At 60.2% G+C, this 56,809-nt stretch carries 52 protein-coding genes and 1 riboswitch (1 of these 53 cut by a window edge); of the genes, 21 read left to right on the forward strand and 31 right to left on the reverse strand.

Annotated elements, in window-relative coordinates; genetic code table 11:
• The coding region (locus ACTQ1S_RS05915) for an arginine deiminase family protein (RefSeq protein ID WP_441547285.1) at positions 1–365 on the reverse strand (365 nt) is incomplete at its 3' end.
• Between the two features lie 554 nt (positions 366–919).
• Here ACTQ1S_RS05915 and ppk1 point away from each other — a divergent pair.
• On the forward strand, positions 920–3,322 hold the full coding sequence (ppk1, locus tag ACTQ1S_RS05920) for a polyphosphate kinase 1 (protein WP_441536250.1): 2,403 nt from the start codon (positions 920–922) through the stop codon (positions 3,320–3,322).
• A gap of 86 nt (positions 3,323–3,408) precedes the next feature.
• Positions 3,409–4,737: a 23S rRNA (uracil(1939)-C(5))-methyltransferase RlmD gene (gene rlmD, locus ACTQ1S_RS05925; RefSeq protein WP_441536248.1), complete on the forward strand. Its 1,329-nt coding sequence runs from the start codon at positions 3,409–3,411 to the stop codon at positions 4,735–4,737.
• 252 nt (positions 4,738–4,989) lie between these two features.
• On the opposite strand, the gene ACTQ1S_RS05930 is transcribed toward rlmD, so the two are convergent.
• The 3 genes from ACTQ1S_RS05930 to ACTQ1S_RS05940 form a co-directional block, all read right to left on the reverse strand.
• On the reverse strand, positions 4,990–6,438 hold the full coding sequence (locus tag ACTQ1S_RS05930; protein ID WP_441536246.1) for a PTS transporter subunit EIIC: 1,449 nt from the start codon (positions 6,436–6,438) through the stop codon (positions 4,990–4,992).
• A gap of 31 nt (positions 6,439–6,469) precedes the next feature.
• Complete coding sequence (locus ACTQ1S_RS05935) at positions 6,470–7,900, reverse strand: 6-phospho-beta-glucosidase (protein ID WP_441044763.1); 1,431 nt, start codon at positions 7,898–7,900, stop codon at positions 6,470–6,472.
• Between the two features lie 123 nt (positions 7,901–8,023).
• On the reverse strand, positions 8,024–8,755 hold the full coding sequence (locus ACTQ1S_RS05940) for an EamA family transporter (RefSeq protein ID WP_441057040.1): 732 nt from the start codon (positions 8,753–8,755) through the stop codon (positions 8,024–8,026).
• A 24-nt stretch (positions 8,756–8,779) separates the two neighbouring features.
• On the opposite strand from ACTQ1S_RS05940, the gene ACTQ1S_RS05945 reads away from it, so the two are divergent.
• The 4 genes from ACTQ1S_RS05945 to ACTQ1S_RS05960 all read left to right on the forward strand — a co-directional run bounded on the left by ACTQ1S_RS05945 (position 8,780) and on the right by ACTQ1S_RS05960 (position 11,807).
• Positions 8,780–9,007 carry a hypothetical protein gene (locus tag ACTQ1S_RS05945; RefSeq protein ID WP_441547286.1) on the forward strand — a complete coding sequence of 76 codons (228 nt, stop codon included), beginning with the start codon at positions 8,780–8,782 and terminating at the stop codon, positions 9,005–9,007.
• Positions 9,008–9,584: 577 nt separating this feature from the next.
• Positions 9,585–10,127 carry a DJ-1 family glyoxalase III gene (locus tag ACTQ1S_RS05950; protein WP_427718432.1) on the forward strand — a complete coding sequence of 181 codons (543 nt, stop codon included), beginning with the start codon at positions 9,585–9,587 and terminating at the stop codon, positions 10,125–10,127.
• Entirely contained in the window at positions 10,124–10,705 is a 582-nt protein-coding gene (locus ACTQ1S_RS05955; protein ID WP_441083163.1) for a Maf family protein, read from the forward strand. The genes ACTQ1S_RS05950 and ACTQ1S_RS05955 overlap by 4 nt, the downstream gene beginning before the upstream one ends.
• Positions 10,706–10,805: 100 nt before the next feature.
• Complete coding sequence (locus ACTQ1S_RS05960; RefSeq protein WP_441536242.1) at positions 10,806–11,807, forward strand: P1 family peptidase; 1,002 nt, start codon at positions 10,806–10,808, stop codon at positions 11,805–11,807.
• A 248-nt stretch (positions 11,808–12,055) separates the two neighbouring features.
• Here ACTQ1S_RS05960 and ACTQ1S_RS05965 read toward each other — a convergent pair whose 3' ends face one another.
• Both ACTQ1S_RS05965 and glf read right to left on the reverse strand, forming a co-directional pair.
• Positions 12,056–13,087 carry a glycosyltransferase family 2 protein gene (locus tag ACTQ1S_RS05965; RefSeq protein ID WP_427729077.1) on the reverse strand — a complete coding sequence of 344 codons (1,032 nt, stop codon included), beginning with the start codon at positions 13,085–13,087 and terminating at the stop codon, positions 12,056–12,058.
• Positions 13,080–14,282, reverse strand: coding sequence for a UDP-galactopyranose mutase (gene glf / locus ACTQ1S_RS05970; protein ID WP_427729079.1), 1,203 nt, complete (start codon positions 14,280–14,282; stop codon positions 13,080–13,082). Before glf ends, ACTQ1S_RS05965 begins: the two co-directional genes overlap by 8 nt.
• Before the next feature lie 231 nt (positions 14,283–14,513).
• Between glf and pta the strand changes: the two genes are divergently transcribed.
• A complete protein-coding gene (gene pta / locus ACTQ1S_RS05975) occupies positions 14,514–15,494 on the forward strand; it encodes a phosphate acetyltransferase (RefSeq protein WP_441547287.1) in 981 nt (326 codons plus the stop codon).
• 554 nt (positions 15,495–16,048) lie between these two features.
• Here the strand turns inward: pta and ACTQ1S_RS05980 are convergent.
• The 7 genes from ACTQ1S_RS05980 to rnd all read right to left on the reverse strand — a co-directional run bounded on the left by ACTQ1S_RS05980 (position 16,049) and on the right by rnd (position 23,160).
• Positions 16,049–17,227 (reverse strand): acetate/propionate family kinase, encoded by a 1,179-nt coding sequence (locus ACTQ1S_RS05980; protein WP_117820680.1) that lies wholly within the window; start codon positions 17,225–17,227, stop codon positions 16,049–16,051.
• Between the two features lie 163 nt (positions 17,228–17,390).
• Positions 17,391–18,569 (reverse strand): acetate/propionate family kinase, encoded by a 1,179-nt coding sequence (locus ACTQ1S_RS05985; RefSeq protein WP_006234305.1) that lies wholly within the window; start codon positions 18,567–18,569, stop codon positions 17,391–17,393.
• A gap of 147 nt (positions 18,570–18,716) precedes the next feature.
• On the reverse strand, positions 18,717–19,052 hold the full coding sequence (locus ACTQ1S_RS05990) for a histidine triad nucleotide-binding protein (protein WP_035137921.1): 336 nt from the start codon (positions 19,050–19,052) through the stop codon (positions 18,717–18,719).
• Between the two features lie 155 nt (positions 19,053–19,207).
• The gene (xseB, locus tag ACTQ1S_RS05995) at positions 19,208–19,474 is read right to left on the reverse strand and encodes an exodeoxyribonuclease VII small subunit (protein WP_006234311.1); all 267 of its coding nucleotides are present in this window, start codon (positions 19,472–19,474) and stop codon (positions 19,208–19,210) included.
• 42 nt (positions 19,475–19,516) lie between these two features.
• Positions 19,517–20,968 (reverse strand): exodeoxyribonuclease VII large subunit, encoded by a 1,452-nt coding sequence (gene xseA, locus ACTQ1S_RS06000; protein ID WP_441547288.1) that lies wholly within the window; start codon positions 20,966–20,968, stop codon positions 19,517–19,519.
• Positions 20,969–21,083: 115 nt separating this feature from the next.
• Entirely contained in the window at positions 21,084–21,788 is a 705-nt protein-coding gene (locus ACTQ1S_RS06005; protein WP_427795820.1) for a zinc metallopeptidase, read from the reverse strand.
• Between the two features lie 238 nt (positions 21,789–22,026).
• Entirely contained in the window at positions 22,027–23,160 is a 1,134-nt protein-coding gene (gene rnd / locus ACTQ1S_RS06010; protein ID WP_154517283.1) for a ribonuclease D, read from the reverse strand.
• 98 nt (positions 23,161–23,258) lie between these two features.
• Between rnd and ACTQ1S_RS06015 the strand changes: the two genes are divergently transcribed.
• From ACTQ1S_RS06015 to ACTQ1S_RS06035, 5 genes are all read left to right on the forward strand, one after another.
• Positions 23,259–24,176 (forward strand): diacylglycerol/lipid kinase family protein, encoded by a 918-nt coding sequence (locus ACTQ1S_RS06015; protein ID WP_441547289.1) that lies wholly within the window; start codon positions 23,259–23,261, stop codon positions 24,174–24,176.
• A 261-nt stretch (positions 24,177–24,437) separates the two neighbouring features.
• Positions 24,438–24,668, forward strand: coding sequence for a hypothetical protein (locus ACTQ1S_RS06020; RefSeq protein WP_441015732.1), 231 nt, complete (start codon positions 24,438–24,440; stop codon positions 24,666–24,668).
• Positions 24,669–24,812: 144 nt separating this feature from the next.
• Positions 24,813–25,382: a tryptophan transporter gene (locus ACTQ1S_RS06025; protein ID WP_441547290.1), complete on the forward strand. Its 570-nt coding sequence runs from the start codon at positions 24,813–24,815 to the stop codon at positions 25,380–25,382.
• 183 nt (positions 25,383–25,565) lie between these two features.
• A complete protein-coding gene (locus ACTQ1S_RS06030; protein WP_441063795.1) occupies positions 25,566–27,332 on the forward strand; it encodes an ABC transporter ATP-binding protein in 1,767 nt (588 codons plus the stop codon).
• Positions 27,325–28,071: an energy-coupling factor transporter transmembrane component T family protein gene (locus ACTQ1S_RS06035; RefSeq protein WP_427727867.1), complete on the forward strand. Its 747-nt coding sequence runs from the start codon at positions 27,325–27,327 to the stop codon at positions 28,069–28,071. The genes ACTQ1S_RS06030 and ACTQ1S_RS06035 overlap by 8 nt, the downstream gene beginning before the upstream one ends.
• Positions 28,072–28,264: 193 nt before the next feature.
• Here ACTQ1S_RS06035 and ACTQ1S_RS06040 read toward each other — a convergent pair whose 3' ends face one another.
• Entirely contained in the window at positions 28,265–29,011 is a 747-nt protein-coding gene (locus ACTQ1S_RS06040; RefSeq protein WP_229770678.1) for an aspartate/glutamate racemase family protein, read from the reverse strand.
• 85 nt (positions 29,012–29,096) lie between these two features.
• On the reverse strand, positions 29,097–30,353 hold the full coding sequence (locus tag ACTQ1S_RS06045; protein ID WP_441547291.1) for a carboxylate--amine ligase: 1,257 nt from the start codon (positions 30,351–30,353) through the stop codon (positions 29,097–29,099).
• A gap of 257 nt (positions 30,354–30,610) precedes the next feature.
• Here ACTQ1S_RS06045 and ACTQ1S_RS06050 point away from each other — a divergent pair, with 257 nt between their 5' ends.
• Positions 30,611–30,907 carry a hypothetical protein gene (locus tag ACTQ1S_RS06050; protein ID WP_441547292.1) on the forward strand — a complete coding sequence of 99 codons (297 nt, stop codon included), beginning with the start codon at positions 30,611–30,613 and terminating at the stop codon, positions 30,905–30,907.
• 233 nt (positions 30,908–31,140) lie between these two features.
• A complete protein-coding gene (locus ACTQ1S_RS06055) occupies positions 31,141–32,274 on the forward strand; it encodes a coiled-coil domain-containing protein (RefSeq protein WP_441547293.1) in 1,134 nt (377 codons plus the stop codon).
• 38 nt (positions 32,275–32,312) lie between these two features.
• Here ACTQ1S_RS06055 and ACTQ1S_RS06060 read toward each other — a convergent pair whose 3' ends face one another.
• The 4 genes from ACTQ1S_RS06060 to ACTQ1S_RS06075 all read right to left on the reverse strand — a co-directional run bounded on the left by ACTQ1S_RS06060 (position 32,313) and on the right by ACTQ1S_RS06075 (position 36,176).
• Entirely contained in the window at positions 32,313–33,692 is a 1,380-nt protein-coding gene (locus tag ACTQ1S_RS06060) for a serine/threonine protein kinase (protein WP_441547294.1), read from the reverse strand.
• A gap of 98 nt (positions 33,693–33,790) precedes the next feature.
• The gene (locus tag ACTQ1S_RS06065) at positions 33,791–34,213 is read right to left on the reverse strand and encodes an XRE family transcriptional regulator (RefSeq protein WP_441063786.1); all 423 of its coding nucleotides are present in this window, start codon (positions 34,211–34,213) and stop codon (positions 33,791–33,793) included.
• Between the two features lie 39 nt (positions 34,214–34,252).
• The gene (locus tag ACTQ1S_RS06070; RefSeq protein ID WP_441547295.1) at positions 34,253–34,801 is read right to left on the reverse strand and encodes a DUF4352 domain-containing protein; all 549 of its coding nucleotides are present in this window, start codon (positions 34,799–34,801) and stop codon (positions 34,253–34,255) included.
• 187 nt (positions 34,802–34,988) lie between these two features.
• A complete protein-coding gene (locus ACTQ1S_RS06075) occupies positions 34,989–36,176 on the reverse strand; it encodes an N-acetyldiaminopimelate deacetylase (RefSeq protein ID WP_441547296.1) in 1,188 nt (395 codons plus the stop codon).
• Positions 36,177–36,320: 144 nt separating this feature from the next.
• Positions 36,321–36,489: riboswitch (Lysine riboswitch) on the forward strand.
• A gap of 65 nt (positions 36,490–36,554) precedes the next feature.
• Between ACTQ1S_RS06075 and dapA the strand changes: the two genes are divergently transcribed.
• Genes dapA through dapD form a run of 3 tightly spaced genes read left to right on the forward strand, consistent with a single transcriptional unit; the run spans position 36,555 to position 40,356 of the window.
• Positions 36,555–38,864, forward strand: a complete 2,310-nt coding sequence (gene dapA, locus ACTQ1S_RS06080; RefSeq protein WP_441547297.1) for a 4-hydroxy-tetrahydrodipicolinate synthase — start codon at positions 36,555–36,557, stop codon at positions 38,862–38,864.
• Positions 38,857–39,597: a 4-hydroxy-tetrahydrodipicolinate reductase gene (dapB, locus tag ACTQ1S_RS06085; RefSeq protein WP_441015777.1), complete on the forward strand. Its 741-nt coding sequence runs from the start codon at positions 38,857–38,859 to the stop codon at positions 39,595–39,597. The genes dapA and dapB overlap by 8 nt, the downstream gene beginning before the upstream one ends.
• 39 nt (positions 39,598–39,636) lie before the next feature.
• Positions 39,637–40,356 (forward strand): 2,3,4,5-tetrahydropyridine-2,6-dicarboxylate N-acetyltransferase, encoded by a 720-nt coding sequence (gene dapD / locus ACTQ1S_RS06090; RefSeq protein WP_441540614.1) that lies wholly within the window; start codon positions 39,637–39,639, stop codon positions 40,354–40,356.
• 276 nt (positions 40,357–40,632) lie between these two features.
• Here dapD and ACTQ1S_RS06095 read toward each other — a convergent pair whose 3' ends face one another.
• The 6 genes from ACTQ1S_RS06095 to ACTQ1S_RS06120 all read right to left on the reverse strand — a co-directional run bounded on the left by ACTQ1S_RS06095 (position 40,633) and on the right by ACTQ1S_RS06120 (position 46,999).
• Positions 40,633–40,977 carry a type II toxin-antitoxin system RelE family toxin gene (locus ACTQ1S_RS06095; RefSeq protein WP_154517327.1) on the reverse strand — a complete coding sequence of 115 codons (345 nt, stop codon included), beginning with the start codon at positions 40,975–40,977 and terminating at the stop codon, positions 40,633–40,635.
• The gene (locus tag ACTQ1S_RS06100) at positions 40,974–41,324 is read right to left on the reverse strand and encodes a hypothetical protein (RefSeq protein WP_441547298.1); all 351 of its coding nucleotides are present in this window, start codon (positions 41,322–41,324) and stop codon (positions 40,974–40,976) included. The genes ACTQ1S_RS06095 and ACTQ1S_RS06100 overlap by 4 nt, the downstream gene beginning before the upstream one ends.
• Positions 41,325–41,408: 84 nt before the next feature.
• Positions 41,409–42,413, reverse strand: a complete 1,005-nt coding sequence (locus tag ACTQ1S_RS06105) for a nucleoid-associated protein (protein ID WP_118377194.1) — start codon at positions 42,411–42,413, stop codon at positions 41,409–41,411.
• Positions 42,414–42,585: 172 nt separating this feature from the next.
• A complete protein-coding gene (locus tag ACTQ1S_RS06110; protein WP_441547299.1) occupies positions 42,586–43,536 on the reverse strand; it encodes an L-lactate dehydrogenase in 951 nt (316 codons plus the stop codon).
• A 201-nt stretch (positions 43,537–43,737) separates the two neighbouring features.
• A complete protein-coding gene (locus ACTQ1S_RS06115; protein WP_427718501.1) occupies positions 43,738–44,901 on the reverse strand; it encodes a pyridoxal phosphate-dependent aminotransferase in 1,164 nt (387 codons plus the stop codon).
• A 118-nt stretch (positions 44,902–45,019) separates the two neighbouring features.
• Entirely contained in the window at positions 45,020–46,999 is a 1,980-nt protein-coding gene (locus ACTQ1S_RS06120; RefSeq protein ID WP_441547300.1) for an NAD(+) synthase, read from the reverse strand.
• A gap of 203 nt (positions 47,000–47,202) precedes the next feature.
• Here ACTQ1S_RS06120 and ACTQ1S_RS06125 point away from each other — a divergent pair, with 203 nt between their 5' ends.
• Both ACTQ1S_RS06125 and ACTQ1S_RS06130 read left to right on the forward strand, forming a co-directional pair.
• Positions 47,203–48,147, forward strand: a complete 945-nt coding sequence (locus ACTQ1S_RS06125) for a hypothetical protein (RefSeq protein ID WP_441547301.1) — start codon at positions 47,203–47,205, stop codon at positions 48,145–48,147.
• A 138-nt stretch (positions 48,148–48,285) separates the two neighbouring features.
• Positions 48,286–49,593: a hypothetical protein gene (locus ACTQ1S_RS06130; protein ID WP_441547302.1), complete on the forward strand. Its 1,308-nt coding sequence runs from the start codon at positions 48,286–48,288 to the stop codon at positions 49,591–49,593.
• Positions 49,594–49,652: 59 nt separating this feature from the next.
• Here the strand turns inward: ACTQ1S_RS06130 and ettA are convergent, their stop codons facing one another.
• The 3 genes from ettA to ACTQ1S_RS06145 form a co-directional block, all read right to left on the reverse strand.
• Positions 49,653–51,332, reverse strand: a complete 1,680-nt coding sequence (gene ettA / locus ACTQ1S_RS06135) for an energy-dependent translational throttle protein EttA (protein ID WP_055251458.1) — start codon at positions 51,330–51,332, stop codon at positions 49,653–49,655.
• Positions 51,333–51,516: 184 nt separating this feature from the next.
• Positions 51,517–52,218, reverse strand: a complete 702-nt coding sequence (locus tag ACTQ1S_RS06140; protein ID WP_441547303.1) for an SdpI family protein — start codon at positions 52,216–52,218, stop codon at positions 51,517–51,519.
• Positions 52,211–52,489, reverse strand: coding sequence for an autorepressor SdpR family transcription factor (locus ACTQ1S_RS06145; protein ID WP_154517353.1), 279 nt, complete (start codon positions 52,487–52,489; stop codon positions 52,211–52,213). The genes ACTQ1S_RS06140 and ACTQ1S_RS06145 overlap by 8 nt, the downstream gene beginning before the upstream one ends.
• Positions 52,490–52,787: 298 nt before the next feature.
• Here ACTQ1S_RS06145 and ACTQ1S_RS06150 point away from each other — a divergent pair, with 298 nt between their 5' ends.
• Positions 52,788–53,585, forward strand: coding sequence for a tRNA threonylcarbamoyladenosine dehydratase (locus ACTQ1S_RS06150; protein ID WP_441547304.1), 798 nt, complete (start codon positions 52,788–52,790; stop codon positions 53,583–53,585).
• 14 nt (positions 53,586–53,599) lie between these two features.
• Positions 53,600–54,382, forward strand: a complete 783-nt coding sequence (locus ACTQ1S_RS06155) for a TatD family hydrolase (RefSeq protein ID WP_441056991.1) — start codon at positions 53,600–53,602, stop codon at positions 54,380–54,382.
• 60 nt (positions 54,383–54,442) lie between these two features.
• Here the strand turns inward: ACTQ1S_RS06155 and ACTQ1S_RS06160 are convergent, their stop codons facing one another.
• The 3 genes from ACTQ1S_RS06160 to deoC form a co-directional block, all read right to left on the reverse strand.
• Positions 54,443–55,102, reverse strand: coding sequence for an HAD family hydrolase (locus ACTQ1S_RS06160; protein WP_370450635.1), 660 nt, complete (start codon positions 55,100–55,102; stop codon positions 54,443–54,445).
• A 64-nt stretch (positions 55,103–55,166) separates the two neighbouring features.
• Positions 55,167–56,009, reverse strand: coding sequence for a Cof-type HAD-IIB family hydrolase (locus ACTQ1S_RS06165; RefSeq protein ID WP_154517365.1), 843 nt, complete (start codon positions 56,007–56,009; stop codon positions 55,167–55,169).
• A gap of 150 nt (positions 56,010–56,159) precedes the next feature.
• On the reverse strand, positions 56,160–56,809 hold the 3' portion of the coding sequence (gene deoC / locus ACTQ1S_RS06170) for a deoxyribose-phosphate aldolase (RefSeq protein WP_154517368.1). The gene runs 25 nt beyond the window's last position; only the last 650 of its 675 coding nucleotides appear in the window; its start codon lies beyond the right edge, outside the window; it ends in the stop codon at positions 56,160–56,162.

The raw sequence follows: 56,809 nt of genomic DNA on the forward strand, positions 1-56,809 counted from the left end.
TTCTTGACGAACTCGAGGTTGTCCTCGATGGAGTCCAGCTTCTCGCGGACGATCTGCGGCATGTGCTTCCCGCGGATGCCGGCCTCGGCGATGTACTGGTCGGTGAACTCGGCGCGGGCGCCGGGGACCTGGTCGAACACCTCGGCGACGAGGTTCTCGAGGTAGAGCACCTCGACGCCCTGGTCCCTCAGGATCTGGGCGAAGGTGTCGTGCTCCTGCTGCGCGACCTCCAGGAACGGGACGTCGTCGAACAGGAGCCGCTCGAGCTCGTCGGGCGGCAGGTTGAGGAGCTCGTCGCCGGGACGGTGCAGGCAGACCTTCCTGAGCTTGCCGATCTCGGAAGGCACGTGCAGACCTTTCGTCATGGCCTCCTACCTTTCTTTCGGGCCTTACTGGCCAAATGTATCAGCGCCCCTCCGTATGGAGCGCTGCTTGCTGACAGCTCTAGTTATATCCAATTTCCACCCTCAATTCCACCTCGCCCCCGAACGGTCAACAAAGTACGATGAACGGTATATCGCATATGATTTCCCATGATGCACTTCAGTTTCGTAAAGCAGATTTTCCTAGGTAAACGTTATTTTTCTAGGAAATCAAGATTGAGCACTCAAAGTTATCCATGATTCAAAATTGCATAGCGAAAACGGTTTTCTGCATATAAATGACGCTTGTCCTCGATTCGACCTAAATTCGATTATATTCAGCTTGCTATCATTCTTATTCATACATTCTCACCAGTTGAGTGAGGATATAGATCGCTTGCTCAAAGCACCGGACGTTAGTGCTCCGGATCGTCAGCGTAATAAGTAGGTAAAGATACCGTTCGCGCGATACGTCCGCGCCATAGGTCGACTAAATTGAGACAATAGCAAACAGTGTTAGGCTACCGTCCCTTTGGGGACTGAACGGACAGATGCATATGCCGAGCAAAATCGAAAAGAAGCAGAACGCCGCCAAGCTGCGCAAGAAACCGCGCGATTTCTCGTATACGCAAAATCGAGAGCTTAGCTGGCTGCGCTTTGATAACCGCGTACTCGACGAAGCCTTCGATGAGTCTGTGCCACTGTTCGAGCGCCTTAAGTTCGTCTCGATCTTCGAGTCAAACCTCGACGAGTTTCTCATGGTGCGCGTGGGCGGCTTGTCCGATCTGGCAGAGCTCAAAAAACAGCCCGTCGACAACAAGAGCAATATGACCGCCTCCGAACAGGTCGATGCTGTCATGGCAGAGCTGCCCGGGCTCCTTACCCGCTGGGAGTCGATCTTTAAGAGCATCGAGGACAAGCTCGACGCTTTGGGCGTTCACCGCGCCCGCATCGATTCGCTTACGCCCGAGGAACATACTTTTGTAACCCGCTACTTCCAGGCCTACGTATCACCGGTCATCTCGCCGCTGGTCATCGATCCGCGCCATCCCTTCCCCAACCTTCGCAACGGCGCGCTCTATCTGGCTTGTGGCCTGGACGGCATCACCGACGAGGAGAGCCTGCTGGGCCTTATCGAGATTCCCGCCTCGATGAACCGCGTGGTCGAAATCCCCTCGCCCACCGGCACCTACTCCTACATTCTGCTCGAGGACGTCATCCTCGCCTGCCTGGACAGCTGCTTCGGCTCCTATAAGCCGCTCGACCGCGCGCTCATCCGCGTCACCCGCAACGCCGACATCGATCCGGACGGCGAGGGCGTCGAGGAGGAAGAGGATTACCGCCAGCACATGAAGCGCATCCTCAAGAAGCGCCTGCGCCTGCAGCCGGTGGTGCTCGCCGTATCGGGCTCGCTCGAAAAGCCAACGCTCAAGACCATCCGCAAAGCGCTCGAGCTTTCGCGCCGCTCGGTTTTTACCTGCGATATCCCGCTCAACCTGGGCTATGTCTTTGGCATCGAGGGCAAAATACCCGAGCATCTACGAAACGAGTTGCTCTTTACGCCGTTTAGGCCGCAGCCCAACCCCACCATCGATATGACCCGCTCCATCCGCGATCAGGTGCTGCAGCACGACAAGCTGCTCTTTTACCCTTACGAGACCATGAATCCGTTCTTGGACCTGGTGCACGAAGCAGCCTACGACCCCGAGTGCATCTCGCTTCGCATCACGCTCTACCGCGTGGCCAAACAAAGCCGCCTGTGCGAGTCGCTCATCGATGCTGCCGAAAACGGCAAAGAGGTTACAGTGCTCATGGAGCTCCGCGCCCGCTTTGACGAGCAAAACAACATCGAATGGGCCGAGCGGCTGGAAGAGGCCGGCTGCACCGTTATCTACGGCTCCGAGGGCTTTAAATGCCATTCCAAGATCTGCCAGCTCACCTATCGCGAGGGCATGGCGCTTACCCGTCTGACGCTTTTGGGTACCGGCAACTTTAACGAGAAGACGGCCAAGCTCTACAGCGACTTTATGCTCATGACCGCGCATCCCGGCATCGGCGAGGACGCCAACCTGTTCTTCCGCAACCTGTCGCTGGGCAACCTGCGCGGCGACTACCGCTTCCTGGGCGTGGCGCCCGTGGGCCTCAAGCCGCTCATCATGCGCGGCCTGGACCGCGAGATTCAGCGTGCCCTTGTCGGCGAGCCCGCCCGCGTGTTCTTTAAGCTCAACTCGCTTACCGACCGCGAGGTCATCGACAAGATCGCCGAGGCATCGTGTGCCGGTGTGCGCGTGGACATGATCATCCGCGGTATCTCGTGCCTCAAGCCCGGTGTTCCGGGCAAGACCGAGAACGTGCACGTGCGCTCCATCGTCGGACGCTTTTTGGAGCATGCGCGCGTCTATGCCTTTGGCGTGGACTCGGATATGATCTACCTGAGCTCGGCAGACATGATGACGCGCAACACCGAGCACCGCGTGGAGATCGCCTTCCCCGTGCTCGACCCCACCTGCCGCGCCCAGGTGCACGAGTACATGGGCATGCAGCTGCGCGACAACGTGAAGGCACGCAGTCTGACGAGTGACGGCACCTGGATTCCCGTGGAGCGCAAAGAAGGCGAGAAGCCCTTCAACTCGCAGGAAGCTCTGCTGGAGCGTGCCTATCGCAACGCCGGGGCCGTCGCCAAGGCAGAACCTACGCTCGCATCCAAGCCTGAGCTCGAACCGCAGCCGGCCGCACCCGAGGTCCAGAAGGTTCAGGCAACCGTCATAGAGCCTGAGTCCGAGCCTGCTCCTCGGCCCCAACCGCAGACGGCCAACCCCGCGTCCCAGAAGGGCGCCCGCCGCGAGAAGCCCGCTGGCAAGACCAAGACCATCGAGCGCCATCGCCCCGGTCGCGTGCGCATGGGACTGGGCCTGATCGGCCTAGGCCTTAAGACGCTCATTACCGGCAAGACGAAATAGACGTTTGTAGAAGCGCCCCGTATTTGAGGAATACCCCAAATACGGGGCGCTTTTCACTGCTACCATGGTTGCGAACAATACCGCGAATGACAGGCAGGAACATGAAGCTCACCATAGAATCGATGACCTACGGCGCCGACGGACTGGCGCACGCCGACAACGGCAAGGCCGTCTTTGTGCAGGGCGCCGTGGCAGGCGACACCGTCGAGGCCGAGATCGTGCAGGACGGCAAGTCGTTTATGCGCGCCCGCACGACCGAGATTCTGGAGCCGGGCCCCGATCGCATTCAGCCCCCCTGCCCCTTCGTGGGCGTCTGCGGCGGTTGTTCGTGGGGCAATCTCTCGCGCACCGCGCAGCTTGCCGCCAAAGAGCAAAACCTGCGCTCCACGCTCGAGCGCATTGGCAAGTTCGCCCCCGAGCAGGTCAACGATCTTGTCCAGCCCATCCGCCACACCAAGGACGACTGGAGCTACCGCAACAAGATTGAGCTGGAGCCCACCCTCGTTAACGGCCGCGTTCGCCTTGGCATGCACGGCGTCGATCCCAGCAAGATCGTCACCGTAGATTCGTGCCCGCTGTTCGATAAGCGTTTTCCCAAGGCGCTCAAATCGGTCGTCGGCGCGCTCAACTATCTGAGCGGCAGTCACGATCTGGGTCTGGAGCGCGTGGGCATTCGCGCTTCGCGTCGCACCAAGGCACTCGAGGTCGCACTTTGGACGCCCACGGGCTCCTTCCCGCGCTCGCAGGTCTCGCGCGTGTTGGCAGACGCCGCTCGCCCCACGAGCGTAGTGCGCGTCATGAGCAAGGGCGAGAAGAAGGCCCGCCGCGTCTCCAAGGTGGAGATGCTCGCCGGCGAGGGCTCCTGGACCGAGAACATCGCCGACGGCCAGATGCGCCTTTCGGCCCCATCGTTTTTCCAGGTCAACACCAAGGGCGCCGAGATTTTGATCGAGCTTGTCATGGAGGCGCTCGACCCGCAAGAAGATGAGCTTGCCATGGATCTGTACTGCGGCGCCGGCACCTTTACCCTACCGCTCGCCCGCCGCTGTGATTTTGTTGCCGCCGTCGAGGCCTACGGCCCGGCCGTGCGCGACCTGCGCCGCAACCTCGAGATCAACAAGCTCGATAACGTCGATGTCATCGGCGGCGATGCCGTGCGCGAGTTCCCCGACCAGGATGCCGATGTCCTGGTGGTCGACCCGCCGCGTGCAGGTCTGGCACCCGAGGCAATCGACCTCATCGCCAGCACGAGCGCCCGCGACGTGGCCTACGTGAGCTGCGATCCGGCGACTCTGGCACGCGATCTTAAGTGCTTTGTCGAGGAAGGCACCTTCTCCCCCGTCAAGATCACGCCGGTCGACCTGTTCCCGCAAACCTTCCACTGTGAAACCGTCGTCCATCTCAAGCGCAACTAGACTGTTTGCCCAAGACCACACCCGATGATTTTTCTGGGACGGGGATAAAAATAAATTTGTTCCGAATGATTATTTAATCCCCGTCCCAAAATTAAACCGCCCCCCATTTCTTGGACATTGAACTGCCGCCCGAGAAAGCTAAACGCCTTCTGGCAGGTTGTCCCGGACCGAGGGCGGCCGCCTCGACCGCCCTCGGCCCTCACCCACCTCAACTGCCCTCAACTACATAGAGCTGGTCGAGAAGGGCCCAAGCTAGCAGGCGCCTTCCTCGTCGTCGTTGGGCCGGTAGGTGATGAACTCGATAACAAAGGCCAGGACGGCAGAGACGAGCGAGGCGATGATCGCGAAGATCATGTGGGAGATTCCGGCGCCACCAGGGGTCCCGTCGATGAAGTTGAGCAGGTTGAAGACACCGAGGCCACCCGAGATGTACATGAGGGCGCCCGTCATTCCCACGATGGCGCCGCCCACGGCGGAGCTCAGGCATGCCACGACGAACGCGCGCTTGTTGGGGAGGGCGATGCCGTAGATGCCCGGCTCGGTGACGCCGAAGAAGAAGGCGGAGATCATCGCGGGAAGGGCGATGCCGCGGAAGCGCTCGTCCTTGTTTCTAAGATACATGGCAAAGATGACCGCTCCGAGCGCGAACCCGTGGCCGATGGTGGCGGCGAGCACGCTGTCGTGGCCGAGGGTGTTCAGGTTCATGATGGAGATGGGGATGAGGCTCCAGTGGAAGCCAAAGATGACGAGGCACATCCACAGTCCGCCGACCAGGGCGCTGCCCAAGACGGAACCAACCACGGGAAGCTGGAAGATGAACGAGAACGCCGCGCTCAGCAGGTTGGTGATGAGGGTGGCCACCGGGCCGATGACGAGGTAGCCCAAGACGATGGAGACCGTCATCGTGGCGAGCGGGACGAGGAACATCTTGAGCGCAGCCGGCATCCAGCTCTTGAGCCAGCGCTCAATGATAGAGCCGAACCACACCATGAGAAGGACGGGAATCACCGAGCTCACGTAGCCGGACACGGGCATGATGATGGGGACCCCGAGGGCGGTGGCGTACCACGAGAACGTGCCGGCCACGCCGAGGTCGATGCTGCCGAGCGCCTCGCCCGAGGTCAGGGCGACCATCGTCGGGTAGAGGAGCGCCACGCCGATTGCCACGCCAGTGAACTCGTTCATGCGGAACTTGCGCGCGGCACTGAACGCCAGGGCGACCGGAAGGAAGTAGAAGAAGCCGTCAGCCACGGTGTAGAGCAGCGTGTAGAGGCCGTCGTTTGCAAAGGCCGGGACGAAGTAGGTGATGAGGGCAAGCAGTCCCTTCATGATGCCTGCGGCGGCAAGCGGTCCCAGGATGGGCTGGAAGATGCCAGAGATGAGGTCGATGATGACGGAGGCAACGGTCTTATCGCCCTGGGGCTCGTCGTCGGCGCTTGCGCCGCCCGAGAAGTTACCGGCCTCCAGGGCCGCGTCGTAGACGTCCTCGACGATGTTACCCACGACCACCTGGTACTGGCCGTTGGCCTGGATGACCTGGATGACGCCCTTGAGGGCCTCAATCTTGGCCGTGTTGGCGCGGGACTCGTCCTTGAGCTTGAAGCGCACGCGCGTGATGCAGTGCGCGACGCTGGCGACGTTCTCGGCGCCGCCTACGTTCTCGAGTATGGATCTGGCCAGATCGTCGTATTTTTCTGCCATTATTTTCTCCTTAGTGATATTGCCCGGGCGGCTAGCCCAGGTCGCCTCCGTTGGTGGCGATGGCCTGTCGGTACCAGTAGAAGCTCTTCTTGCGCCTGCGCTCGAGCGTGCCGTTGCCCAGGTTGTCGCGGTCCACGTAGATGAAGCCGTAGCGCTTCTCCATCTCGCCGGAGCCCGCGCTCACGAGGTCGATCGGCCCCCAGGTGGTGTAGCCGAGCATCTCGACGCCGTCCTGCTCGATGGCGTCGCGCATGGCCTCGATGTGCTCGCGCAGGTAGGCGATACGGTAGTCGTCCTCGATCGTGCCGTCGGGAAGCACCTCGTCATAGGCGCCGAGGCCGTTCTCCACCACAAAGAGCGGCTTCTGGTAGCGGTCCCAGAGGTCGTTGATCGTGATGCGGAATCCCAGCGGGTCGATGACCCAGCCCCAGTCGCTCGTGCGCACGTAGGGGTTCTCCACGCCGGCGAAGGCGTTGCCCTCGGCGACGCCGCCCACGGAATCGGGGTCGCCCGCGGTGCAGCGCGAGGAGTAGTAGCTAAACGAGATGAAGTCGACGGTGTTCTCCGCAAGGATGCGCTCGTCCTCGGCGGTCATGCCCACGTCGATGCCCTCGCGCTCGAGCATCTTGAGCGCGTAGCCGGGGTAGTGCCCGCGCGCCTGCACGTCCACGAAGAAGAGGTCCTCCTGGTTCTTGACCTGCGCCGCGCGGACGTCCTCGGGGCGGCAGGAGTAGGGGTAGTAGCTTCCCGCGGCGAGCATGCAGCCCACCTTGTTCTCCGGGTCGACCTCGTGGGCGATCTTGGTGGCCCAGGCGCTGGCCACGAGCTCGTTGTGCGCGGCGCGGTACTCGGCCTCGCGGGCATTCTCCCCGGGCTCGAGGACGATGCCGGCACCCATGAAGGGACGGTGCAAGATCATGTTCATCTCGTTGAACGTGATCCACCAGCGCACGAGGCCGCGGTAGCGGTTGAAGAGCACCGTCACGAGCCGCTTGTAGAGCTCAATAAGGGTGCGGTTTCGCCAGGCGCCGTACTTCTTGACGAGGTGGATGGGGCAGTCGAAGTGCGTGATGGTCACGAGGGGCTCGATCCCGTGCTCGCGGCAGCAGCGGAACACGTCCTCGTAGAAGGCGAGCCCGGCCTCGTTGGGCTCCTCCTCGTCGCCGTTGGGGAAGATGCGGCTCCAGGCGATGGAGAGGCGAAAGACCTTGAAGCCCATCTCCGCGAAGAGGGCTATGTCCTCGCGGTAGCGGTGGTAGAAGTCGATGCCCGTCTGGGCCGGATAGTAGTACCCGGGCTCGAAGTCGAGCATGCGCCTCAGGCCGCGACTCACGTCGTTGCGCTCCGGCCCGTGTGGGATGACGTCGACATTGGCAAGGCCGCGGCCGCCCTCGTCATAACCTCCCTCGCATTGGTTGGCGGCGGTGGCTCCTCCCCAAAGGAACCCTTTTGGAAATGGCATGGTGCCTCCTTCTCTCTGGCGTCCCCACCTCTGCGGGGGACGCTTTAATAACGTCCTTGCGACCTCACGCGCCGGGCCCGTGGCCCTTTCCCTGATGCGCGCGGGCCGCCTGTGAAGGGATGACTAGCTGACGGCTTGTCCTGCGGCGGCGCGACGTGCCTCCCGGCCTCCAAGCAGGGAGGGGACCTGCGCCAGGCACACGCCGGCGAGGATGATGGCGACGCCCAGCCACTCGACGACGCCGAGCGGCTCGCCGAGGACGATCATGGCGATGAGCAGGCCGGCAGGGAGTTCCGCGGCGGCCATGACTGTGGAGAGGCCCGCGGGCAGGTGCGGAGAGCCCATGCCGAAGAGCAGGACCGGGCAGAGCATGCCAAAGAAGCCGGCGATGACGGCAAAGGGCAGGATGCCCTGGGCGAGGACGCCCGAGACGACGTAGTCCGGGCACACCGTGAGCGACATGACCACGGAGCCCGCGCATACGATGACGCCACGCTGCTCGGACGAGCAGGGGGCCTCGACCTTGCCGGAGAGGGTGACAAAGAGGGAGCAGGACACGGCCGCCCCCAGCGCGCAGAGCAGGGCCACGGGGTCGTACCCGGTGATGCCGGTCTTGTAAACGCCGCTGGCGAACACCGTTCCGAAGACGATGACCAGGGCGGAGACCACTTGGAGGGCCCTCGGCGGTCGGCGCGTCATGACGGTCTGCCACAGGAGCCCCAGCCACGTGAACTGGAAGAGGAGCGTGAGCGCCACCGGGGCGGGCAGCACGCTCATGGCGTAGCAGTAGAGGATTGAGGTGAGGCAGGTGAGGGCTCCCAGGCCCATGAGCTTAAGGGCGAGCTTCCATCCCACGCGCTGCCAGCGGTGCCCGAGTGCGTGGCCCGCGAGTGTGGCGAGAGCGAAGAAGAGGCAGCCGAACCACGCCTGGCTCGCCACCACCTGCGCCGAGGTGAAGCCCGCGGCGTAGGCGAGCTTGTAGGTCGTGGCCATCGCGCCGTAGCAGGCGCCGCCCGCAAAGACCTGGAGCGCCGCCTTGGCCTGTCCCGCGCCCGTGGCTCCTGCCCCGGCGGCCTGTTGCTTGATTGTGTTTGTTCCTGCCATTAGGCTCCCTTCCGTCTGCTGTCTTGCAGATGCACGTCTCGTGCGTCTGTTCCCTGCAGTCGGAAGGTGGGCTCGTGCGGTCTTCTGGCGGTTCATGTGGCACCTGCTGCCAAGACGAAAAAAGCCACGCAACCGACTGCTCGGTTGCGTGGCAAAAAGGTGGCTAGCGCCCAGAAAAGTCCACGCGTTTTTAGACTGAGACAAAGTACTACAACAGGTGAGATTCCGTCAAGAAAAACCGAGAAAAAAGTGAGTCTCTGCCCGCCGTACCTGTGGCGGTCGTTCCCCGAGCGGGGCGGTGCGTTGGGGACTGTCTCGATCTGTAACAGTAAGACCCGGTTTTGGTCCGTAGATGTTACAGATTTAGACGTTTTGTCGAGGCGGTTTCCGTTTATCTTGATCTGTAACAGTTAGGGGTCAAAAGTGGGCCTAGCTGTTACAGATTGAGATTGTTAAGGATGGGTGAGGGTAGCTAAAATAGCCCCGTCCCTTTTTAAACATTGGGAAATCGAGCGTGGCAAGCATAGGTCTTCGGGGTATAAGACGGCTAATTGTATGCCGCCTTACGAAAGGAACCCTCATGCCCAGCGTTGCCGTTCTCGCCGCCGATGGCTTTGAAACTATTGAATGCCTGACCATGGTCGATGTCATGCGTCGCGGCGGCGTGCGCGCCACGCTCGTCTCGATCATGCCCACACGCGAGGTCGTGAGCTCGCTGCAGATTCCCGTGACCTGCGATGCGCTCTTTGATGAGATCAACTTTGAGGAGTACGACTGCATCGTGCTGCCCGGCGGCCTGCCCGGAGCCACCAACTTGCGCGCCGACCAGCGTGTCTGCGATGTAGTCTGCGAGTTCGCCGCAACCAAGCACGTTGCCGCCATCTGCGCCGCCCCGTTTATCCTGGGTGAGCTTGGTCTGCTCGAGGGACGCCGAGCCACGTGCTTCCCCGGCTTTGAGAAGAGCTTCCCCGAGGGTGCTTATACCGGCGAGAAGGTCACGCAAGACGGCAACATCATCACTGCCAGCGGCATGGCACAGTCACTTCCCTTTGCCTTGGAGCTGCTGCGCACACTCGCCGGCGACAAGGCCGTCGAGAAGGTTGCCGAGGGCATCCAGCTATGATTTTGGCTTCGCAATCGCCGCGCCGCATAGAGCTGATGCGCGAGGCGGGCTATGACGTTCGCGTAATTCCCGCAGATATCGACGAAACACCTTTTGATGGCGAAGCTCCGCTTACGCTTGTCGAACGCTTGGCACGCGCCAAAGCCGCTGCCGTTGCCTCCGAGCACGCCGAGCCCAACGAACTGACTGTCGCAGCCGATACCATTGTCACCTTTGACGGGCAAATTTTGGGCAAGCCGGCAGACGAGAACGAGGCACGCACCATGCTCCGCGAGCTTTCGGGCCGCACGCACCAGGTGGCAACCGGCGTCTGCATCGTTAAAGCCGGCGACACTGCAGCTCCGCATGCCGCCGAAAGTCTGTCGTTTGTCGATGTGACCGACGTGACGTTCTATGAGCTTACCGAGGAGCAGATCGGGCACTATGTTGCCTCCGGCGAACCCATGGACAAGGCCGGAGCCTACGGTATCCAGGGCACAGGCGGCCGCATGCTCGTGCATGACATTTCGGGCGACTTCTACAACGTGGTGGGCTTACCCATCGCTCGCGTCGCACGCGCGATTCAAAAACTCTCGTAATTGCATCTGGCGCTGGGTATCCCCCGGCGCCTACAATTTTGCCGTACCGCACGGATCCCGACCGAGCATAAGGCCCGGCGGAAAACCGATAGGAGAAAACATGGACACCCTGCTCGAAGCCATTGACGTTTGCGATGTCGATGGCTTTTGCTTTGGCAACTATACAGACGAGGAGGCCGGCACCGGCTGCACCGTAATCGTGGCGCCCGAGGGTGCCACCGGCGGCGTTGACGTACGTGGTGGCGCTCCCGCTTCGCGCGAGACCGATCTGCTGCGTCCCGAGAACACCGTCGATAAGGTCCACGCCGTCTGCCTTTCGGGCGGTTCGGCCTTTGGTCTCGAGGCGGCAAGCGGCGTGGCCCGCGAACTCGAGAGCCACGGCATCGGCCTGCCCGTCGGCCCCACGCAGGTGCCCATCGTGTGTTCCAGCTGCATCTTCGACCTCGCCTTTGGCGATCCCACCGTGCGTCCCGACATTGAGGCCGGTATCGCCGCCGTGCGCGAGGCGCTCGACCATACCCCCACCACACTCGATCAGGGCAATGTAGGTGCCGGCACCGGCGCCACCGTAGGCAAGCTCATGGGGCCCGCCACCTGCATGAAGGCTGGCCTTGGAGCTGCTGCCGTGACACTCGGCACCGTCAAGGTGGGCGCCGTGGTCTCGGTCAACGCCTGTGGCAACGTGGTCGACCCGACCACCGGCGAGTGGGTGGCCGGCATGCGCGCCGCAGCCGATAGCGACCAGATCGTCGACATGGAGCTCGCCGCCCTTGCCGCCGCCGGCTCTATGAAAATGCCACTCGACCGCACCAACACCACCATCAGCTGCATCGTCACCAACGTGGAGCTCACTAAGGCCCAGGCCACCAAGGTCTCCCAGATGGCCGCAGACGCCTATGCACACGCCATCCGCCCCACACACACCACCAACGACGGTGACACCATCTACACCCTTGCCAGCGGCAAGCTGGGCAGCCAGGCAAGCGCCGCCGTTCCCCTAGACCTGCTGGGCATGCTCGCCGTAAGGGCCCTGGAAACCGCCATCGTAAACGGAGCCAAAACCGCCAAAACATCCCACGGCATCCCCGGCGTTGCGAAGTAATCCACTCGACCGACTACCAACTAAAACTTTTCAGCCCAGGCCCCTGTGTACCGCGCGCCCAAGATCTTCAAATTCAGGCAGCCTGACAATCGATTCTTATAGCAAAGGCCCCTTGGCCTTTAGTTTGATACAAGTTCCGCACGAGCCGGAAAGCACTTAATGTGCTTTCCGTGCGAGCAGGACTGTTCGCAGTAGCAAACTAAAGGCCAAGGGGCCCAGTCAACCTATCAGCAGCGATTACTCAACAGCTAGTTGAATTTGAAGATCTTTGAGGCAAGACGGTATAGGCCGAGTGTGGTTTTGTCTCCAGCCCGCCCGTGCAGGTTGGTAAAGAAGCCGACCACACCGTAGCGTGCACGACGATACATACGCTCGTCGTAGGCCTTCAAATCACTCCACAATGTCGTCAGGCGCTCGTCGGCGCAATCCTCATCGGAAAGCTTGGTAAGCACCGAACAAATTGCCATCATCATGGTGAAATAGCCCATCATGTACGCGCGCAGACGCGACGACTCGACATCGCTGTACAGATGGAACGACTCCATCATAATGCGCGTCACGCGAAACTGCTGGTCCAGACGTTTGACCATCGTGGCCTCGTTGACGCTCTGGCCCTCGCGACCGATAAAATAACGATAGAGGTCGATGTCGGCGTAGTACATGGTCTTGCAGCGCGGCAGCGGCACATAGGCGTAGATATTGTCGACATAGAACGTGTGCGGCGGCATAGGCAGATTGGACGCGCGCAGCACATCCGTGCGATAACACAGGCTGTGCATGAGCAAATTCTGGTCCAGACGGAAATGGCCAATCTGGTCCCAGGTAAAGATCTTTTTGCGCGGCAGGGCAAACTTGTAACCAATAGCGGTATGCGTACCCTCGTAAACCTTCTCGTACACATAGTTCGAGATAAACAGATCGACGCGCTGGTCGCGCTCCTCAAAGCCACGCAGAATCGAAAGCATGGTCGAAAGCGCCGCACCGTCGAGCCAGTCGTCCGAGTCGACGACCTTGTAGTAGGTGCCCTGTGCCTCGCGCAGGCCCGAGAGGACGGCCATGCCGTGACCGCCGTTCTCCTGATGCACCGCGCGGATGATACCGGGGTAACGCGCCTCCCACTCATCGGCCTTAGCTGCCGTCTCGTCCTTGGAACCGTCATCGACGATGATGATCTCGATATCGGTGGCATAATCGCTCCCCTCCAGAATGGAGGTGATGCAATGGTCCATGTCCTTGGCGGCGTTATACGAGGGAATACCGAATGATATGACTTTATGCATGGCAGGCGATAATCTCATCCGAAAGATCGAGGGCAGAGTTGGTCACGGCATCCATATCGTAGTAACGATACTCGGCCAGGCGACCCACCGGGTGGAAGTTCGTCAGGTTCTGGACGCGCTCAAGATAGCGCTCATAGAGCTCGCGGTTCTCGGGCTCCAGAATGGCGTAATAGGGCGTCTCGCCCGAGCCGGGCGTATAGGCCTTGGAATACTCCTTCATGATGGTGGTCTTGCCGGGCAGGACCTGACCAGTCATGTTCTTGAACTCGGTGATGCGCGTGTAATCCTCGCTCGTGGTGTAGTTGACGGTGCCCACGGGCTGGAACTGGTCCATATCGAGCGTCTCGAACTTCATGTCGAGCGTACGGTACGGCAGAGCGCCCAAGTCGAGGTTGAACAGCTCGTCGAGCGGACCGGTGTAGACGATCTCGCCGCCATAGACCTTGCCGTCGATCTTGACGGTAGTCTCGTCGATCTCAAAGAGGTCGCGGGCGTCCACGTCGCAGAACACATCAATCAGATCGTGGTCGAGCATATGCTCGAACAACGCGGTATAGCCGTCCTGCGGCATGCCCTGGAAGGGAGCCTGCGGGAAATAGCGGTCATCGTCGCCCACAAAGACGGGAACGCGGCCGGTGATCGAGGGATCGATCTGGTCGGGCGTCTGGCCCCACTGCTTCATGGTGTAATGCAAAAAGACGTTCTCGTAGACGTAATCGGCGACCTCGGCAAGATCCGGGTCGTTCTTCTTGCGCAGCTCCATGATGGGCACCTTGACGTCCTTGCCAAAGGTCTCCACGAGCTTCTGATACAGCTCCTCGCCGCGCTCATCGCCAAAGGCGAGCTTGAGGCTCGCGTGGTTAAAGGGCACGGGCATAAGGGTGCCGTTGATATTGGCAAGCACCTTGTGCTGGTAGTCCGTCCACTTGGTAAAGCGCGACAGAAAATTGTGGACGCGCTCGTTAAAGGTATGGTAAATGTGCGGACCATACTCGTGGACCAGGATCCCGGCCTCATCAAAGCAGTCGTAAGCATTGCCCGCAATGTGGCCACGGCGCTCCAAAACGGCAACGCGATAGCCGATGGTCTCGGCAAGACGGCGGGCACAAACGGCACCGGCATACCCGGCACCGACGACAATCATGTCGTATGCGCCGGCGTTAAAGCCTTCAGGCAGGCCTGAGGTAATCTGCATCGATACTCCTTGTCAAAAGCCACGGGCTCGTTAGCTGGGCTTTTCTCGAACATTCTTCGAGACATATTTATCAGAGCGATTATAGCGCTAATGCGTCCTATAATGAGCTTGCCACACAAGGAAAGCTCAAGCACCCCGGCGTACATATTTGAAAGGTAAACCCGCTAGCAGCGGGTTTATTCGTGGACAGCCGGGTGCCTGGAGCTTAGCGAAACGCTTGTAAGGAGTAACATGAGCGATTTCCTAAACCGTATGAAGTCTGCCGCCAAGGCCGACCTTAAGACGATCGTCCTGCCCGAGGGCGAAGATCCGCGCACCATCATCGCAGCTACCAAGATCATCGAGGAGGGCTTGGCAAAGATCGTCATCTTGGGCAACCCCGACGAGATCAACGTTCCCGGCGCTACCGTCATCGACCCGCGCAATGCCGAGAAGCACGAGGAGTACGCGCAGAAGTTTGCCGAGCTCCGCGCCAAGAAGGGTGTCACCATCGAGCAGGCTCGCGCCCAGGTGATGGACGCCACCTACTTTGGCACCATGATGGTCAAGATGGGCGATGCCGATGGTCTGGTCTCCGGCGCCTGCCACTCCACCGCCGACACCCTGCGCCCCGCGCTGCAGATCCTCAAGACCGCCCCGGGCACCAAGCTGGTCTCGGCCTTCTTTGTGATGTGCACCGACACCCCGCAGTTCGGCACCGACGGCACGCTGATCTTCGCCGATTGCGGCCTCAACATCAACCCGTCCTCCGATGAGCTCTCCGAGATCGCCATCGCCTCCGCTCACTCTTGGTCCACCTTCATGGGCAACGTTGAGCCGCATGTGGCCATGCTCTCCTACTCCACCATGGGTTCCGCCGGCGGCGAGGTCGCCAAGAAGGTCCAGGAGGCCGTGAAGTTCTGCAGGGAGAAGGCTCCCGAGCTCGCCATCGATGGCGACCTGCAGCTCGACGCCGCCATCGTCCCCAACGTCGCCCAGCTCAAGGCTCCCGGCTCCTCCGTTGCCGGCAAGGCCAACGTGCTCGTGTTCCCCGACCTCGAGGCCGGCAACATCGGCTACAAGCTGGTCCAGCGCTTCGCCGGCGCCGACGCCTACGGCCCCATCCTGCAGGGCATCGCCAAGCCGGTTAACGACCTTTCGCGCGGCTGCTCTGCCGACGACATCGTGGGTGTCGTAGCCATCACCGCCGTCCAGGCTCAGATGGCTGAGTAGCGCACGCACTCGCCCGAAGGCCGTACGGGCTAACCCCTGAAAACGTCCTCGACCAATGAAACGCCCCCGTTCTGCTCCTCCGGAGCTACGAACGGGGGCGTTTCTGGTCTGCGGAATGTTTTCAGGGGTTAGCCCGTACGGCCTTCTACCGCCACGTAGCATTCAGGGGATCTGGGGTGGACGGCGGCTTGGCTACGAGCTGGGGCTGAGAATCTGAATGGATGGGTGCCGTTGCTGAAAGTGCAGGCGTTGATGGCGGCAATCACTTTGGATGCGAAATGTTGGCTGCGGTTCGATGTCTGGCCCACCGGAAAGCGTGTCCCGGTTTGGAGGCGGATTGTGGGATGTAGCTTCCACTTGGGGGCTGTTTGGGAAACTGCGGGACGGAATTTTGCTTTATTGTGGGTCGCACCTTCCGCAACGTGCCTCAACCGGAAAGCGTGTCCCAGAATTTGTGCTCGAAACGGGATGGAGTTTCCGCTGTCCTTCTGCTAGTAAAAAAGGCCTCCCGAGCTGTTGCTCAGGAGGCCTTTCGTTTGCATGCAATCGGCGCGCTAGTTGTTCTTGGTCAGACGCTCGACGTCGTGGGCGATCATGTATTCCTCGTCGGTGGGGATGACCATGACGGTGACGGCGGAACCGGCGGCGCTGATGACCTGCGGGCCGTTGCCCACGGCCTCGCGGTTCTTGTTGTTGTCGATGCGCACGCCCAGCCACTCAAAGCAGTCGCAGAAGGCCTTGCGGATCGACCAGTCGTTCTCGCCGATGCCGGCGGTAAAGGTGATGGTGTCCACACCCGCCATGGATGCGATCATGGAACCGGCCTGCTGCATGGCCTTGTAGGCGAACATGTCGAAGGCGAGCAGGCAGCGCTCATCGCCCTCGGAGGCGCGCGTGCGGATGTCGCGGGCGTCGTTGGAGATACCCGAGATGGCAAGCAGACCAGACTGCTTGTTCATCATGTCATCGACTTCCTGATAGCTGTAGCCGCCCTCGCGCTGGAGGTAGCACACGGTGGCCGGGTCAATGGAACCACAACGGGTGCCCATCATCAGGCCATCGAGCGGCGTGAGGCCCATCGTGGTGTCGCGGCACACGCCGTCCTCGATGGCGGCGAGCGAAGCACCGTTGCCCAGATGGCACGAAAGCAGACGGTGGCAGCGCGAGCCCAGGATCTCCTTGGCCATCATCCACTCGTAGCGGTGGCTCGTTCCGTGGGCGCCGTACTTGCGCACGTGGTACTTGTCGCACACGTCCTTGGGCAGGGCGTAGGTGTAGGCAACCTCGGGCATGGTCATGTGGAACGAGGTATCGAAGACGGCCACGTTGGGCAGCTCCGGATACTTCTCGCGGCAATACTCAATCGCCGCGGCCTCGCCGTAATTGTGCAGCGGGGCGAGCGGTGCCACCTCAAGAATCTTGGCCATGACCTCGTCGTCGACGACTGCGGAATCATCGAAGTGCCAGCCGCCCTGAACGATACGATGCCCAATGCCATCAATCGTAAAGTCGGTCTTCTCAAGCTCCTCGAGCACACGAGCGATAGCAGAGCGATGATCGGGGAAAGGGACCTCCTCGGTCTGCTTGGCGCCACCGTTCTCGGAGTGGCCAAAGATGCCCATGTCCGATCCGATACGCTCGCAGTTGCCCTTGGCGAAAACCTCGCGGGTATCGGTATCCAAAAGCTGATATTTAAGGCTTGAGCTGCCGGCGTTGACAACAAGTACGTTCATGAGACTCCTTTGCAGTGCAATACGGTCGACGCAGACCCCTTAAGGCGGCCGCATGTTAATAAGAAGTTATCATATCTTGATAAATAGCTATCAGCATATCGCCCAACGAGCGCAAAAGAGGGGCCGAACGGCGCTCGGTCGCCCAGCCCCTCCCCTCTTGCAATTACTTGCCGTTGACGATGCGCTCGACGTCGGAAGCGATCATGAACTCCTCGTCCGTGGGGATGACGAAGATCTTGACCTTGGAATCCTTGGCGGACAGGCACCAGGCGCCGTCGCCACGCAGGGCGTTGCGGGCATGATCCATCTTAACGCCCATAAAGGCCAGACGATCGGCCACGCCGGCGCGAACGGCCGGAGCGTGCTCGCCAATGCCGGCGGTAAAGACCAGGGTGTCCATACCGCACATGGAAGTGGCCATCTCGGCAGCCTTGGCGGCAATCTTGTAGACGAACATATCGAAGGCGAGCTGAGCCTCGGGGTCACCAGCAGCGGCGAGCTCCTCGACGTTGCGGCAGTCGTTGGTCTTGCCGCCGGTCACAGCCAAAAGGCCGGACTTCTTGTTCATCATCTCGTCGACCTCGTCGAAGGTGTAGCCACCCTCGCGCTGCAGGTAGCACACGGTAGCCGGGTCGATGGAGCCGCAGCGGGTGCCCATCATGACACCGTCGAGCGGCGTCAAGCCCATGGTGGTGTCCATGCACTTACCGTCCTCGATAGCGCACAGGGAAGCGCCGGAACCGATGTGGCACACGACGACCTTGCGAGCCTCGCCGTTGGTCATCTCGGCAACCTTCTTGGAGATGTAGCGGTAGCTGGTGCCGTGGGCGCCGTACTTACGGATGTGCAGCTTGTCGCAGACGTCCTTGGGCAGGGCGTAGGTCTTGGCGACCTCGGGCATATTGAAGTGGAAAGCGGTGTCGTAGACCGTGACGTTGGGCAGGTCGGGATACTGCTCGAGGCAGTACTCGATAACGTTGGCCTCGGGGTTGTTGTGCAGCGGGGCGAGCGGAGCGACCTCGCGGATCTTGGCGAGGACGTCCTCGTCGACGAGGGAGGAATCGCCGAAGTACCAACCGCCCTGAACGATACGGTGGCCGATGCCCTCGATCTTGACGCCGTTGGCCTCGAGGTCCTTCAGGACGACCTCGATGGCGACCTTGTGGTCGGGGAACTCGATGTTCTCGGTCACCTTCTTGGAGCCGTTGGCAGCGTGGGTGAAGGTACCGCCGGTAAAGCAGACGCGCTCACAGGAGCCCTTTGCGGACACCTTGTGGGATTTGGTATCGATGACCTGATACTTAAGGGTCGAAGATCCTGCGTTGACGACCAGAACGTTCATGTGTCTCCCTACTAACAGGCGGTGTGGCGCCGCCAGGTTACATACGCTTCAATAATAAACCCAAACGCCCTCGCGCTCGGGTTTATTGCGTTGATATATAAGTTATCGATGCCCAAGCTTTCGCCTCATCCCACGGAAGAAGCGCCCTCAGATGAGGTTCTCGCCCAGGTTTTTGCCGCCGAGGACGTGCATGTGGAAGTGCATGACGGTCTGGCCGGCATTGACGCCCTTGTTGGAGATGACGCGGAAGCCGTCCTCCAGGCCCTTGGCCTTGGCGACCTCCTGAATGGCGTGGGCCATGGCGCCCATGGTCTCGGCCGGTACGTTGTCGGCGATGTCGCTGTAGTGCTTCTTGGGGATTACGAGCGTGTGGACCGGCGCCTGGGGGTTGAGGTCGTCGAACGCGATGACCTGATCGTCCTCATAGACAACGGTTGAGGGGATCTCGTGGTTGGCAATTTTGCAGAAGATGCAATCACACATGGTTGGTTCCTTTCTCACAGACCAAGGTAGTCTTTTTGGGACGGGGCTTTTTTGACTACTTTTTCGCAAGCGCAGGCACCTGGCGAGCCGTCGCGCAAGGGTAGTCAAAAAAGCCCCGTCCCAAAAAGACTACCCCAAAGTAGGCTGCGAGGTGGTTAGAACGAAAGGTTGTCGTCGGTGTTGGCGGCTTCGCCGTCGGCGAGCACGTCGTTGCCGTCGACGTCCTTAAGAAGCACCGAGACCTTCTGCTCGGCATCGGACAGGCGGGTGCGTAGGCTCTTGAGGAGCTCGACGCCGCGGGTATAGCTCTCGAGCGACTCCTCGAGCTCCATGTCGCCCGACTCCAGGCTGCGGATGATGAGCTCCAGCTCCTGCGAGGCCTGCTTGTACGTAAGCTGCTCGACCGGGGTCTTCTCTGCCATATCTGTTTCCTTTCCTAAGGGTCTATCACTGTGAAACGCGGTCTACTCGACCGCGTTGACGGTTGCTGCCACGTTGCCGTCCGCCATGCGCACGCGGATGGTGTCGCCCGGCTTAAAGGTCTTGGCGCTCGTAGCCACACCGTCCTCGCTGTACGCGATGGAGTAACCGCGGGCAAGCACCCTGAGCGGCGACAAGGCATCGAGCGACGCAGCAGCTCGGCCCAGGTCGGACGCGGGCTTGCTGAGCATCGTGCGCCCCTGATGCTCCAGACGGGAGCTCGCAAGCGTGAGCGCATGGCGTTTGCCATCGAGCCCCGAGGTGCTTGCGATCAAGCGCTCGGGCAGACGCTCAAAGTTGGAGCGGAAGGCCCCAACCGAACGCGTTACAGCGCCGGACAGACGATCGGACGTCAGGGCAAGCTCGGACTCGCGACGCTCGACCATAAACGTTGGATCGTTGAGGCACGGGCGGCACGCGGCCGCATCGAGCGCGTCGCCCAGACGAGCCGTATAGGTGTCCCAGGCACGACGACCGCGCTGGTCGAGCATTTCCAGATCGACCTGATCCGACCCGATCATCGAAGCCATCGCGGCGCCCAGACGCCGATGGCGCGTCTCAAGCACGTCGGCCAACTCCGTCATAGCCGGCGCCACCGATTCGGCCGCCGCCGTGGGCGTGGAGGCGCGGCGATCGCTCACCATGTCGCAAATCGAGGTATCGGGCTCATGCCCAATACCGGTCACCACGGGCACGGGACAGGCCGCCACCGCACGGGCAAGCTCCTCGTCGTTAAAGGTCATAAGGTCCTCGAAGGAGCCGCCGCCACGCACCAGCAAAATGCAATCGGGCGCCGGCGTAATGGAAGCGGCGCGACGCAAGCCCTCAATGAGCTCTGCCGGCGCACCCTCGCCTTGAACCTTGGCACCCACGCAAACGAGCTCGACGAGCGGGTTACGACGACGCAATGTGCGCTTGACGTCATCGATTACGGCACCCGAAAGCGAGGTGACGACCGCCACACGCGAGCAGAACACCGGGATGCGGCGCTTGCGCGCTTCGTCCATCAGGCCCTCGCGGCTCAGCTTTTCGGCCAGTTGCGCCACTTGTTGACGCAGCAGACCCTCCCCCGCCAGCGAAAACGAGCGGGCGACAAAACTCATGCGGCCCGTGGGCTTATAGAGATTGAAGCTACCCTTAAAGCTCACCTGCATGCCGTCGCGCAGATCGAACGTGCGCTTGAGATAGGCACCCTTCCAAATGATGCAGTCAACGGCGGCCGAATCGTCCTTAATCTGGAAGTAGCAGTGGCCGCTTCGGGCATTGGGGCCACGGAAGCCCGTGACCTCGCCCAAGACACTCAGCTGCGGAATAGCATCGAGTGCACCGGCGGCAATCTCCACCGCCTGGCTCACGCTGAGTTCCTTGCGCTCCCGATCGTCCGAGCCGTCAAACTCGGCGGAAACAGCATTGCCGGTTAGATTCCAGCCTGCCACGCAGCCTCCTTTCGTTATCGTGCACAAAGGCTCCAGCCCTGCGCAAATTCAAGTCCAACACATAGTACAGCGCCGCGGGGACACAAATCCCCGCGGCGCCTGTCAAGCCAATTTGTTATCGGTTGGAGTTTCTGTTGTAGCGAGCCATCAGGTAGAGCAGCTGAATGATCGAGGTGAGCGCTGCGGCAACATAGGTAAGTGCGGCTGCCGTCAGGACCTTCTTGGCACCGTTGACCTGCTTGGAGCTCATGCCCGACCGCTCGATGTACGCCACGGCGCGGCGGCTGGCATCAATCTCGACCGGCAGCGTAACCAGCTGGAACAACACACTAAACGAGAAGAAGATCAGCGCGAGGGTCGTGAGCCCGGCAATGTTCATAAACAGGCCCAAGAGCAACACGATGGTCCAGGTGTTCTGGGTAAAGTTGACGACCGGGACCAGGGCAGTGCGCACCTTCATCATGGCATAGCCGCTTTGGCGCTGGGCGGCGTGGCCCGCCTCGTGGCAGGCGACGGCAACGCTTGCGACCGATCCGCCCGAACGGTTGGCATCCGAGAGATACAGGTTGTTATCCTGCGGGTTGTAATGGTCGGTGAGCTCACCGGCGACGCCCTTGATACCCACGGCATTGCAACCGCTGGCGTCGAGCATGCGGCGCGCGACCGCAGCGCCCGTGTCGCCGTCCGAGCGAACCTTGGACCAGGTTTTATACGTCGAGTTGATATAGCTCTGCGCGGCAAGACCGAGCACCGTACAAACAAGGACGACCAGCAGGTAAAGCGGGTCGATGCCAAAGCCATAACCATAGTAATAGGGCATGCGAATTCCTCCGAATCGAGTTACACGTTGGAGGCATTCTACCCACTCGCCCAGCCAACGAGACAGCATCGATGTTTTGACAATGTCAGCGAAAACGGCCGAGAGCGAGCAAGGTGACGTGAAAGAGAAGCGACGCGCACTTTGGTACGCGAGCGACGATTGAACGTCAGATTGCCGCTCTCGGCCGTTTGCAGCGTCGAGCTGTTACGCGGTTTGGTAAAACCGCGTAACCATATACCTACAGGAGCTCGATTTTGCCGTCCTTCACCGTCAACCCCATGTTGCCCGAGAGCAGATCGTCCAGGCGCGAGCCCACAAGCTCAAAGCGCCAGCCTTCGCGCAAAGGGCTCTGCTCGGGATGCTCAATATAGTCGGCCAGGTCATCGCGCGAGGCAATGACCGAGGTCGCCACGCCCGAACGCTCGGCAACCAGGCGAATGAGCGCGTACATGAGATCCGTCACGCTCTCCAGCTCCGGAGAGATCTGGCGATGTCCGCGCACCATGAGCGGCAGGCGATCGTGCGGGCAGCTCGCGCCGCGTTTGATGGCCATGAGCGCGCCGTCCACATCGCGCTCCCCCAGTTGATCGGTGCCGCGGATGCTGCGGAACTCCTCAACGCGCACGGGATTGCGCTTGACGAGCGCCAGCAGCGTATCGTCGGACATGACCCACTTGCGCGGGATGTTGCGGCGCTCGGCGCGGTCCTCGCGCCAGGCGGCAAGCTCGCGCGCAATGCCCAGCTGATGGCGGCTACACGAGTTGATGCGCTTGACCTTGCGGAATGCCTCATGGCGGTCGGCGCGGTAGTGCGACTCGTCGGCCAGCGGGCGCAACTCGTCGAGCACCCAATCCACGCGGCCAAGCTCGCGCAGGCGGCTCATCATCTCGGTATAGGCGACGATCAGATACTTGACGTCATCGATCGCGTACTCAATCTGCTTATCGCTCAGCGGGCGGCGCGACCAATCGGTCAGCGACTCGGTCTTGGGCAGCGATACGCCGCAGAACGTCTGAACGAGCGCGCCGTAGGAAATCTGCTGGCGCTCACCCAAAAAGGCGGCGGCGACCTGCGTGTCAAAAATCGGTCGCGGCAGCGCGCCCACGGTGTGGAGCATAACCTCCATATCCTGCGAGCAGGCGTGGAAGACCTTGACCACGCTCTCGTCGGCCATAAGCTCGGCCAGCGGCGATAAGTCGTCGATCACCAAAGGATCGACCGCGACGCTCTCGGCAGGGGTGGCAATCTGAACCAGGCACAGGCGCGGATGAAACGTGCGCTCGCGCAAAAACTCGGTATCGACGGCAATCGCGTCGAACTCACGAGCGCGCTGACAAAAGTCGAGTAGAGCCTGATGTGTGGAAATGTACATATCAACCCATCGAATAAGGTTAGGCCCGAAAAACACGGGTAGGATATCGATATTGCCCTACAACTATACTCGGTTAGTCACAGAACGGGAACGTAAGTATGCGCTGCCTTATCATCCACAACCCGGCATCGGGTCCCAGCTCCGATGAAATCTTCGCATTCACGCACGCTCTTGCACAGGGCGGCGACGAGGTCGTAATGCGCTTTATCGGCGATGGCATGGAGCCCGAGGACGCGGTAGCGGACGTTCGTGAGTTCGACCGCGTAGTCGTTTCGGGCGGCGACGGCACCGTCTCCAACGTGCTCGACCAGATGCGCGGGTGCGGTGTCCCTACGCTCATCTTCCCCTCCGGCACAGCCTGCCTGTTCTTTAACAACATCGGTAATGCCCCCGAGGCGGCGGCGCTTGCCAAGGCTTGCCGCGCCGGCCGCACGGTCAAGGTGGACATGGGTGAGCTCTTTTGGATCGACGAGAACGGTAACGAGAAGCGCCACGGCTTTATCATCATCGCCGGCTCGGGCTTCGACGCCGAGATCATGATGAAGGCCGCTCCCACCAAAAACGACATTGGCGAGATCGCCTACTTCCTCTCCGCGCTCGCCACGCCCAACCCCACGGTGGCGCACTTTACCATTGAACACGACGGCATGGTCGAGGAGCTCGACGGCATCTGCTGCATGGCGGGCAATACCTCAGTCATCCAAAACGACATCAACCTGTTCCCCAACTGCCGCATGAACGACGGCATGGTCGACATCGTCGTTATTGAACCCGTGCGCACGGTGCAGCTGCTCCCCACGGTGATCACCGCCGCGCTCGACCCCGCCGGCAAGGTGCTCGGCCGCCCGCAGTTTAAGATTATCCAGACCAAGGAGGCCAAGATTACCTGCACGCCGTCGCTGGGCATGCAGTTCGATGGCGAGATCATCTCCAGCAACTCCGGTGTCTTTGGCGCCCGCGCGCTTCCGCAATGCCTCGACCTCATCGTCGACGAATTCTCACCACTCGGAAAATAGGAGAACCCCGTGAACGACAACCCTATCCTTGGCTTTATCGTCATCGTTCTGGCCCTGCTCGTGGGCTACGCCATCAACCTGATTCACCGCCGAAAGAAGTAAATCCACATTGGTATGATATTCATCCAATCACCGAGGAGAAGTCCAAGGGCAACAACATGGCCGCCATGGGTGTTGGCGCCATCATCATCGGTGTCTGTGGCTTCGTGATCTATCGTCGCAAGAAGGCCTAAGAACCCCACACCTTAAGGCGCGGGCGGGATGGCCAAGGTCGCCCCCCGCTCAGCCCGCCCCTTCGACCGGCGGGAAACGTCGCTGAAATCTTTCAAAAAAGATTCCCCGCAAACACTTTGCTGTGCTATAGTGCAACGCAACAGAAACAAGGTGCGACTGCGCCATGGCATCACGAAAGGAGCCACCAAGATGAAGAACGCGATGAAGTCCCTCAACAACTGGTGGTGGCGTGATGCGAATACGATCGGTCGACAGTGAGTCCCTCACGCCTGTTTTTGCGCTCTAGGTGATTGAAAGGCCTCCGGTTTCGACCGGGGGCCTTTTTCTATCTCGAGCCCGATCGCATTCGCATCACGCGCCTCCGCTTTTCCCTTGCACTCCCCTTCCGAAAGGATTTTCAACATGCCTCAGAACACCACCGCCCAGCCCCGCACCGTCCAGACCACTGACCGCGGCAAACTCGACCTCAAGGCACTCACTCTCTATGCCATCCTCCTCGCCGCCGGTTTCGTCCTCAACATGACCGTCTCCAAGTTCTTTAGCGGCCTCACCGGAGGCTTCCTCTCGCCCGAGTTCATCATCGCGGCTTTCTGCCTCGAGATTCTCATCGTCAAGCCCAACATCGGCCAATCCGCAATTATCGGCCTCCTCGCCGGCGTTGTAATCCAAATCACCGCCTCCGTCAAGGGCCCCGACCTGATCGCCGAGCCCGTCGCCGCCATGGTCATGGCTCTGCTCGTCTCCGTGCTCGCCGACTCCAAGGTCAAGGGCCTGCTCCCGCTCGTCAGCACCTTTGTTGTCACCTTCATCTCCGGCATGATCTACGCGGCGATCTTCTCCTTTGGCGTCATGAACAACCCGGCTTTCATGGGCGTCATGGCTCCTGTCGTCGTCGCCACCGGTGTTGCCAACGCCATCATCGTGACCGCCCTCTACATCCCCATCAAGAAGGCCCTCAAGCTCAACGACTAAGTAGCCGACAAGCCACACGCAGGCACCTCCGTCTTCAACGCAGGCACCTCCGTCTTCAACGCCATCCTGGTCCAGGCCCTCAGCATTCCGCTCAAGAAGGTCTTCTCCAAGTAGTAATACTTGCTACCATGTAGACCGCCGGTCGTTTTGCGGCCGGTGCTCTTTTACGATAGAAAGGCCCCCATGAGCTCCAGCAATACCATCATCAAGCTCGATGACGTCTCATTTTCCTATGGGCACGAGGCGCAGAATGCCCTCGATCACGTCTCACTCGCCATCGAAAAGGGTGAGTTTGTGGGCGTCATCGGCCCCTCAGGCGCCGGCAAATCGACGCTTGCCGCCGTTATGAGCGGAGCCATCCCCCACCATTACACCGGCCAGCTCTTTGGAGCCACGCTCGTCGATGACCGCGACACCTGCGAGATCACCCTCACGGATATCTCGCGCATGGTGGGAAGCGTGCTGCAGGACATCGATGCCCAGATGGTTGCGCCCATCGTTGAAGACGAGATGCTCTTTGGCCTCGAGAACTTTGGCATACCGCACGATCAAATCGAGGAGCGCATCAGCCAGACGCTGACGACCGTCGGCATTAGCGACCTGCGCCACCGCGAGATTGCCACGCTTTCGGGCGGGCAGAAGCAGAAAGTCGCAATCGCCGCGATCATCGCCATGGCGCCCAACGTGCTCGTGCTCGACGAGCCCACGGCAGCGCTCGACCCGGCAAGCTCCACGCTCGTTTTTGACACGCTGCGCCAGATCAACCGCGAACACGGCATCACCGTGGTTGTTATCGAGCAGAAGGTCGCGCTGTTGTCGAAATACTGCAGCCGCGTCCTCGTCATGGCAGACGGCAAGCTCGCGTTTGACGGCGAACCCCACCAGGTCTTTGCCCACGCAAGCGAGCTGCGCCAGATGGGCGTCGACAGTCCCCGCGTCGCGCGCATCGCGAACAGCCTGGCAGAAGTGGGTCTGTTGCCGAGCGATCAGGCGCCCTGCCTCAATGTTTCCGAAGCGCACCAGCTTATCTCGTCCTTACTTGCGGATGCAACAAGCAAGGACGCGCCCGCCGATGTGCCCGAGACCTCTCCCCATATCCCGGCGGTCCCCCGCGGCGTCAATCAGGAGCCAGTAGTCGAACTCACCGATGTGACCTTTGCCTACCCCCATGGCGGTGCCTCGGTCAGCAACCTCAACATGTGCGTCTATCCCGGCGAGCTCGTAGGCATCATCGGCCAGAACGGTGCTGGCAAGACCACGCTCACCAAGCTGTTGAACGGCCTTCTGCATCCAGCGTCGGGAACCGTGCGTATGGCGGGGATGAACACCGCCGACGTCCCCACCAGCGCGATCGCTGCAAAATGCGCGACGCTGTTCCAGAACCCCGACCGCCAGCTCTGCCGCGACACCGTACTCGACGAGGTTGCCTTTGGTCTTGAACTGCACGGTGTCGGCACCGACGAGGCCCGCCAGCGTGCACGGGTGGCGGCGGAGCGCTTTGGGCTCCCCTTGGACGAATCGCCGTTCTCGCTTTCGCGCGGACAGCGACAGATGGTCGCCCTAGCGTCCGTGGTTGTGCTCGACCCACAGGTGGTTCTGCTCGATGAGCCCACGAGCGGCCTCGATTACCGCGAGTGCATGACCGTGATGGAGACGGTGAGCGAGATGGCCGAGCGCGGCTGCGCCGTGATCATGGTGTGCCACGACATGGAGGTCGTCTCGGACTTTGCCCAGCGCCTGGTAGTCATGGCAGACGGACGCATCCTCGAGCGCGGCGACGCGAACCGGATCTTCGCCGACGATGCCCTCATGCGCGCCGCCTACGTGGAGCCACCGCAGGTTGTGGCCCTGTCCAAAGAACTCGCGCGCGACGTTTCGCCCCGATTCGCCGGAATCAGTCAGGTCTCCGATCTGGTCGACCTGGTAAAGGAGATGCTCAAGCATGACTAACGTGATCGACTACGTGCCCGGAGACTCACTGCTGCACCGGCTGAACCCCGTGACCAAGCTAGCCCTGGCCGCGGCTATTATCTTGGCGACCTTCCTCGGCGACACTTATGTGCTCCTGATCGCCCTGCTTGTGCTGACTTTTATCTTGGGCATCTACGCCAAATCGACCGCAGGCCTAGTCTCGCTCGTCAAGCTCATGGTGCCGCTCTCACTAATCATGCTGGTCCTGCAGACCGCCTTTATCCGCACCGGAGCCCCCATCTTTGCCTGGATTACCACAGATGGTCTTATCACCGGCACCAAGGCGGCGCTTCGCCTGCTCGGCGTGGCGCTGCCGCTCATCCTCATGCTCACCATCACGCAGCTCGGCGATCTCGCTAACGCTTGCGTGGAGGTGCTGCACGTGCCGTACCGCTATGCGTTCACGTTTACCACGGCACTGCGCTTTGTACCGGTCTTTAGCCAGGAGATGAACGCCATCATGGAGGCGCAGACCGCGCGCGGCGTTGAATACGACACCAAGAACCCCCTCAAGAAGATCCAGCTCATGCTACCGCTCTGCGTGCCGCTGCTGGTGAGCTCCGTGGGCAAGACCGATGCCACTGCCCTGGCGGCCGAGCAACGTGGCTTTTATCTGCGTACGCGCGCGAGCTCGTACAAGCGCTATCCCATTAAGGGCATGGACATTGCCATACTTATTGCCAGCATTGCCCTCATCGTCCTCGGATTCTTGTTCTAACCTGCCAAAAAGGGACAGGTTTATTTTGGTCGGTTTTATATGGGCAAATGTCAGTCTCGTCCTTTAAGCTCCAGCACCAAGCAGAAACCGACAAATGCAAAAGGCCTCGGCTCGCACAAACGAGCCGGGGCCTCACTGTTTCCCCAGATAAAACCTACCAAAATAAACCTGTCCCTTTTTGGCAGGTCGAGAGCTACAGGCGGTAGGGGGCGCCGCTGCGGATGATGGACTCGCGCACCAAAACGTCCATGGCGTCGAGGGTGATCTCGGGCATCTCGCGATACTTTTGCAGCACCGAAAGCTCCGTGCAGGCCAGAATGACGCGGTCGCAGCCGCTGCGGGCAAACTCCCACATCACACGATCAAACTTATCCATATCGGGCTCGCGTCCCGCCTTCACATCATCGTAAATAAGCGACATCACATCGGCCTGGCGCTTCTCGCTGGGATAAACGACTTCGACGCCTGCCGCCTCGCACTCGCGACCGTAGACGCCGGCACCCACGGTGCCATCGGTACCCATGATGCCGATCTTGCGCACCGGCTCGGCCGGCATGCTCAAGTTGGGGTCGAACTCACACTCCCCCATCACCACGCCGGCAAGCGCATAGCGCACCGACTCGCGCGGCATATGGATGATGGGGACCGAGGTAAACGACTGAATCTGATCGTAGAAGTAGTGCGACGTGTTGCAGGGAATGGCAATGTGCGCGCAGCCCAGCGTCTCGAGCGCCTGCGCACATTCCTTCATGGTCGCCAGCAGCTCGGTATGGTCGCCGGTCTTAATGGCCAGCGTGCGGTCGGGCATGGTCGACTTAGAGAGCACCACCATGTCGATATGTTCCTGATCGCGGGCGGCCGCCGTGTGACGCACCACCTGGTCGTAGTAATACGACGTGGCCTCGGCGCCCATACCGCCGATAACTCCCAGCTTTTCCATCGCCGCCTCCTTGGTGACGCTCGCAGCATTGCGCGTATCATACCCGCGCCCGTCCGATACAAACCGGGCGGGCGCGACGTTCATCCTATTTGTAATACGTCTTAAACAGCTTAAAGTGACGCAGCTTGGTGTGCCACATGCGCAGCCAGCGGTTAAAGACAAAGTCGCCCTTCATAAACGAGGGGTCGGCGGCCTTACCCTCCTTGACCAGGCGATGCGCCTTAGCGCGCAGCTCGGGATCCTTGACGTATTTATCGACCACGCCCATGGGGACAACCATCCACAGCGCCTCGTTCTGCGCCGTCACAAACTCGGGCTCAAACGGGCGGTTGTACACATACTCGTCCACTACGTACTTGGCAACGTTAAAGCCACTGTTGGTGACGTAGTAGTTACTGCGGCCCTGGCGAGTGTTGAAGTCGAAGAACTTAAACGAACCGTCGCGCTTGTCGTATTTGACGTCAAAGTTGGAGAAGCCCGTAAACTTGAGGTCCTCGAGCAACTTGCGCACGCCGCCCATGAGCTCGTCATTGGGCTCGGTGATGATGCAGGCGTGGTTGCCGACACCATGGGGCTGGTGTTCCTCGAGCAGCACGTGGCCCAGGCACATCATGCGCACCTTGCCGTTACGGTCGGAATAGCTGGTAAGCACGCGCATGTACTCGTCGTTGCCGGGCACGCGATCCTGCAAGATGAGGTCATCGGTGTAGCCACTCGCGTATACATCGCGAATGACCTGCTCCAGCTCGGCGCGATCGGCGATCTCGTAGGCCTTCTTCTGGCCCTCGAACTCGTGCTCCCACCACATGATGCCGTCGGAAGGCTTCAGGATCATCGGGAAGGGAAAATCGATCTGGTCGAGCACCTCGGCAGGAGCCTCGCCCTGGGCGTTGAGCATGGCCATGGTAAAGGTAAACGTATGCGGATAGGGAACACCGTGCTTCTCGCACAGCTCGTAGAAGATTTCCTTCTTCTGGCACTGTTCGAGCATGCTGTAGGGCGCATAGGGCGCGATGACGTTCGAGGCAAGCTGGCCGGCGTCCTGAGCCTGTGCGGCAAGCGCGACATAGTTGTCGCCGCAGCCCATGAGAATAATCTTCTTATCGGGATTGGCCTGCGCGACACCGTTAATGGTCTCGATCATGACCGGCATGGTGTCGATATCAACATTGGGCGTGTAGTCGATAATCTGGCTGCGGTACGCAGGACCGGTCTGGTACTTGCCAAAGACCAGGCTCTTGACCTGATACTCCTCGTAAAAGGCGCGCGCCACCGAATAGGCGTTGATGTCGCCGCCGAGCAGCACGGGGATAAACTCGCGCTCTGTAAACTGCAATGCCATGGAAACTTCCTATCTAGAACTGCCCACGACGGGCGGTCTTTATGCAACCCGTTTATTTTAGCGTGCCGGACCGTTTCCTCCTAAAGCTCCACTGTATCTATGACAATCAACGCAATTATCCAGCATGAAGGCCGCACTCACCGCCGTATGACAAACGGCAATGAACCCACCGTTGTTGTAGGGTTCAGCATATTGATACCCCCGAGTGAAAGGCGCACGCGTGCTCCAGGACCTTCCAACCGATAACCCCATCCTCGATGCCGCAAAACGCGAGTTGGCGCAGCGCGCAAGCGACTGCTCCTCTGCGCACCGCAAACGACGCTTACGACGGTGCCGCCTACATCACCTCCATCGATACATCGGCGCACAAAGGCACGCGCAAGACGCCCGTCGCCGGCGGACACGATACCGCCATCGAGCAGTTTGGCCTCGTCTCCGATGCCCACGCCGGGGACAACATCAGGGTAATCAAACTCGGCGACGGCACCTGTTCGTTCACCCCCGCCCAGGCGCTCAACGAAGTAGGGCAAGCTCACCGCGATGGGACCTTATAGCCACAAACCCCAACGTTGAGATAGCTTTCACAGTCCAAAGCCCGTCCCAAACAGGCCCCGTAACGTTAAAGTTGAACTCTATGGTTTCTCAACAATTCGATATAACTGCAGGTCAAAGCCAAAGTCTCAAGTTCAACTTGACCCTTTAAAACCTTTAAGGTTCAAGTTGAGGTCGAAAGCAGTAGTAGAATACCTGAGGAACAATAACCTACGATTGATTGCAGAGGGACTGGATGCAGCATTCGAATCATCGCACCGCAGCGCTCATCGCGTCGAAGCCGGCTCGTATCATCACGAGCGCCGCGCTCGCCGTTGCGTTGACGGCCACGCCGATGCTCTCCCCCGTCGCGGCGTATGCCGCCTCGCAGGCAACGCAGGATCAGCTTGCCGCCGCCCAGCAGAAGATCGAAGCCGCCACGAGCGCCTACAACGATGCCCGTACCAAGCTCGGCGATCTGCAGAAGCAGATTGACGCCAACGAGGCAAGTATCGAAAAGATCGAGGCGAAGCTTCCCGATCAGCAGGCCAAGGCAAGCTCCGCCATGCGCGATCTGTATAAGTACCAGAAGGGCACCAGCCCCATCGTGAGCTTCCTGGTCAACACACAGAGCCTGGGTGAGTTCATCACGACCTGCAAATACACCAACCAGATCACAAGCTCGAGCGTCGACGAGATCGAAGAGCTCAATAACATGCAAACCGAACTCGAGCAGAACAAGGCCGAGCTCCAGCAGGCCAAGTCTCAGCTTGAGGCAGAGCAGAAAAACGCCGAGGATGCGCTGGCGCAGGCCCAGCAGCTCCGCAGCGAGGCACAGGCAAAAGCCGAGCAGGAAAATGCCGCCGAGCTTGCCAAGCTTGAGGCCGATAAGGCCGCTGCCGCCGAGAAGCTCTCGGGCGAGGGCGTGAGCGGCAGCAATTCCAGCAGCCAGGCCACCAACGCCAACACCACCATCGACACCACGGTGAACAACGCCAACACCGGTAGTTCCGATTACGATTCGTTCATTAATGAGTGGACGAGCCGCATCGACAATTACCTCGCCGGCTCCCCTATGGCAGGCCAGGGCTATAACTTTGCCGTCGCCGCTTGGAATACCGGTGTCGACCCCCGTTGGTCCCCCGCCATCGCCTGCATCGAGAGCACCAAGGGTGCTTATTGCGCCAATTCTTACAACGCCTGGGGCTGGAGTGCACGTGGCGGCGGTTGGCGCAGCTTTGGCAGCTGGAGCGAGGGCATCTTCGCTCACGTTGCCTATCTGGGCGCCAACTACGGCTCCACCCTTACCCCGGCCGCGGCCAAAAAGTACTGCCCACCCACGTGGCAGGACTGGTACAACAAAGTCGCTGCTCAGATGAACCGCATCTAAGTGCAACTGTAAAGGGCCCCAATGGGGCCCTTTTTTGTTTACGCGACGGAAGTATCGACGACGCCGGTCGCATTGGCAACCGCGACTATGACGATCATGCATAGGAGCAGCACACCCAATGCCTTGAGCCAGAGTTTCGCGAGTTTCTTGCCGCGATAGCTGTCGAGCAGTGCGAATCGCCGACGTAGACGGCGCTTATCGAGCGCCGCAAAATGCATAAGCGCCATAAGGCCATCGACAAAGAAAAAATACTCGATTATGAGAAGCCACGTCGGGTAGCTTTGGTTTGCTCCCGTGGGTTGAAAGACGGCAAAGTGACTTCCGGCAAAGAACACAAGCAGCGAGAAGCAGACGAGCGTATTCCAAATGCGCCCCAGGGACTCCGGAACGCGAGAGAGCAGACCGCATGCAGCGGAGGTGGCAGGCCTAGGAAGCCTTGCGGGGTTCTGGAGCCCTTGGGGCGTCAACAACGTCTCCGAGGCCGGAGTACGGACAGGCGCAGGCGCAGGAGGCCGCACGGGGCGACTCAGATCGTATGCCGCGCGCGTCGCCCGTCCCAATGCTTCCGCACTCGCAAAACGCTTGGCCGGGTCGAGCGCCATCGCCATGCAAACGACATCGGCAAGTGGAGTGGGAATGCCGGGCACCTCGCATTGCTCGCGCATGTCGAGCCCTGGTTTAGGGTCGACTCCCGTCAAGCAGAAGAACAGCAGGGCACCGAGCGCGTAGACATCGCTTCGCACGCTCGTCTGCCCAAACCCATACTGCTCGGGCGGCGCATAGGGCCGTGTCCCAAACTTGACAGTATCGGCATCGGCGCCATCGCGCCACACGCGCGCGATCCCCAAGTCGATAATCACCAGCGATGAAAACGTCAGGCCGTCATCAGGCGTATAGTTGGCACCTGCCACGATGATATTCGACGGCTTCAGGTCGCGATGGATCACCGGCGCCGAAGCCTCCCCCGCCATTGCAAAACCGGCATGGAGCTCGCCCACGGCGTCGCAAAGGACAGGATACAATTCACGCGCATAATCGGGAGCGGATCCCAGACGGTCCACCAGTGCCCCGAGTGTCTCCCCTTCGATGTATTCCATAACCACGTTGAGCTCGTCGCCCGAACGACGACAATCGACGATTCTGGGCAGGTGCTCAAAACGCCTGCCTGCCCGCTGAGCGGCAAACAGACGCTCGTATGCCCCGCCGATTTGAGCCGAAGCATCGATGCGTTTACGGACAAAGGGACCGAGCGAACCACCGCCGGCTCCTTCAAAGTACACGAGCTCGGTTGTTTCAACGGACGAGCGCTTAAGTACACGCTCCACGCGATAGCTGTCGTCGCGATCGAGCGACGCCAGGTGCTCGGCAAGCGCTGCGGTCAGCTCGTCATTGGAATATGTTGGGGCCTGAGTATCCATAGCCTCCATCATAACGCAGGGCGCAGACACCCCATCGCATCCGCGCCCCGTTCGTTTGCATCGTTGTTCGACAGCTCCGCTGGCTCAGATATCAGCGGCTAATTCACCGTCTCCTCGCCAAAGCGATACAGCTCCTCGTTGACCTTTTGGAGGCTGCACCCGCGATCGATGCAAAAGATGATAATCGCATCGCGGCGGTCCTTGCAGTTAAGGACGCTTACCCCGGCAGCCGTCAGCGCACGGTTGGTCTCTTTGAGCGTCAGCGCCATCGCAAAGGCAATCTGCAGCACCTTATTGCGACTCGGATGACGCACACCGGTAAAGATCTGATAGCCAAAGGTCTCATTGAGATCGGCCATACGAACCACGCGCGAGCGCTCCAAGCCCTTTTCCTGCAGTAGCTGCTTCAGGTAATCCGAAAGCGACGGGGCGGCAAAGTCGTGCTCCCTGATATAGCCATCAATGTTCGGCGCATCGAGAAGCTCATTGAGCAACTCCTCGGTCAGCTTTTTATCGGGCATACGACTTCACCTCCCATCCGGCGCAACGGTAGCGACATGCTAGGCCAGCACCCAGCTTGCAGTGGCAGACTTATCAAACATATTGGCAAAATACAGTGCCTTCTTGATATCGCCATCAAAGTAGATATTGCCCGCCACGGAACCACCGGCGGAAAGGGTACCAGACTGCAGCTCATCGGAGCCCTCGCTGTAGTAACCCTGATTCTGTTGGGCACCGTTGGCGTCCTCGCCCTTCCAGTCGTAGATATTGTAATCTGCGCCCTCATCGCCATTGTTGACGTACGTGACGTGAATGCCCGTCATGGTCGAACCGTCATAATTTGTAAGGCCGGGCTGGACGGAATCGACGACGACGGAAAGACCGGCAGCTGTGGTCACCGTCGTGCCAACCGCCAGGTCAGTCGTAGGCTGCTCTCCCTTCTTCGCCTCTTCCTTCTTGTCGCCATCGCCAGCGTCCTCGGTGACGGTCGCCTTATCGCTACCACAACCGGCAAGAAGACCGGCAGTCCCCAAGGCGACGGTGGCGAATGCGCCAAGTGCAGCGCGACGCTCAGCAGCACTTCGTTTTCGAGCTTTTTCATTATGCATCCTTCCTACGATCCGGCTACCGCGCCGGTACACAGCACATCGTAGAAGGCAGCGAGCTCAAATTCATTAGCTGGGAGCTAATGCCGCGGTAAACGGCCAATGCTCACAGCAATAACCGGGAGCAGCAGCAAGCCGCACCCGTACCCACCAGGACTATATATGGCAGACTGTCGGCGTCGTTCCATCGTCACTCCAAGCCAAGCAATCGTTTGTAGACATCGAGGCCCTTGAGTAGGATTTCCTCGTCAAAGAGCATGGTATCGGTGTGAAGGGCGCTCGTGGCATAGGCGGGACAGCCATCCGAATCGCTCGGGTTTTCTTGACCCTCCGGCACACCCGTGCCCAGCAAGAAGAACACGCCCGGCAGATGGCGCTGATAGAACGCAAAGTCCTCGGCAATTAACAGCGGCTCCTCCACAAGCTGCAGGCCGGGCAAGGCAGGCGCGACGCTGGCAAACAACTCGGGGTCGTTGTCGACTGGCGGATAGCCCTCGGCAAAGTCGAGATCGTACGTGCAGCCCGTTGCGGCACAGGCATCGTCCAGCACGCGACGTACGCCTTCGCGCGCCCGGTCGAACATGCCGTCCGTAAACACACGCAGGCTTCCGGCCACATGGGCCTCCCCCGCCACCGCGTTGCAAACCGTACCGGCCTGCATCAGGCCAAACTTGCCGATACAGGGCTCGTCGCCGCCCAGCTCGTCCATCAGCTCGCGCTCGGCAACCAAAAACTTCGCTGCCGCCAACGCGGCATCGTGCGACTCCTCGACCGGCACGCCATAGGTCTTAGCAATATGGATGCTCGTACCGTGAATATAGATATGCGTCTCGCTCGAACGCGCCAACAGCGGACCGGAACAGCTCGCCAACGTGCCGGCAGGCAGATCGGGCCACACATGGAAGCCAAAAATGCGGTCGGCCCCATAGCGCTCGAACACGCCGCTCTCGCATACCGTCTTGGCACCACCGGTCGTTTCCTCGGCCGGCTGGAACACAAAGAGCACGTTGCGCCTCATGGCGCCCGGCTGCTCGCGAATCGTACGGTCGACATACGTCGCGGCGGCAAGTGCCATGGCCATGTGACCGTCATGTCCGCAAGCGTGCATCTTGCCGGGATGGGTCGAGGCAAAGGCCGCCCCTGTCGCCTCCTCAATGGGCAGCGCATCCATATCGGCGCGAATCGCCGTGGCATGCGCGGCATCAACGCCGGCGTCGAAGAAAGCGCAGACGCAGCTGGGGCACGGATGGGTCACTTCGCAGGTGAGCGGTGCCAGCACGCCCTCGATATAGGCAATGGTTTGCGGAAGATCGAAATCGAGCTCCGGAATGCGATGGAGATCGCGGCGATAGCGACGGAGTTCTTGGAGCTCGGTCATAGAGGATCCCTTCGTGAGGCACATCTGTTGCAACTTATTGTGATACAGGATTGTGGCGCACATGTTTCCAGCATATCCCTGCATTTTTTAAACGTTATATACGAATACTCTTGTTTGGTAAAGTGCAACGTGATAGGGTCTTTACCACTTGATAGAGGCGCGGGCACGAAGAGCCGCGGGCGAGCCGGCAGGCTTTGACCCCGCGGGGAGGCGAAACCCGCCGAACTGGGTTTTTCGGGCACGAACAACCTGGTGGGCCTGTGGGAAACACCCACAGGACTGTCTGCAGCAATGCGGGAGCGCTATCCGGACATTGGGTCCACGCTATGCGGATTCGATGCGCAGATGGCGCCGTCTGGATAGCGAGGTTTACGGGACATGGCATTGACCCCCAACGAGGCATATGCGGCCAAGCAGCCGTTTGTGGACAAGGAGACGCTCGAGCATATCGTCGAGCAGTTCCCCACGCCGTTTCATCTATACGACGAGGCGGGCATCCGCCGCAACATGCAAGAGGTGCGCGACGCCTTTGCGTGGAACCCGGGCTTTAAGGAATACTTTGCCGTCAAGGCCAACCCCAACCCGGCACTCATCTCTATTCTCAACGAATACGGCTGCGGCTGCGATTGCTCGAGCTATACCGAGCTCATGATCGCCCGCTCGCTGGGTATCACGGGACACGACATCATGTTCTCGTCCAACGACACGCCGGCTGCGGACTTTGAGCTCGCCGACAAGCTGGGTGCCATCGTCAACTTTGACGACATCAGCCACATCGAGTTCTTTGAGCGTGTTGCGGGGCCCATCCCCAAGACGGTCAGCTGCCGCTTTAATCCGGGCGGCCTGTTCCAGCTCTCCAACGGCATCATGGACAACCCCGGCGACTCCAAATACGGCATGACCACCGAGCAACTCTTCGAGGCCTTCCGTATGCTCAAGACCAAGGGTGCCGAGGACATTGGCATCCACGCATTCCTTGCCAGCAACACCGTTACCAACGACTACTACCCCAAGCTCGCGCGCATCCTCTTTGAGCTTGCCGTGCGCCTGGAGCGCGAGACCGGCGCACACGTCGCCTTCATCAATCTATCCGGCGGCGTCGGCATCCCCTACCTGCCCGAACAACAGGCCAACGACATTCACGCCATCGGCGAGGGAGTGCACGCGGCATACGACGAGATCCTGGTCCCCGCAGGCATGGGCGATGTGGCAATCTACACCGAGATGGGCCGCTTTATGATGGGCCCCTACGGCTGCCTGATCACCAAGGCCATCCACGAGAAGCAGATCTACAAGGACTATATCGGTGTCGATGCAAGCGCCGTCGATTTGATCCGCCCCGCCATGTATGGTGCCTACCACCACATTACAGTGATGGGTCAGCCGGGCGGCGCCGACAAGGGCACAGCGCCCGTCACGAACACCTATGACATCACGGGCAATCTGTGCGAGAACAACGACAAGTTCGCCATCGATCGCGAGCTACCGAATATCGACATGGGCGACCTGCTTGTAATCCACGATACCGGTGCGCATGGCTACTCCATGGGCTACAACTACAACGGACGGCTGCGCTCCGCCGAGGTCCTGCTGCGCCCCGATGGCGCGGCCGACCTCATACGCCGCGCCGAGCGCCCGGGCGATTACTTTGCCACGCTCGACGTGCTGCCGTGCGGCCGAGAACTGTTGGCCAAGTCACGCGCCGAAAGTGCCCGCCACCGCGCCCAAGACGAGCGCCTGGCAGTCGCCGCCCAATGGAACAAGCGCATCCAGATCGCCGAAGCGAAGGAGAAGAACATGGACATCCGCAATCTCGAGGGCTCAATCGTCGCCCTGGTTACGCCGTTTAAAAAGGACGGCAGTGTCGACTTTGATGCGCTCGAGCGCCTTATCGATTTCCACCTGCAAAATGGCACCGACGCCATCCTCGCCCTGGGCACCACCGGCGAGAGCGCCACGATGACCGACGACGAGGACAACTCCGTTGTCGCCGCGGTGGTCAAGCAGGTTGCAGGACGCGTCCCCGTCATCGCCGGCTCGGGCTCCAACTCCACGCAGACCATGCTCACCAAGTCGCTCACTTACCAGGGCTTGGGAGCCGACGGCCTGCTGCTCATTACCCCCTACTACAACAAATCCAACGAAGAGGGTATCTACCAGCACTTTAAGACCGTCGCCGATGCCGTAGACATCCCCTGCATCCTGTACAACATCCCCGGCCGCTGTGGCTGCGGCATCAGCGAGCGCAACGTGGAGCGCTTGGCCGCGCACCCCAACATCATGGGTATTAAGGAAGCCTCGGGCAACGTCGCCTACGCTGCCAAGATCGCCCACCTGCTGTCCGACGACTTCCGCATGTACTCGGGCGAGGACGCGCTCACCGTGCCGCTCATGAGCCTGGGTGCTTCGGGCACCATCAGCGTGTGGGCCGACGTGCAGCCGCAGCTCGTACATGACATGTGCCGCGCCTATCTGGACGGTGACGTGGCACGTGCCCGCGATATCCAGATTGCCGGCCAGCCGCTCATCAATGCCCTCTTTAGCGAGGTCAACCCCATCCCCGTCAAGGAAGCGCTCGCCCAGATGGGTATGATCGAGGCAAACTACCGCATGCCGCTGTGCCCCATGGCAGACGACACGCGCTCCGCACTTACCGATGCTCTGAAGGGAGCTGGTCTGCTTGATTAAGACCGTCATTATGGGAACGGGCCGCATGGGCTCGCTCATCCGCACTACCGCCGAGGGTATTGTCGACGCTGCCGGAGAGCCCGTTTTTGACATCGTCGCCCAGATCGGCTTCGACTTGTCCGAGCTCGAGAACGCTCCGGCGGCCGACGTCATCATCGACTTCTCGAACGTTGCGACCTTCGACGCCGTCGTCGCCTATGTCGAGCGCACGGGTGCGGCGTTGGTCTCGGGCACCACAGGCTATACGCCCGAGCAGATGGATCGCCTGCGCGAGCTGGGTCAGAGCGCCCGCGTCATGCACTCCGGCAATTACTCCATCGGTATCGCAGCCCTGCGTCATCTGGTGGCACAGGCCACGCGAGAGCTGCCCGGCTTTGACTGCGAAATCGTCGAGACGCACCACAACCAAAAGGTCGACGCCCCCAGCGGCACTGCCAAGTTGCTGCTCGACGCCGTCGTCGAAGCCGAGCCCGAGGCAGGCTACCACCCCGTCTATGGCCGCGAGGGCATGTGCGGAGCGCGCGACCCCAAGGAGATCGGCGTGCACTCGCTGCGCGGCGGCACTGTCGCCGGCGTGCACGAAGTGAGTTTCTTTGGCCAGGACGAGGAGGTCACGCTCGCGCATCGCGCCACGAGTCGTCAGATCTTTGTCAACGGCGCCTTGGCAGCCGCGCAGAAGCTCGTCACCCGCGAACCCGGCTTCTATACGTTCGACCAGGTCATGTTTGCCTAACCAGGTATCAACCGGATCCACCCAAAGGAGAGACCGCAAATGAGCAACGCAGCCGAAATGGATGCACAGGAGATTATCAACTATATCGCCACCGCGCCCAAGAAGACGCCCGTCAAGCTGTACGTGCGCGAAAAGCCGGGCATGAAGGTCCAGTGGGGCAGTGCGCATGTCTATGGCGGCCGCCGTGGCAAGACTGTATTTGGCGACTGGGATGAGCTCAAGGCAATCCTCGACGCCAACGTCGATTCCATCGACTACTACGATGTGGAGAACGACTGCCGCAACTCCGCCGTGCCCATGCTCGACCTCAAGGGCATCAACGCCCGCATCGAGCCGGGTGCGATCATCCGCGACCGCGTCGAGATCGGCGACCGTGCCGTCATCATGATGGGCGCCATCATCAACATCGGCGCCGTCATTGGCGAAGGCTCCATGATCGATATGGGCGCCGTGCTGGGCGGTCGCGCCACCGTGGGCAAGAACTGCCACATTGGCGCCGGCACCGTGCTGGCAGGCGTCGTGGAGCCCGCCAGCGCCACGCCCGTCATCATCGAGGACAACGTTATGATCGGCGCCAATGCTGTGGTCCTGGAAGGCGTGCGCGTGGGCAAGGGTGCTGTCGTTGCCGCCGGCGCCGTGTGCGTCGAGGACGTCCCCGCCGGCGCCGTCGTGGCCGGTGTCCCTGCCCGCGTCATCAAGATGCGCGACGAGAAGACCGACAGCAAGACCGGTCTCGAAGAGGGCCTGCGCCAGCTGTAGGGTTACGCGGTTTTACCAAACCGCGTAACGGCTCGACGCTGCACCTTTGGTTCCGCCGTTCTAACGAACGACGGACCGGTCGACGCTGCAAACGCCCCTAAGCGGCAATCTGACGTTCAATCGTCGGTCGCGTACAAAAGTACGCTTCCCTCCTCTTTCACGTCACCTTGCTCGCTCTGGGTCGTTTTCGCTGACTTATGCTCAACCTACGACGCGATGTCGGCAACCAAGCCGAAAACAACAAAGGCCGAAGCACCATCGGAGCTTCGGCCTTCCCTATCTCAGGGTTCCGTCGTATTCAACCATGGCGGGTTGCTTTGACAGGCGCCCTACGGCCGTCTTATAGACCTCGGAACGATCGCGCCGCCCTATTGCTACAATCTCGGCAATCTCAACCATTCCGTCCTCTCGGATTCGGAAAACCATTTTGAGTCCCGCATTCCGCCATTTAATCTTTTTGCAGCCGGCGAGCTCGCCGTGAAGCGGCGTTCCGATTTCATCAGCGCGCGTCTTTAATTTTGCGACGGCAATACGGACGAGCCTGCGCTGGGATCCATCTAGTTTTTGATATTCCTTCTCGACGTCTCGATTCAAAAAGCCGACAACAAAATGCCCGCTCATTCGAAAAGGTCCTCGTCGGGAATCGCGTCCGGATCCATCGACTCAAGCTCCGCGAGCTCCTCGGCAGTTAAGGCGTCCTCAAACGGAACAAACTCATGCGGACCATGCTTGGCTCGATCCGCAGCGATGCGATTTATCTCAAGTTCACGCAGATACTGCAGCGCGCCGTACATTTCCTCATAGGCAGCATAGTCGATAATCACGGTATCGATATCATTATGATCAGCAATGAACTGAGGCGCGCGTTTTGCGCGTTTACGAATGGTGGATAAGGACTTGCTTGCTTCGGTAGCAGAAACAACCTGGTCTTTTGTAAACACCGGTTTTTCCAGAACAAGTGGGGACATTTTGACCTCCAAAAAATAATCCGGATTATATTTCAAAGTATACTTCAAAATATAATCTAGACTTTTATTCAAAAGTTAAAAGCTTTATCGATTCTCGATGCTACCGATGTTTTTGAGCTCGATGGAGATGAGGCCGTTGGGCTCGTTGACGAACTCGATGTACTCGGAGTTCGAACCCATCTCGGCCGGGAAGCTGATCTCGATGCCCGTGTCGGTACGAATCTTGTGATTGCGTACGGCCGCGCGCTCGACTTGCTTGCGCTCCACGGGCACGCGCTCGGGAACCTTCTCCTCGGTCAGCGCCGCACGCACGCTCTCCTTGATGACCGGCTCGTCCTCAAAGACCTCATCGACGATATCCCAAGGCGGCAGCTCCTCGTCGTCTTCAACCTTCTCGGCAACGGCGGCTTTGACCTTGGCGAGCGCTACGGCCGTGTTGGCGCCGTGCTCCTCGGCGACTTCCTCGACCACACGCGTCACCGTGTCGATGACCTCCTTACCCGAAACCCCCGTGTCGCACTGCAGCAGGCCGTCGGGAATGAGCATGCGGTCCTCGCCGGCAATCTTGCGCTTCTTATCCACGTAGCCGATCTCCATGGTGCTTGCACGCACGATGGCATAGCTCGGCACCTTTTGCGAGGGGTTTGGCAAAATGGCGTAGTGGCGCGCGATGTCGTTACGAACCTCGCCCTCTTCGCGACCCACCTCGTGCATGAATGCCTGCTTGGAGCCCAGCAGCATCACGGCAAACCAGCGGGCATCTTCATCGTCGTCAAAATCGGCCACGAGCACGTCGGTGGACTCGGCTTTCTCGGCCTTGGTGAGTTCGGAAGAGATGAACTCCGCGATCTGCTGAGACAAGTCCACGAACTCACGCTCACCAAAGAAATAGCCCTTGAGCTCGCCGCCAAACGCAGAGTTCTCCGCAAACGTGGCGCGCTTATTGTCGGCCGAGGTACGTGCGCGGCGCAGATGCGTGGTAACAAAGCTGCGCACGGTACGGCTTTCGATATCCAGCTCGCGCTGGCTCATGACGTTGACGGCAGAGTCAAAGTCCAGGATATGCAGAATCGCGTGATTGATTTTCATATACGGCATTCCGTTCTAGATCGCTTTTGGCACGAACCAGTATAGCGGTCGAGTCCACCCCAGGCGCATCGAAGATTGGTGCAAACAAGCCTGTCCCCTTTGCATAAAAAAGCGCCCGGGTCACATGGGCCCGGACGCCTTCATTGTAGCTTTTCGCTCTAGCGAGCTTGATTTAGCAGGAAAAGTCGACGCTGTCGATAATGTCCTTGAGGGCCTTTGCGGAGGCGGTGAGCTCATGCTGCTCGTCATCGTTCAGCGGCACGGGGACGCGGCAGACAACGCCGTCGCGGCCAACGACCGTCGGCATGGAGATGGCAAGATCGGACAGACCATACTCGCCCACCATGAGCGAGGAGACGGGCAGAACGGTCTGCTCGTCACGCATGACGGCAGTGCAGATGCGCTTTACCGCCATAGCGACACCGTAGTAGGTGGCGTGCTTCTTCTCGATGATGGTGTAGGCGGAGTTCTTGACGTCCTCGGCAATGCGCTTCTCGGCAGCCTCATGCTCCAGGTGGCCGTGAAGCTCGCAGAAGGTGTTCAGCGGCACGCCGGCAACCTGAGCGCTGGACCAGGCGACAAACTCGGAGTCGCCGTGCTCGCCCATGACATAGGCCTGAACGTCGCGCGGGTCAACCTCGACGTGGGCGCCGAGCATCTGCTGTAGACGGCCGGTGTCGAGCACGGTGCCGGAGCCGATGACATGGCCCTCGGGCAGACCGGACATCCTGATGGCGGCGTAGGTCAGAACGTCGACCGGGTTGGAGACGATGAGCAGAATGCCGTCGAAGCCAGACTTCTTAATCGCGGGAATAATGGACTTAAAGATGCTGACGTTCTTGTTGACCAGGTCCAGGCGGGTCTCCCCGGGCTTCTGAGCAGCGCCAGCAGTGACGACGATCATGGCGGCGTCGGCGACATCAGAATAATCGCCGGCGTAGATCTTCATCGGCTCGGCAAACGTCATGCCGTGCGCAATATCCAGGGCCTCGCCCTCGGCGCGGTTCTTGTCCACGTCGATGAGAACCATCTCGGAGAACAGACCACTCTGCATCAGCGCGAACGCCGAAGACGAACCGACGAAACCGCAGCCGACAATAGCGACCTTCTTCTCGTTAACCATTAGAAACTCCCATCTCTCTCCACAAACAAGCCGCCCGGGAACGACCCGAGCGGCTTGCCGTAATCCCAATACATCCAATCGGGACTTTGATTATGCTCCTATACGCAGCCAAAAATCGACCGTTTACCGAAATTGTTTGCAGGATTCGTAAAATAACTGCACGAAATCGGTTTCGAGCTATTGACGAGCCCAAATAGTCTTCTAATACAGGCCCGCCTCGCGGATGGCCTCGACAGCCAAAGCGATCTGATCGGGCGGCAGGACCAGCGCCATGCGCACGTGCCCCTCGCCCGAAGGGCCAAAGCTCGCGCCCGGCGTCACCACAACGCCGGCCTTCTCCATAAGCTCCTCGCAAAACGCCATGGAATCGGTGCGGCCACCGGGAAGCTTGGCCCACACAAACATAGAGCCATGCGCGTTGGGACGCTCCCAGCCCAGGTCCTCAAGACCGTCGCACAGGGCATCGCGGCGCTCCTGGTACTTCAGACGTTGCGCCTCGACCTCATCGCGCGGACCATTGAGGCAGGCGATGGCGGCCTTCTGAATCGGGAAGAACATGCCAAAGTCGATCTGGCTGCGCAGCTTGGCAAAGGCAGAGACCACATCCTCACGGCCGACCAAAAAGCCGATGCGCGCACCGGTGACGTTAAACGACTTGGAAAGCGAGAAGAATTCCACGCCCACCTCGAGCGCGCCGGGATACTGCAAGAAGCTGCCGCCGGGCTCGCCGTCAAACACGATGTCGGAGTACGCGTTGTCATGGACGATCAGCAGGTCGTGCTCGCGGGCGAAGGCGATAATCTCCTCGTAGACCTCGGGCGTGCCCACCGAGCCCACCGGGTTGGCGGGCAACGACACGATCATGTACTTGGCACGATCGGCCACCTCGGGATCGATGCCCGCCACATAGGGCAGGTAATTGTGCTCCGCCACCAGCGGATAGTACTCGAGCTTGGCATCGGCGATCTTCGCGCCCGCCTCAAAGACCGGATAGCACGGATCGGGAACCAGAATGGTGTCACCCGGATCGAGCAGGGCCAGGCCCAAATGACCCACGCCCTCCTGCGTGCCGTTGCACGACTGCACCATGGACGGCGTAATGCCCGAAACGCCAAAGCGACGCTCATAGTAATCGCACACGGCCTGCTTAAGCTCGGGCAGGTCGCGCAGGGAATACTTCCACATCTCGGGATTTTGGGCGGCCTGCGTGAGCGCGTCGACCACGTGGTCGTACGGCTTAAAGTCGGGCGTGCCCACGCTCATGTTGTAAATGGTCTTGCCCTGAGCCTTCAGCGCAAGAAGTTTGTTGTTGAGCGAGGCGAAGACCTCCGCGCCAAAGCGGTCGAGACGCTGCGATGCCTGCATGGTGCCACCTTTCGATATAAAAAATACGGCGCTCCGACAAGAGCGCCGCGCGATACGGGCCATCAGATTGCAAAAGTGTAACGCTTGCAACCCCCGTATTGGTTCAATTTAGCCAACCTTAGTCAATTGGATTGAGCGCGTCGATCCGCGCAAGCCACAGACGCGAGCTGGCGTCACTCGGCATACGCCAATCGCCGCGCGGGCTGAGCGTCACCGAGCCCACCTTGGGACCATCGGGCAGACAGCTGCGCTTAAACTGCTGGGCAAAGAAGCGACGATAGAACGTACGCAACCACGTGTGGACGGTCTTGGCGTCATAGACACCCTCAAAGCTCTTGAGCGCCATACGGTAGATCTTGCCCGGCTCAAAGCCAAAACGCAGCAGGTAATAGAGGAAGTAATCGTGCAGCTCGTACGGGCCCACCAAATCCTCGGTCTTCTGAGCAATCTCACCGTCGCCCGTGGGCGGCAGAAGCTCGGGGGACACCGGCGTATCGAGGATATCGAGCAAGACCTCGGCAATACGCCCGCCAAAGACATCGGCGGCATAACGTACCAGATGGCGCACAAGCGTCTTGGGCACGCTCGCGTTGACGGCGTACATGCTCATGTGGTCGCCGTTATAGGTAGCCCAGCCGAGCGCCAGCTCTGACAGGTCGCCCGTGCCGATAACAAAACCGCCAGCCTGGTTGGCCAGATCCATCAGAATCTGCGTACGCTCGCGGGCCTGGCTGTTCTCGTAGGTCACGTCCTGAACTGCCGGATCGTGCTCAATGTCCTTGAAGTGCTGCTCCACGGCCGTGTGGATCGAAACCTCGCGGAAGCTCACGCCCAGGTCGCGAGCGAGCGACTCGGCATTGGACTTGGTGCGACGCGTCGTGCCAAAGCCGGGCATGGACACGGCTGTGATACCCGTGCGCGGCAGTCCCAGTGCATCGAAGGCACGCGCGGTCACAAGCAGTGCCAGCGTGGAATCCAGGCCGCCCGAAAGACCGATGACTGCAGCCTTGGTACCCGTATGGGCAAGGCGAGTCTTGAGGCCGGCAGTCTGCAGATTGAGGATCGTCTCGCAGCGCCCGGCCAGGTCACCATGGTCGGCCGGCACAAAGGGCGCGCGGGGGAAGACACGGTCAATGTCGAGCGCATCGCGCAGGACAGGTTCTTCGGCCAGCACGCCCTCAAACGAAAACTCAACGGTCGTGGCCTCCGGCGCATCGTCCGCGCGCGTCCACGTGGTCGAACGACGACGCTCGGCAACCAGACGGTCGAGGTCAACGTCGGCCACCGCCATATCGCAGGTGAGGAGCTTCGTGGCGGCGAGCTTCGAACCGTTTTCGTAGACGAGGTTCTCGCCTGCAAAGACCATGTCGGTCGTGGACTCGCCCTCGCTCGCGTCCGCGTAGGCATAGGCGCAGTACAGGCGCGCGCTCTGATTGGAGATAAGGCTGCGGCGGTAATCTGCCTTACCGATAATCTCGTCCGAGGCCGACGGATTGAGGATCACCGTCGCACCGGCAAGCGCCATCTCGGTCGAAGGGGGCGCCGGCACCCACAGGTCCTCGCAGACCTCAATACCGAGTACCAAATCCTCGGCGCCCTCATCACAGCAGCGGTAGACAAGCCCCGAACCCAGCGGAACCGGACCCTGACCGGCAAACTCAACCCACACGGGATCGGCGGGCGCCGGAGCAAACCAACGGCGCTCATAGAACTCGCCATAGTTGGGCAGATACTTCTTGGCCGTGAGGCCCAAAAGCTCGCCCGCGCAGCACACGGCGGCACAGTTGTAGATATTCTCGGCCACCGCAACGGGAAGACCGATGGTAAAGACAATCGGCAGCTCGCGGGTTTCATCGAGAATATGTGCCAGTGCGGCCTCGCAGGTATGCAGTAATGTGCGGTTATGGAACAGATCAGCCGCGGTATAGCCAGTCAGATTAAGCTCGGGCAGCACCAGAGCACGGACACCGCGCTCGACTGCCTCGCGAACAGCCGCCAGCGCAACCTCGGCATTGCCCTCGACATCGGCCACGCGAATCCGCGGCGAGGCCGCCGCCACACGCAAAAAGCCATCAGACTGAGAAAGGTGAAGATTCATAAGAATGCTCCCGTGCGTAGACGCCATTCACAACAATTAGCAAGCCCTATTGTAGTTCAACCGCCGGGTGTAACCGCATCCCACCAATTTGGTGAGCTATTGATGAGTTGATGGTATCTGTTAAATGTCACGTACGATTCACATCTGGTGGGTACCCTGATGGCTACACGAAACGAAGCAGATTTACACCGGGAGGGCCCCGTATGACAACCAAGTACACCGACGCGCCGCGCACGCGCGTCATGACACCGGCCGCACTCAACAACGGCGTTCACGAAAACCATTCCATCGGACAGACCATGGCCATCGCGCCCAAAAAGGGCCTGTTCGACGACATTTCCATTCCCCAAATCATCGCCGGCGCCGCAGCTGCCGCCACGAGCGTCGCACTTGCTTCCAAGATCGGCATCGCCGGATCGGTGATCGGTGCCGCCGTGAGCTCGGTCATCACCGTTGTGTCCTCGCAGGTCTACCGCCACTTTATCTCTGCCAGCGCCAACGCCCTCAAGGGCACGCACGCCGCCGTCGACTACCCTGCCGGCGCCTATGAGCCCGTTGACCTTAATGCCGAGGAGTACCTGGGCGGCGCCGCGACTACGCAGGAGATGCGCCAGGTTGCGGGGCGCGCGACCACGGCGCGCGTCGCCCCCAACAGTCTGCGTGCCAAGGCGGCGGCAGAGCGCAGCCAGACGCAAAAGAAGGTCATCGTCTTCTCGATCGCCATCGCCATCGTCGCGGTCATCGCCTGCGCCGGCGCCATCCTTATCACCACCGCCGGTGAAGGTCTGGGCGAGCGCCCCGAGTCAATCCTATCGTCGCGCACGACCGAGCACGACGCGGATAGCACTGGTCAATCGCAAAGCCAGCAGGACGACTCGCAGGGCGACTCCGCATCCACCGATTCGTCCTCGAACGCCCCCGATCAGTCGCAGGGCGCCGATTCCTCTGTGAACAACAGCGGTACGCAATCCGGCACGACTGACTCAAGCCAAACGACCGACGGCTCTCAACCGAGCACGGGCGACCAGGCAAACGGCAATACATCGGGAACGGACACAACCGACAGCGGCAACAATAGCAGCTCGAGCGGATCCGCGTCCGGCACGCCATCTGACAGCTCGAGCCAAGGCACGGCATCGGGCAACTAGGCACGTTTGCCTCTCATAGATAACCGACCTGCATAACGGGCGCGAACCGGCAACGGTCGCGCCCGTTTGCCTTGGGCGACGAGATGGCAAGCCCCATGCGATGGTAAGATGCTTTGGTGTGTATAGAGGAGATTTGCCATGAGCAAGACAATAGTTAAGCCCACACTATCGCTGGGCAACCACATCTATCTGTATCGCCTGCTGCGCGACGCGATTGGGTGCGGCAAGCAAACGTTTATGACGCAAGTCGAGGAGGCGCTCGCCGCTGGTGACATGGCCGCTTATGACCTGGGCTTCGAGTCCACGCGCGAGCTGCTCGAGGAGCTCGACGACTGCATTAAGCTGACCGTCTTTAAGGGCGGCCGTCTGTATGCCACCGTCATCGCCAACGAAACCTGGGATGCCGCCCTTGCCAAGGGCGAGGACAAGCCCAAGGCGGCCAAGGGAGCCAAGCAGTCCTACAAGAAGAAAAAGCGCGGCGAGAAGGACCTCAAGGCCGTGCGTCCCAAGCACGTTAAGCGTCCCGAGCCAGAAGCCATGGTTGAAGCCGCGCCGGAACCCGAGCCCGAGGCGGAGATCGAAGTCGCTATTGAGGTAACAGCAGGAGCCGAAACCGAAATCGCCGCCACGACCGATCCCGAAGTCATATCAGAGCAGGAAGCCACTGCGGAGCTCGACGAGGCTCCCAAGTCGACAACCGAAGAAGCCGCCAACCAACCCGAGACGCCTGCGTTCCAAAACAGCGATGTCTTTGGCGACGAGCCCGAGGACGATCAGTCCGACGAGCCCGACGATCAAGACGCTACCGAGTCGACGCCAGAGCCCGAGACGCCGCAGCCCGCCATCTCGCTCACGGTCGTCTATGACCCCGAGAACGCAAACGCCGGCATCACCACCATGGCATCCACGCCAGCCGAGGCAAAGCCATCTGTCGAGGCAGAGGATGCCCCGCGAGCCGATGCCAAAACCGAGACCGCAGACACGTCCGTCTCCGTGGAACCGACGGATTTCGCAGTTAAGCCGGAAACAGCGCCTGAGCCTGAGCCTGCCATCGAGTCCGCATCCGCATCTGCCTGTGACCAGATTCCCGCACCTGCACCGGCTCCGCTCCCCGTTGCAGCACCTGTCACCACACCCGCAGCACCGACCATCCCCGAGGACTTCCCCGTCGATTTCACAACCGAGGTCTTCTGCCCCGGCCCATTGCTACACCAGCTGTCGACCTATCTCCCCTACGGCGCCGACACGCTCGGCATCGTCGGCGAGTACTACTGGATCGCCCGCGAGCGCGGTACCATCGAGGCCGCGCGAAACCGCGCAAGCTTCCCCCTGCGCTACACGCAGGCCGGCGAGCGCCACGAAGTCACCGTGCGCATCCGCCGCAACACCACCGGCGGCCTCGGCGCCACCTGGGCTATCGATAAAGTCGAGCCTTCTACCAAGTAAAAAAGGGACGATAACCCTCAAGGTTATCGTCCCTTTCTCGTTAGGTCACCTGAGCTCGACTAATCGCGCGTCAGCTTGCGGTGAATACGATGCGGCTGGGCTGCGTCCTCACCCAGGCGCTCGATGCGGTTGGCCTGATAGGCCTCGAAGTTGCCCTCGAACCAATACCAGTTGCCCGGATTCTCGTCGGTGCCCTCCCACGCCAGAATGTGCGTGGCGACGCGGTCCAGGAACATACGGTCGTGGCTAATGACCACCGAGCAGCCCGGGAACTCGAGCAGTGCCGCCTCGAGCGAGGACAGCGTCTCGACGTCGAGGTCGTTCGTGGGCTCGTCGAGGAGCAGCAGGTTGCCACCCTGCTTGAGCGTAAGCGCCAGGTTCAGACGGTTGCGCTCGCCACCGGAAAGTACGCCAGCGCGCTTCTGCTGGTCCTGGCCCTTAAAGCCAAAGCTCGCCACGTACGCGCGGCTGGGGACCTCGGTCTCGCCGACCATCATGTGGTCCAGGCCATCCGAGACGACCTCCCATAGGTTCTTGTCGGGGTCGATGCCGGAGCGGTTCTGATCGACATAGGAGATCTTGACGGTCTCGCCCACCTCGAGCTCACCCGAGGTCAGCGGCTCCAGACCCACAATCGTCTTGAACAGCGTGGTCTTGCCCACACCGTTGGGGCCGATGACGCCCACGATGCCGTTGCGCGGCAGGGTGAACGATAGGTCGTCGATGAGCACGCGACCGTCGAACTCCTTGTGCAGGTGATGGGCCTCGAGCACCTTGTTGCCCAAACGCGGGCCCACAGGGATGCGGATGTCGGTCCAGTCGAGCTTCTGGCTTGCGCGGGCCTCGGCCTCCATCTCCTCATAGCGAGCCAGACGGGCCTTGTTCTTGGCCTGACGGGCCTTGGGGCTGGAGCGTACCCACTCGAGCTCGGCCTCCATGCGCTTAGCGAGTTTGGCGTCGCGGTTACCCTGAGCCTCGATACGGGCGGCCTTGGTCTCCAGATACGTGGAGTAGTTGCCCTTGTAGGGATAGAGGTGACCACGGTCGACCTCGCAGATCCACTCGGCAACGTTGTCCAGGAAGTAGCGGTCGTGCGTGACGGCAAGCACGGCACCCTGGTAGTTGTGCAGGAAGTGCTCGAGCCACAGGATCGACTCGGCGTCCAGGTGGTTGGTGGGCTCATCGAGCAGCAGCAGGTCGGGAGCTTCGAGCAGCAGCTTGCACAGGGCCACGCGACGGCGCTCTCCGCCGGAAAGCACGTTGACCGGCATGTCGGAATCGGGCAGCTGCAGGGCATCCATAGCCTGGCCGAGTTTGGAATCGATATCCCAGCCATCGGCGGCATCGATTTCGTCCTGGAGCTTGCCCATCTCGGCCATGAGGGCATCCATGTCGCAGTCCGGGTCGCACATCTCCTCGCCGATCTTATTGAAGCGATCGACCTTGGCGATCATGTCGCCAAATGCCATGCGCACGTTCTCGATGACGGTCTTGTCGTCGTCGAGCGGCGGCTCCTGCTGCAGGATACCCACGGTGTAGCCGGGGGTAAGTCTGGCATCGCCGTTGGAAACTTCCTCGATGCCGGCCATGATCTTGAGCAGGGTCGACTTGCCCATGCCGTTAGGGCCCACGACGCCGATCTTGGCACCGGGATAGAAGCTCAGGGTCACATCGTCAAGGATCACCTTGTCGCCATGAGCCTTGCGAGCCTGATACATCTGGTAGATAAACTCTGCCATTTGTCTGTTTTATCCTTTCTACCTGCTGTTTCCCTATTCTTGTTTCGCTTTAGTGGAAACGAGATGAGAAAACCAGCTCTAAAACGTAACGAAAAAGGGACACGGTTGCCCATACTCCCTAATACTACCTGGGAAAAGTCCCCCGGAACATACTATGAACTGCGTACGCTGGTTTTCCGCAACCTTAACGAGCGGCTCGCTGCGATTTGCGCCACAGCAGATACGAGTAGACGTAGACGACTCCGACCGAACCAAACGCCAGAACCGCAATCACCGCGGCGACAACTTCACTTGAAAGCACGCTACCCGCAACGCCCATCGCAATCAGACCAACACCCAGCACCATAAAGCAGGCACCGCCAAAACGCTGCGTACGGCGCCAGTTCTCGGGATCGGCAAGCGCCCAGGGCGTCTTGATACCGAGCGTATAGTTCTGCTTCACACGCGGCAAGTAGTTGCCTACGCCAATGAACAGCAAACCGACAGCACCGGAAATCAGCACGTTGACCGAACCGACCGCCGGCACCACGCCCCAGACCGTAAGCTCTCCCAACCAGCTTATGGCGCACATGAACAGGGTGAAGGCGATTACGAAGCCCTGATAGAACTTGCCCGAGGTTCGATATGCCTCACCTTTGGGATCGATGCGCGGCACCACGCAGAACATTGCGAGAAGCACCAGGGGCAGCACGCCGTGCGCGGAGGCCATCCAGCTGGGACCCCAACCGTCAACGCCGTTCGCGCCCCAGTGCGTGGGAATCTGCGCCGGCAAGCTCGGCATCACCATAAGGTGCGCTACGATATTGGCGACGCACAGAGCGACCAGCGCGATCCACACGCGTGGCGATACCCCCGTGGCGTGAATGCCCTTGTTTTCGTTATTCATCCTTATCACCTTCAGTGTTTGTAAAGCCCATAAACCAACCGATCAAGTCCTGCATGACGGTGGTGTTTAAGCTGTAAACGATGTTTTGGCCATGACGTTCATCGGTCACCAACCCGGCGTTTTTGAGCGTCGCCAAATGATGGCTCAACGACGGCTTGCTGATGTCAAAATGCTCGGCAAGCTCCCCAGCCGTGCGGTCGCCCTCGCGTAGTAGTTCCAAAATGCGCCGCCGCGTAGGATCGGCCAGCGCTTTAAAACCCTCTCCCGGCATAGGACCTCCTCTCAGTATTTCGTTCGACGCGCACACTATACTCGATATTTAGATGTTTGTCTAACTATCTAATCTTGTACTCAAAAAAATAGCCGCCCCGCGTAATGCGAAGACGGCCACTTCTCACGCCATAAACGTGTTTCGGAGTTGGCTAACCCGCGGCAACGGGCGCCATCTGCTTCAATCTTATGCGAATCCCGATCCCATTTCAACAAGCTCCAAGGGCTCAAATGGAATCGCAATAATACCTATAATGGCGATAGCTAAAACACGACCGAATCCCCATCGGAGGATATCTATGACCGAAACCGCTGCCGCAGCCGCCATCGAGACACGCGACACCAAGCTCGAGATCATCATGGGCCGCGAGGCACTCGATAAGCTCGCCGATGCTACGGTGCTGGTGCTCGGCTGCGGAGGTGTGGGCTCCAATTGCTGCGAGGCACTCGCCCGCGGCGGCATCGGTCATTTCGTCATTCTGGACAAGGACATCATCGCGCCCAGCAATATCAATCGCCAGGCCATCGCCTTCCACAGCACCGTCGGCAAGCGCAAGGTAGACGTGATGGAAGCCATGATTCGCGATATCAATCCCGCCGCCACCGTTATCAAGCGCACCGAATACCTGTTGAGCGACAACATCGACGAGTTCTTTGCGAGCGTTTTTGAGCAGACGGGCGGCAAGCTCGACTACGTCGTCGACGCCATCGACACCATCTCGGCCAAGCTCACTATTGCCAAATATGCTCAGGACCACGACATTCGTTTGGTTAGCTCCATGGGCGGGGCCAACAAGCTCCATCCCGAGTGCCTCCGCTTTGCCGACATCTTCGATACGGTACGTGACCCCATGAGCCGCATTATGCGCAAAGAATGTAAGAAGCGCGGAATCAAGAGCCTACATGTATTGTTTAGCTGCGAGGAATCGGTTAAGACACAGCCCCGCGACCCTTCCAACATCCACGAGCGTACCGAGCTCGGAACCACCAGCTTTATGCCGCCCATCATGGGTCAGATGATTGCCGGCGAGGTTATCCGCCAGATCAGTGGGCGCGGCACCGAGCGCGTGCGCGCCGATGGCCAGCGCCTGGACTAGCGGAGTGCGCCGAGATGGAGCCCCGGTTATTTGATGCACACTGCCATCTTGATTTGATGGCTTACCCGAATGCTGTTGCCGACGAAACTGCGGCTATAGGGTTGGGGGTCTTTGATTGCGGGGTCGACCCACGCGACTTCGCGGCAGCAAAAAAGCGGGCCAGCCGTTACCCAAACATTATCGCGGGCGTCGGGCTCCATCCCTGGTGGCTCGCCGACGGCCGCTGCGGTCCTGCCGAAGTCAATCTGCTTTGCAAAGTTGCTGCCCAAGAGCGCTACATCGGCGAGGTGGGACTCGACTTTTCCGCGCGCTTTGCCGGAAGCGAACCGCTGCAAATACAGGCACTTGACCGGCTCTGCGATGCGCTCGTGCAGTGTCCTCTTGCCGGGCGCGTGATATCGATTCACGCCGTTCGTTCGGCAGGAGCCGTACTGGACGTCCTCGAATCGCATGGTCTACTCATCCCAAACCCCGACTCCCCCGCTATCATCTTCCACTGGTTTAGCGGTACTTCGGACGAACTCGTCCGCGCGCGTAATGCGAGCTGCTATTTTTCTGTCAACGAACGCATGCTCGCGTCTAAACGAGGACGCGAATACGCACGACAGATTCCACTCGATCGTTTACTGCTCGAGACCGATGCGCCGGCAGAGGCAAACACAGAAACAAGCGCACAGTCGCTCATCAAATCGCTCACAAGGACCTCGATGCGCATCGCCTCGCTCAAAAATTGTGACGCAAAGCGCATCGAATCGGCAGTTTTAACAAATGCGCACTCTGTTTTTGGCCTTCGCTAACCCCTCTGGGCAAAAAGACGACAACGATACCATTATGACGGCAGACGTGCCGTCCAAGTCCTACGCAAGCTCCAGCAGCTCCGGCAGCTGGTCGATAATCTTGTCCGCGGCATCTTGGCTAAAGCCGAAGCGTTCCTCGCGCTTGGCAATGACCGTCAGGCCGGCTCGCTTGCCGGCAGTGATACCAGGTACCGAATCCTCAACGCAGCAGCAGCGATTCGCGGGCAGTCCCAGCAGGTCCAGCGCATGCAGGTAGATGTCGGGCTCGGGCTTGCTCTCCTTAAACTGCTCGCCGCTCACCACATACTCAAAGGCATCCGACAGCCCGCACGCATTGAGCACTTCCTCGATGCTATCCATGGGAGACGAGCTGGCAAGCGCCACGCGAACGCCGCGGCGCGGCAGCTCTCGAATCGTATCCACGGCGCCTGGGTTAATCAAAGCCTGATAGTCGCGCGGACGCTTATGCGCCCACTCGTCCCAACGGGCCAACGCTTCCTCGCCAGTGAAATGCCCCTTACCGGCGCGCTCAAACCAATCGACCAGCATATGCAGGAAGAACTGATGTGAGGTACCGATCTGCCCGTTCAACTCCTCTTGAGTCAGGTTAAGCCCAAGCTCCTTGGCAAACGCGGCAGTCTCGCTCAGGTAGTAATACTCGGTATCGACAATGACGCCGTCCATGTCAAAGATAACGGCGTCGAACGGAAATGCGGACACGGCACCCTCCCTAACAAAAGGACGCCTGTAAGCAGGCGCCCGAACCATGCATTAATCGGCGATTCTAACCCAGCAGCTTATCCAGCGCCACCGCAATGCCGTCTTCGTTGTTATTGGCAGTCACCATCTGGGCCACGGCCTTAACCTCGTCAACCGCGTTGCCCATGGCAACACCGGTGCCGGCCCACTCAATCATGGACTTGTCGTTCTGGCCGTCGCCAAACGAGACGACCTCGCTGGCATCGATGCCGAGCTTGGGCAGGGCACCCTCGAGCGCGCGGGCCTTGTCGATACCGGGAGCCGTAAACTCAAAGTACCAGTCGGCCGTAAACATACCCGAAAGCGTCTGAGTAAAGGGCGCATACATCTCCTCGTGATGCGCTTGCAGATAGGCCGGGTCGCCAGCAGTGAGCAGCTTGTCCACGGGATAAGTTTCCACGACCTCATGCAGGCTCTCCACCTCGCGGATCTTAAGGTCGCAGGCATCGCGCTCGTATTTGACGATGTTTTTCTGCGAGCCATCCGGCAGCGTAATCATGCAGCGGTACGAATCCTCGACATGCAGATCGCGACCGAGCGAAATCATAGGGATCACGTCAAAATTACGCAGATGATCAATCAGACGGTGCAGTACGTCAGCCGGCATGGCCTGGTCAAAAAGGACCTCATCGGTCTGAGCGTCGACGACGTGAGCGCCATTAAAGGCCACCAGCAGACCGTCATGGTTTTGAAGGTCGAGCTCCTGCGCCAAGGCGTGCAGCCCCCATGCGGGACGGCCCGAAGCCAAAATGAGCTTAATGCCCGACTCCTGCGCCGCGAGCAGCTTCTCGCGCGTACGCGGGCTGATGACCTTTTGGTCGTTGGTGAGCGTACCGTCGATATCCATTGCGATGGCTTTGATTGCCATATAAGCCTCCCTGTCATTGAACAACCTTGCCTGAGTCATCATACAGAACACCTACTGCGGCTCTGTCTGCAACGGGGTAAAAGGTCATATTGTCCCGAACATGAACGGCGTGTGGTCGTGAAGCTTTATCGCTCAGGTCAAATACGTCTGCTAGCGACGCTCATCCGTCGGTGCGCCCTCGACGATCGCGATGCCCGCCGATGCACCTAACGCGCTGGCGCCGGCCTCGATGAATGCGCAAGCCTCTTCGTAATTATGGATACCGCCCGCCGCCTTGATTGCCACGGAATCGCCGAGCACCTCGTGCATCAGCCGCACGTCCTCGAGCTTAGCACCGCCAAAGCTTCTGCCGGTCGATGTCTTAAGGAATCCCGGCTTGGCCTCCAGCGCGATCTCGCATACACGGCGCTTGGCGGCGTCGTCGCCGTCCAGCTTGCACATCTCAACGATTACCTTGTCAGTGATGCCATGCGCGCGACAAAAATCAGCAACGGCAGTCATCTCGCGCTCGATGGCATCAAAATCGCGGTTCTCGATCGACCCCTGATTCAAAACGTAGTCAATCTCGGTAAAGCCACACGCAGCGTATTCCTCAAACCTCGCAAGCTTCTCCTCAAGCGTCATAGTGCCCTGGGGAAAGTCGATAGCGCCGGCAAGGATGATGTCAGAGCCCTCGAGCATGGCGCGGCCCGTCTCGTACTCCTGCAGGTTCGCAAATACGCAGCGAAAGTTGTACTTTAGCGCCTTCTCGACATACTGCTCAAACGTGTCCTCGGGGGCATCGATATAGTCGATGTATT

The organism is Collinsella sp. LCP21S3_D3 (assembly GCF_052118305.1).
Lineage (GTDB): Bacteria > Actinomycetota > Coriobacteriia > Coriobacteriales > Coriobacteriaceae > Collinsella.

What these genes read in the sequence shown, in the direction of transcription:
- ppk1 (WP_441536250.1), top strand. Translation starts at nt 920, where the DNA reads ATGCCGAGCAAAATCGAAAAGAAGCAGAACGCCGCCAAGCTGCGCAAG.
- rlmD (WP_441536248.1), top strand. Translation starts at nt 3,409, where the DNA reads ATGACAGGCAGGAACATGAAGCTCACCATAGAATCGATGACCTACGGC.
- ACTQ1S_RS05930 (WP_441536246.1), bottom strand. Translation starts at nt 6,438, where the DNA reads ATGGCAGAAAAATACGACGATCTGGCCAGATCCATACTCGAGAACGTA.
- ACTQ1S_RS05935 (WP_441044763.1), bottom strand. Translation starts at nt 7,900, where the DNA reads ATGCCATTTCCAAAAGGGTTCCTTTGGGGAGGAGCCACCGCCGCCAAC.
- ACTQ1S_RS05950 (WP_427718432.1), top strand. Translation starts at nt 9,585, where the DNA reads ATGCCCAGCGTTGCCGTTCTCGCCGCCGATGGCTTTGAAACTATTGAA.
- ACTQ1S_RS05955 (WP_441083163.1), top strand. Translation starts at nt 10,124, where the DNA reads ATGATTTTGGCTTCGCAATCGCCGCGCCGCATAGAGCTGATGCGCGAG.
- ACTQ1S_RS05960 (WP_441536242.1), top strand. Translation starts at nt 10,806, where the DNA reads ATGGACACCCTGCTCGAAGCCATTGACGTTTGCGATGTCGATGGCTTT.
- ACTQ1S_RS05965 (WP_427729077.1), bottom strand. Translation starts at nt 13,087, where the DNA reads ATGCATAAAGTCATATCATTCGGTATTCCCTCGTATAACGCCGCCAAG.
- glf (WP_427729079.1), bottom strand. Translation starts at nt 14,282, where the DNA reads ATGCAGATTACCTCAGGCCTGCCTGAAGGCTTTAACGCCGGCGCATAC.
- pta (WP_441547287.1), top strand. Translation starts at nt 14,514, where the DNA reads ATGAGCGATTTCCTAAACCGTATGAAGTCTGCCGCCAAGGCCGACCTT.
- ACTQ1S_RS05980 (WP_117820680.1), bottom strand. Translation starts at nt 17,227, where the DNA reads ATGAACGTACTTGTTGTCAACGCCGGCAGCTCAAGCCTTAAATATCAG.
- ACTQ1S_RS05985 (WP_006234305.1), bottom strand. Translation starts at nt 18,569, where the DNA reads ATGAACGTTCTGGTCGTCAACGCAGGATCTTCGACCCTTAAGTATCAG.
- ACTQ1S_RS05990 (WP_035137921.1), bottom strand. Translation starts at nt 19,052, where the DNA reads ATGTGTGATTGCATCTTCTGCAAAATTGCCAACCACGAGATCCCCTCA.
- xseB (WP_006234311.1), bottom strand. Translation starts at nt 19,474, where the DNA reads ATGGCAGAGAAGACCCCGGTCGAGCAGCTTACGTACAAGCAGGCCTCG.
- ACTQ1S_RS06005 (WP_427795820.1), bottom strand. Translation starts at nt 21,788, where the DNA reads ATGCCCTATTACTATGGTTATGGCTTTGGCATCGACCCGCTTTACCTG.
- rnd (WP_154517283.1), bottom strand. Translation starts at nt 23,160, where the DNA reads ATGTACATTTCCACACATCAGGCTCTACTCGACTTTTGTCAGCGCGCT.
- ACTQ1S_RS06015 (WP_441547289.1), top strand. Translation starts at nt 23,259, where the DNA reads ATGCGCTGCCTTATCATCCACAACCCGGCATCGGGTCCCAGCTCCGAT.
- ACTQ1S_RS06020 (WP_441015732.1), top strand. Translation starts at nt 24,438, where the DNA reads ATGGCCAAGGTCGCCCCCCGCTCAGCCCGCCCCTTCGACCGGCGGGAA.
- ACTQ1S_RS06025 (WP_441547290.1), top strand. Translation starts at nt 24,813, where the DNA reads ATGCCTCAGAACACCACCGCCCAGCCCCGCACCGTCCAGACCACTGAC.
- ACTQ1S_RS06030 (WP_441063795.1), top strand. Translation starts at nt 25,566, where the DNA reads ATGAGCTCCAGCAATACCATCATCAAGCTCGATGACGTCTCATTTTCC.
- ACTQ1S_RS06035 (WP_427727867.1), top strand. Translation starts at nt 27,325, where the DNA reads ATGACTAACGTGATCGACTACGTGCCCGGAGACTCACTGCTGCACCGG.
- ACTQ1S_RS06040 (WP_229770678.1), bottom strand. Translation starts at nt 29,011, where the DNA reads ATGGAAAAGCTGGGAGTTATCGGCGGTATGGGCGCCGAGGCCACGTCG.
- ACTQ1S_RS06045 (WP_441547291.1), bottom strand. Translation starts at nt 30,353, where the DNA reads ATGGCATTGCAGTTTACAGAGCGCGAGTTTATCCCCGTGCTGCTCGGC.
- ACTQ1S_RS06050 (WP_441547292.1), top strand. Translation starts at nt 30,611, where the DNA reads ATGCCGCAAAACGCGAGTTGGCGCAGCGCGCAAGCGACTGCTCCTCTG.
- ACTQ1S_RS06055 (WP_441547293.1), top strand. Translation starts at nt 31,141, where the DNA reads ATGCAGCATTCGAATCATCGCACCGCAGCGCTCATCGCGTCGAAGCCG.
- ACTQ1S_RS06060 (WP_441547294.1), bottom strand. Translation starts at nt 33,692, where the DNA reads ATGGATACTCAGGCCCCAACATATTCCAATGACGAGCTGACCGCAGCG.
- ACTQ1S_RS06065 (WP_441063786.1), bottom strand. Translation starts at nt 34,213, where the DNA reads ATGCCCGATAAAAAGCTGACCGAGGAGTTGCTCAATGAGCTTCTCGAT.
- ACTQ1S_RS06070 (WP_441547295.1), bottom strand. Translation starts at nt 34,801, where the DNA reads ATGCATAATGAAAAAGCTCGAAAACGAAGTGCTGCTGAGCGTCGCGCT.
- ACTQ1S_RS06075 (WP_441547296.1), bottom strand. Translation starts at nt 36,176, where the DNA reads ATGACCGAGCTCCAAGAACTCCGTCGCTATCGCCGCGATCTCCATCGC.
- dapA (WP_441547297.1), top strand. Translation starts at nt 36,555, where the DNA reads ATGGCATTGACCCCCAACGAGGCATATGCGGCCAAGCAGCCGTTTGTG.
- dapD (WP_441540614.1), top strand. Translation starts at nt 39,637, where the DNA reads ATGAGCAACGCAGCCGAAATGGATGCACAGGAGATTATCAACTATATC.
- ACTQ1S_RS06095 (WP_154517327.1), bottom strand. Translation starts at nt 40,977, where the DNA reads ATGAGCGGGCATTTTGTTGTCGGCTTTTTGAATCGAGACGTCGAGAAG.
- ACTQ1S_RS06100 (WP_441547298.1), bottom strand. Translation starts at nt 41,324, where the DNA reads ATGTCCCCACTTGTTCTGGAAAAACCGGTGTTTACAAAAGACCAGGTT.
- ACTQ1S_RS06105 (WP_118377194.1), bottom strand. Translation starts at nt 42,413, where the DNA reads ATGAAAATCAATCACGCGATTCTGCATATCCTGGACTTTGACTCTGCC.
- ACTQ1S_RS06110 (WP_441547299.1), bottom strand. Translation starts at nt 43,536, where the DNA reads ATGGTTAACGAGAAGAAGGTCGCTATTGTCGGCTGCGGTTTCGTCGGT.
- ACTQ1S_RS06115 (WP_427718501.1), bottom strand. Translation starts at nt 44,901, where the DNA reads ATGCAGGCATCGCAGCGTCTCGACCGCTTTGGCGCGGAGGTCTTCGCC.
- ACTQ1S_RS06120 (WP_441547300.1), bottom strand. Translation starts at nt 46,999, where the DNA reads ATGAATCTTCACCTTTCTCAGTCTGATGGCTTTTTGCGTGTGGCGGCG.
- ACTQ1S_RS06125 (WP_441547301.1), top strand. Translation starts at nt 47,203, where the DNA reads ATGACAACCAAGTACACCGACGCGCCGCGCACGCGCGTCATGACACCG.
- ACTQ1S_RS06130 (WP_441547302.1), top strand. Translation starts at nt 48,286, where the DNA reads ATGAGCAAGACAATAGTTAAGCCCACACTATCGCTGGGCAACCACATC.
- ettA (WP_055251458.1), bottom strand. Translation starts at nt 51,332, where the DNA reads ATGGCAGAGTTTATCTACCAGATGTATCAGGCTCGCAAGGCTCATGGC.
- ACTQ1S_RS06140 (WP_441547303.1), bottom strand. Translation starts at nt 52,218, where the DNA reads ATGAATAACGAAAACAAGGGCATTCACGCCACGGGGGTATCGCCACGC.
- ACTQ1S_RS06145 (WP_154517353.1), bottom strand. Translation starts at nt 52,489, where the DNA reads ATGCCGGGAGAGGGTTTTAAAGCGCTGGCCGATCCTACGCGGCGGCGC.
- ACTQ1S_RS06150 (WP_441547304.1), top strand. Translation starts at nt 52,788, where the DNA reads ATGACCGAAACCGCTGCCGCAGCCGCCATCGAGACACGCGACACCAAG.
- ACTQ1S_RS06155 (WP_441056991.1), top strand. Translation starts at nt 53,600, where the DNA reads ATGGAGCCCCGGTTATTTGATGCACACTGCCATCTTGATTTGATGGCT.
- ACTQ1S_RS06165 (WP_154517365.1), bottom strand. Translation starts at nt 56,009, where the DNA reads ATGGCAATCAAAGCCATCGCAATGGATATCGACGGTACGCTCACCAAC.